The organism is Micromonospora sp. C51, from assembly GCF_018070435.1.
GTDB classification, from domain to species: domain Bacteria; phylum Actinomycetota; class Actinomycetes; order Mycobacteriales; family Micromonosporaceae; genus Micromonospora; species Micromonospora sediminimaris.
On record NZ_JAGPXQ010000023.1, the window covers coordinates 57,672 to 101,090 of the forward strand.

A 43,419-nucleotide genomic window follows, 5' to 3' on the forward strand; every position below is an offset into this window, starting at 1 on the left:
GCGGATCGCCCGTCACCTCCCCGTTGTCGGGGCCGACCGGGCCGTCGGTGAGGCCGGCGCAGCCCTCGAAGGGGGACGGACGGGCGGCGGCCGTGCCCTGCCGGGCCGGTGCCGGTGTCTCGGCGTCGGCGGTGCAGGCGGTGGCGAGCAACAGCAGCAGCGGCAGGGTCAGCAGCGCGAGCCGGCGGTTCACGGTGCCTCCGCCTGAACCGCCTGCGCCGGCACCAGCTCGGGATCGACACCGGCGGCGGCCGCGAGGGCCCGGGCGCGCGGACCCTTGAGCAGCTTCGCGGCGGCGGCTGGTTCGGTCGGTCCGGTGCCGTACGAGGGGCAGAGCTTCGCCAGCGTGCACGCACCGCAGGCGGGCTTGCGGGCGTGGCAGACCCGGCGGCCGTGGAAGATGATCCGGTGCGACAGCATGGTCCAGTCGCGCTTCGGGAACATCGCCCCGATCTCGTGCTCGATCTTGACCGGATCGGTCTCGGCGGTCAGCCCCCAGCGCCGCACCAGCCGCTGGAAGTGGGTGTCGACGGTGATGCCGGGCACGTCGAAGGCGTTGCCGAGGATGACGTTGGCGGTCTTGCGACCGATCCCGGGCAGGGTGACCAGGTCGGCCAGCCGGTGGGGAACCTGACCGTCGTAGCGCTCGACCAGGGCCTGGCCCAGTTGGATCAGCGAGTTGGTCTTGTTGCGGTAGAAGCCGGTCGGTTTGATCATCTCTTCCACCTCGCCGCGCTCGGCCCCGGCGTAGTCGGCGGCAGTCGGGTAGCGGGCGAACAGTTTCGGAGTGACCTCGTTGACCTTCTTGTCCGTGCACTGGGCCGACAGGATGGTGGCGACGGCCAGTTCCAGCGGGCTGCCGTGGTCGAGCTCGCAGTGCGCGTCGGGGTGCGTCTCGGTCAGCACACGGCCGATCCGCCGCGCGCGACGGGTGCGTCCCAGGTCGGTCTCGGTGGCGCTTCTGGTCACGACGGCCAGCCTACGTCGCCGGTCCGACCGGCTCGGACGCCTGTGCCGCCAGAGATCAGTCCGCGTCCGGCGGACTGATCTTTCCGGAGTCGGTGAACCGGGCACCGGTCTCGGCGAAGTCGAGCTCGGTGAGGTCCCGCAGCAGCCCTAGACCACGGTCGTCGGGGTCGATCGTCGGCTTGCGCGCCCCGTCCATGTAGGTGGAGGTGAACGAGCCGCCGGCCCAGGTGCCGTCCGCTTCGAGTGACACCTTCAGCACGCCACCCCAGCCGAGCCGACCGTTGTTGCTGAGCGAGTTGCCGCCACCGGCGAAGTTGCCCAGGCTGTAGGCGATCAGCCTGCCCTTGTAGAACTCCATCCCGCGCAGCACGTGCGGGCCGTGCCCGACGATCAGGTCGGCACCGGCGTCGATCATGGCGCGGGAGAACTTGATCGGATCGCCCCGGTTCTCGCCGAGGAACATCTCGGTGCCGGGCCGCACCCGTGTCATCTCCGACCCTTCGGCCCCCATGTGTACCTGCACCACGACGATGTCGGCCTGGCCGGCGGCCTTCTTGATCACCTTTTTCGCGGCCGGGATGTCGGTGAGGCTGTTCGACCACTGGTACGACGAGAAACCGGCGACGGCGACCTTGACGCCCTTCACCTCGACGACCGTGATCTGGTCAGGCGCGCCGGTGTGCTCCAGCCCGTGTTCCTCCAACGCCTTCTGGGTGTTCTCGTAACCCTTCGGCCCGAAGTCGTACCCGTGGTTGTTGGCCTGGTTGAGCAGGTCGAAACCGGCGTCGGCGAGATGGGCGGCGTACTCCGGCGGCGCTCGGAACTGGAAGCAGCGGGTGGAGTTGGCACCGCACTTACCGGCCCCGGTGTCCACCGTCAACGGCTCTTCCAGGTTTCCCATCACCAGGTCGGCGGCGAGCGCCTTCTTCACCGAGTTGAAGAAACCCTTGCCGTTGTTCGGGGGGAGCCGATCGGGTGCCATGGCCATCACGATGTCGCCGGTGGCGGAGAGCGAGATCTTCTTGACCTCGGGTGCGGCCGATTCGACAGGTGCGCCCTCGCCACCGCCCGTGCCGGGTTGCCAGAGCGGCCCCTCGTCGGTGCTGGCACAGCCGGCGAGGAGGAGAGCGGCAAGCAGCGCCCCCACTGCGGCCAGGGTGCGGCGGCGGGGTCGGGGCGCGAAGGGTGCGGCAGCGTACATCGTGCGCGACCCTACCGGGCGGATATCGCGGAATCGACCGCCGATCGGGTGGGGAGATTCAGCCCTGGAGCCGATCCGACCATGGCACGACGGTGTCGCGGCCCACCGACAGCACGGCGGCGTGCACCGCCCGGGCCAGTGGTGCCCCCCAGGTGGAGCGGGGTCCGCCGTAGGCGTTGATCGGCCCGTCCGGCGGGCAGAGCACGGCGACCGCGTCCGTCGGCGTACCGGTGCCGGGCAGCCCCAACTCCGCGATCGCCTGCGCCTTCGCCTCGGTGGCCGTGGCGACCGCGTTGACAAGCGCCGCGTCGCCGAGCCGCGCCGGAACGTACGCCACGATGTTCACCGTGCCGACCGGTTGCGCCGGTGCCGCCGCCGTGGGTGCCGCCGCCGGCACCGGAGTGCCCAGACCGACGGTGACCCAGACCTGCACGCCGGTGTCGGTCCGCCGCACCACCTCGGCCACGTCGACCCCGGTCATCAGGCCCACGCCGGGCCCGTTCAGGCCGAACTCCCGGGCCAGCCCGGCCAGGTGGTCGGCGGGGTCGTTCCGGTCGTACGACATGGGCACCGTCGCGTTGAGCACCCACCGCCGTACGCCGATCCCACCGCCGAGCGGGGCGGAGCTGACCGCTCGCAGCGCCCCCTCGGCACGCCAGATGAGCACCGGAATGTCGCGTTCGTCCTCGCGCCGGGTGGTCAGCAGGGGCTCGGGCAGCACCCGGTGACCCTACGTCCGGGTGTCCACCCCGCCGATCCCGGGCCTGACCAGGCGCGGGATTCTAAAGGGTGATCACGACGGGCACGTTACGCCCAACGATCAAGATTCCAGGGGTGCACCTCTGATTCCTGCTCACGTGCGCCTAGACTGGTCGGCGCGCGAGGGATCAGCGGACGGCGGACCCAGGCCGAGCAGACGGCACGCGCAACCGGAGGTGCGCGATGGACGAGGTACTGGCCCGCAGCGGGATCTTCCAGGGTGTCGACCCGGAGGCGGCCGAGGCGCTCGCCAAGGAGATGGAGACGATCGAGGTCCGCAAGGGCGAGGTCGTCTTCAACGAGGGCGAGCCCGGCGACAGTCTCTACATCCTGCTGTCCGGCAAGATCAAGGTCGGCCGCCGGGCGGCGGACGGCCGGCAGAACCTGATCGCCGTGATGGGTCCGTCGGACATGGTCGGCGAGCTGTCGCTCTTCGACCCGGGTCCGCGTACGGCGACCGCGACCGCGGTCACCGACAGCCGACTGGCCCGACTGCGCAAGCAGGCGCTGCGGCCGTGGCTGAACAACCGCCCGGAGATCGCCGAGCAGTTGCTACGGGTGCTGGCTCGCCGGCTGCGCCGGACCAACGACGCCCTCGCGGATCTGATCTTCACCGACGTGCCCGGCCGGGTGGCGAAGAACCTCCTCCAGATGGCGGGGCGTTTCGGCACCCGCGACGGCGGCGTGCTGCGGGTGACGCACGACCTGACCCAGGAGGAGATCGCCCAACTCGTCGGCGCCTCCCGGGAGACGGTCAACAAGGCTCTGGCGGACTTCGCTTCGCGCGGCTGGCTCCGGCTGGACGGCAAGAGCATCATCATCCTCGACCCGGAGCGCCTGGCCCGCCGCGCCCGCGTCTGACCCCGAAACCCACGTAGCTGGGTGTTCAACTTCAGGGTTGTTGCTGCCTGCCGCGCGCCGGATGCAGCAACAACCCTGAAGTTGCGCCATTGACGGCCCCGCACGGCGTGGGAGTGGTCCTTTAAAAAAGTCAAGCTTGACTGTTTGTTTTGGCGGGGGCAGGCTTTCCGGCATGCCCGCTGCATCGACGCGCGTCCCGCAACAGGAGCGCAGTCGCGCCACCCGGGCCCGGCTGCTGGAGGCGACCGTGGACTGCCTGGTGGAGCACGGCTGGTCCGGCACCACCACCACGGTCGTGGCGGCCCGGGCCGGCGTCTCCCGGGGTGCCCAGCTGCACCACTACCCGACCCGCACCGCCCTGGTCACCGCCGCCGTCGGGCACCTCACCGAACTGCGGGCGGCCGAGTTGCGGGCCGAGGCCGACGCCCTGCCGGCCGGCACCGACCGGCTGGACCGGGTGGTGGACCTCCTCGCCGCGGCTTTCACCGGGCCCCTCTTCGTCGCCGCCCTCGAACTCTGGGTGGCCGCCCGCACCGACGCCGAGCTGCGGGCCGCGCTGCTGCCCCTCGAAGCCCGGATCGGCCGGGAGATGCACCGACTGACGGTCGAGCTGCTCGGGGTGGACGAGCGGCGTCCCGGCGTCCGCGAGGCGGTGCAGGCCACCTTGGACCTGCTGCGTGGGCTCGGCGTAGCCAACCTGCTCAGCGACGACTCGACCCGCCGGGCCGCGCTGCTACACGGCTGGAAAACCCAGTTGACGGCGCTGCTCACCAGCGCGGAGACGGCACCCTGACCGGCCCAACCCGCCCGGAGGCACCCATGGTCGACCTGACCGCCCTGCTCACGGATCTGGCCGCCGAGTCCGAGCAGCTCGACGCGCTCGTCGCGGCGCTGCCGCAGCAGGAGTGGGGGCGGCCCACCCCGGCGGCGGGCTGGACGATCGCCCATCAGATCGCCCACCTGGCATGGACGGATCACGTGGCTCGACTCGCCGCGACCGACACCGACGCGTTCTACGCCTCGGTCACCGCCGTACCGGATCCGGCCCGGCTGGTCGACGACGGCGCGATCGCCTTCCTCGCCCCGCCCGAGGTGCTGCTGGCCCGCTGGCGGGAGGGCCGCTCGGCGCTCGCGGCAGCCCTCGCCGCCACCCCCGCCGCGGAAAAGCTGCCCTGGTACGGAACCCGCATGTCACCGGCCTCGATGGTGACGGGCCGGATCATGGAGACCTGGGCGCACGGCGAGGACGTGGCCGAGGCGCTCGGCGTCACCCGGCCCGCCACCGACCGACTGCGGCACGTCGCGTACCTCGCCTTCCGTACCGTCGGGCACAGCTTCGCCGCCCACGGCCGCGCGGTGCCCACGGCACCGGTCCGGGTGGAGCTGGCAGCGCCCGGCGGCGAAACCTGGGCCTTCGGTCCGACGGACGCCGCCGACCGGGTGACCGGTCCGGCGCTCGACTTCTGCCTGCTGGTGACCCGACGCCGGCACCGCGCCGACACCGCGCTGGTCGCCACCGGGCCGGTCGCCGACGGGTGGTTGGACGTGGCCCAGGCCTTCGCCGGCCCGCCCGGCACCGGCCGCCCGCCACGAACGGCAGCATCGGGAGCCAAGCCATGAGCGCGCGGTGGCACCGAGCAGCCGCGACCCGAGGGGGCTGCCGATGAGCGACGTGCTGCGGGTCGGCAACGCCTCCGGCTTCTACGGTGACCGGTTCTCCGCCTGGCGCGAGATGCTCGACGGCGGCGAGTTGGACGTGTTGACCGGCGACTACCTGGCCGAGTTGACCATGCTCATCCTGGGTCGGGACCGGATGCGCGACCCCGACCTGGGTTACGCGAAGACGTTCCTCCGCCAGTTGGAGGGCTGCCTCGGCACCGCGCTCGACCGCCGGGTCGCGCTGGTCACCAACGCGGGCGGGCTCAACCCGGCCGGCTTGGCCGCCGCCATCCGCGCCCTCGCCGACCGGCTCGGGCTCCCCGTCCGGATCGGGTACGTGGAGGGCGACGCCCTGGCCCGACCGGACGCGCTCACCGCGAACGCGTACCTCGGGGCGTTCGGCATCGCCGCCTGTCTCGACGCCGGGGCGGACGTGGTGGTGACCGGCCGGGTCACCGACGCCTCGCTGGTCGTGGGGCCAGCCATCGCTCGCTTCGGCTGGGGGCGTGGCGACCTCGACGCGCTAGCCGGGGCCACCGTCGCCGGGCACCTCATCGAATGCGGGGCGCAGGTCACCGGCGGCAACTTCAGCTTCTTCACGGAACTGCCCGACGGCGGGCGCCGGCCTGGATTTCCGGTGGCCGAGCTGCGTAGGGACGGCTCGGCGGTGATCACGAAACATCCCGGCACCGGCGGCGCGGTCACCGTCGAGACGGTGACCGCCCAGTTGTTGTACGAGGTGGGTGGGCCGGCGTACCTGGGCCCGGACGTGGTGACCCGGCTCGACTCGGTGCAGCTGAGCCAGGACGGCCCGGACCGGGTGCTCGTCAGCGGTGCCCGGGGCACGCCGCCACCGGACACGCTGAAGGTGGGCGTCAACAACCTCGGCGGGTTCCGCAACTCCATGACCTTCGTGCTCTGCGGGCTGGACATCCCGGCCAAGGCGGCCCTGGTCCGGGAGCAGTTGACGGAGGCGGTCGGCCCGGACGGGTTGAAGTTCACGCTGGCGCGCACCGATCACCCCGACGCCGCCGACACCGAGACGGCCAGCGCGCTGCTGCACGTACACCTGCGCGACGGTGACCGGGCGCGGGCCGGGCGGGCGTTCTCGGCGGCGGCGGTCGAGCTGGCCCTGGCCTCCTACCCGGGCTGCACCCTGACCACCCTGCCCGGCGACGCCACCCCGTACGGCGTGTTCACCGTCGACGCCGTGGCGCAGGACGAGGTCGCCCACGTCGCCGCGCTGCCCGACGGCACCCGGCTGCCGATCGACCCGCCGTCGGTGACCGGGACGGTCACCGACGAGCCGACGTCCGAGCTGGGCGAGCCGGCGGCGGTGGGTCCGAGCCGGCGGGCGGCGCTGGGTGAGGTGGTGGGTGCCCGGTCGGGTGACAAGGGCGGCGACGCGAACCTGGGCGTCTGGGCGCGTACCGACGCGACCTGGGCCTGGTTGCGTGGCTGGCTCACCGTGGCCCGGCTGACGGAGCTGCTGCCGGAGACCGCGCCGTTGACCGTCGAGCGGTACGAACTGCCGAATCTGCGTGCCGTCAACTTCGTGATCCGGGGGCTGCTCGGAGCCGGGGTGGCCGCCTCCACCCGGTTCGACCCGCAGGCCAAGGCCCTCGGCGAGCTGCTCCGCTCCCGGATCGTCGACCTGCCGGTCGAGCCGGCGACCGGCGACGCCCCGGCACCGGTCGTCGGGGAGGTGCGGCCGTGACGATCGTGGACACTCCGGAGCGGCGGCAGCTGCGGGAGCTGACCCGCGCCTTCGTCACCCGGGAGGTGCTGCCGCACCTCGCCGACTGGGAGCGGGCCGGCGAGGTACCCCGCGAGTTGCACGTGACCGCCGCGAGAACCGGCCTGCTCGGCATCGGCTTCACCGAGGCGGTCGGCGGCAGCGGCGGAGACCTGCTCGACTCGATCCTGGTCACCGAGGAGATCATTCGTTCGGGAGGCTCGTCGGGGCTGGTGGCTGCCCTCTTCACGCACGGCATCGCGCTGCCGCACATGGTCGCCGCGGCCGGCGCCCGGTCGGGCGGCAAGCTGCCCAGACCACCCGGTGACGCCGTCGAACGCGTCGACCCGACGGGCCGGGAGCACGACCTGATCGACAGGTACGTCCGGCCGACACTGGCGGGTTCGATGATCGGCGCGCTGGCCATCACCGAGCCCGACACCGGCTCGGACGTTGCGGGCATCCGCACCCACGCCCGCCTCGACGGCGACCACTACGTGGTCAACGGCGCGAAGACCTACATCACCAGCGGAGTCCGGGCGGACTTCGTGACGACCGCGGTCTGCACCGGCGTGCCGGGCAGCGGAGCGCTGAGCCTGCTGGTCATCGACAAGGGCACCCCCGGCTTCACCGTCGGGCGACGACTGGAGAAGCTCGGCTGGCACTGCTCGGACACCGCCGAACTCTCCTTCGTCGACGTACGCGTGCCGGTGGCGAACCGGATCGGCGAGGAGGACACCGGCTTCCTCGCGATCATGCAGCAGTTCGCGGCCGAACGCCTCTCCCTGGCCACCCAGGCGTACGCCATCGCGCAGCGCTGCGTCGAACTGGCCGCCACCTGGTGTCGCGACCGGTCCACCTTCGGCCGTCCCCTGGCGAGCCGGCAGCTGGTCCGGCACCGGCTGGCCGAGATGCACACCCGGGCCGAGGCCGCCCGCGCGTACGTGCACCAGGTGGCCGCGCGGGTGGCCGCAGGCGAGCCGGTGGTGACCGAGGTGGCGATGGCGAAGAACGTGGCGGTCGAGGCCGCCGACCGGGTCGTCGACCAGGCCCTGCAACTGCACGGCGGCTTCGGCTACCTGCGCGACGCCGAGGTGGAGCGGCACTACCGGGACGCCCGGATCCTCGGCATCGGCGGCGGCACCACCGAGATCATGAACGAGATCATCGCGAAGGGCATCGGCCTGTGAGCACACTCGACACCGCGATCGACCCGTCCACGCCGGCTTTCCGGGCCAATCGGGAGGCGCTGCTGGAACGTCTCGCCGAGCTGGACGCCGCACTCGCCACCGCCCGGGCCGGCGGTGGCGAGAAGTACGTGGCCCGGCACCACAAGCGCGGCAAGCTGCTCCCCCGCGAGCGCATCGAGCTGCTGCTGGACCAGGACAGCCCGTTCCTCGAACTGTCACCGGTCGCCGCGTTCGGCACCGATTTCCCGGTGGGGGCCAGCGTGGTGACCGGGATCGGCGTGGTCGAGGGGGTCGAGTGCCTGGTCGTCGCCAACGATCCGACGGTACGCGGCGGCGCGGTGAACCCCTGGTCGTTGGCGAAGACCCGGCGGGCCGGCGAGATCGCCCTGGCCAACCGGCTGCCGATGGTGAATCTGGTCGAGTCGGCCGGCGCGGACCTGCCCACCCAGGCGGAGATCTTCATTCCGGGTGGCCGGGTGTTCCGCGACCTGACCCGGCTCTCGGCCGAGCGGATCCCCACGGTCAGCGTGGTCTTCGGCAACGCCACCGCCGGTGGCGCGTACGTGCCCGGGATGTCCGACTACACGATCATGATCCGGGACCGTTCGCAGGTCTACCTGGCCGGGCCGCCGCTGGTGAAGATGGCCACCGGCGAGGACGCCGACGACGAGTCGTTGGGTGGCGCGGCCATGCACGCCACGAAGTCCGGCCTGGCCGACTTCCTCGCCGCGGACGAGCGCGACGGCATCCGGCTGGCCCGACAGTGCGTACGCCGGCTCAACTGGCGCAAGCGGGGTCCGGCGCCGCGCAACCCGATGCCGCGACCACCGAAGTACGACCCGGAGGAACTGCTCGGCATCACCAGCGCCGACCTCAAGGTGCCGTTCGACCCGCGCGAGGTGCTCGCCCGGCTGCTCGACGGCAGCGAGTTCGACGAGTTCAAGCCGGCCTACGGCGCCGCACTGGTCACCGGCTGGGGTGAGCTGCACGGGTACCCGGTCGGTGTGCTGGCCAACGCCCGGGGCGTGCTGTTCAGCGAGGAGGCGCAGAAGGCGACGCAGTTCATCCAGCTCGCCAACGCCGCCGACACCCCGCTGATCTTCCTGCAGAACACCACCGGCTACATGGTCGGCACCGAGTACGAACAACGCGGCATCATCAAGCACGGCGCCCTGATGATCAACGCGGTGTCGAACTCGACGGTGCCGCACCTGACGGTGAACCTGGGTGCCTCGTACGGTGCCGGCAACTACGGCATGTGCGGCCGGGCGTACGAGCCGAGGTTCCTGTTCACCTGGCCGAACGCCAAGTCGGCGGTGATGGGGCCGGCGCAGTTGGCCGGGGTGCTGTCCATCGTGGCCCGACAGGCCGCCGCCGCGCGGGGCCGCGAGTTCGACGAGGACTCCGACGCGGCGATGCGGATGATGGTCGAGCAGCAGATCGAGTCCCAGTCCGGCGCGCTGTTCCTGTCGGGCCGCCTCTACGACGACGGGGTGATCGACCCCCGGGACACCCGTACGGTACTCGGCCTGTGCCTGTCGGCCATCCACAGCGGACCGGTGAAGGGCGCCGACGGCTTCGGCGTTTTCCGGATGTGAGCGCGAGGAACGCAGCGAAGCGGAGTCCCGCAGTCGCGAACGAAAGGAAGCACGGCAGATGATTCGCAAGCTGCTGGTCGCGAACCGGGGAGAGATCGCCCGCCGGGTCTTCGCCACCTGTCGGACCCTCGGGATCGAGACGGTCGCCGTGCACTCCGACGCGGACGTCGACGCGCCCTTCGTCACCGAGGCCGACCAGGCCGTCCGGCTGCCCGGAAACACCGCTGCCGAGACGTACCTGCGGATCGACCAGATCCTGGAGGCGGCCCGCCGCTGCGGTGCGGACGCCGTCCATCCCGGCTACGGCTTCCTCGCCGAGAACGCCGAGTTCGCCACGACGGTCACCGATGCCGGCCTGACCTGGGTCGGTCCGCCGGCCAAGGCGATCGCCGCGATGGGCGACAAGCTGTCCGCCAAGGCGCTGCTCGCCGAGGCCGGCGTACCGATGCTGCCCACCTGGACCGACCCGGCGCAGGTGACGAGCTTCCCGGTGCTGGTCAAGGCGTCCGCCGGGGGCGGCGGGCGCGGCATGCGGGTGGTCCGCGAGACCGCCGGGCTAGCCGAGGCCGTCGCCGGCGCGCGCCGCGAGGCAGCGGCGGCGTTCGGCGACGACACGGTCTTCATCGAGCGGTACGTCGAACGTGGCCGGCACGTCGAGGTGCAGATCTTCGGCGACAGCTTCGGCACCGTGGCGGCGCTTGGCGTGCGGGACTGCTCGATCCAGCGCCGGCACCAGAAGATCGTCGAGGAGGCGCCCGGCGTCCTTCCCGACGAGGTGCGGGAGCGGCTGCACGAGGCGGCGGTGGCCGCCGGACGGGCGGTCGAGTACGTCGGGGCCGGCACTGTCGAGTTTCTGCTCGCGCCCGACGGGGAGATCCACTTCCTGGAGATGAACACCCGCCTCCAGGTCGAGCACCCGGTAACCGAGCTGACCACCGGACTTGACCTGGTTCGACTGCAACTTCTGGTCGCCGAAGGCGGGTCGCTGCCGCTGGCCGCGACACCGGCGGCCACCGGACACGCGATCGAGGTACGCCTCTGCGCCGAGGAACCCGCGCACGGGTACCGACCGGCGACCGGCACCCTGCACCGGATCGCCCTGCCCGGTGTGGTGGCCGAGTTCGGGCCCCTTGCCGCGCCCGGCCTGCGGCTGGACTCCGGCGTGGTCGACGGGTCGGCGGTGAGCATCCACTATGACTCGATGCTCGCCAAGGTGATCGCCTGGGCGCCGACCCGGGCGGAGGCGGCCCGTGCCCTGGCCGGCGCGCTGGCCAGGGCGGAGTTGCACGGTGTGGCCACCAACCGGGACCTGCTGGTCCGCGTCCTGCGTAGCCCACAGTTCGCCGCCGTCGACATCGACACCGGCTTCCTGGACCGGCAGCCGGAGGTCTTCGCCGCGCTGCTGCCCGCCGAACAGCGCCCCCTGGTCGCGTTGGCCGCCGCGCTGGCCTCGGCCGCCGCTCGCCGGGCTGCCGCGACGGTGCTGGCCGGGCTGCCCTCGGGCTGGCGCAACGTGCCCGCCTTCCCGCAGGTCGCCCGCTTCGCCGCCGCTGACGGGGACGAGATCGAGATCCGCTACCGGCTGGACCGCGCCGGCCGGCTCACCGAGTGGACGACATCGCCAGCAGGCTCGGGATCAGCAACCTGGACAGCCGGCGGCGAGCCGACGGTGAGTCTGGTCGAGGCGTACCCGGAGCGGGTCGTGCTCGATGTCGACGGAGTGCGGCGGGTCTACCGCGTACACCGGGTGGGGTCGGAGGTCTTCGTGGACGGTCCGGACGGGGCGGCGGACCTGACCGAGCTGCCGCGTTTTCCGCTGCCCACCGCGGAGCTGGCCGCCGGGTCGTTGCTCGCGCCGCTGCCCGGCGCGGTGGCCCGGGTACACGTCGAGGTCGGTCAGCGGGTCGCCGCCGGTGACCTGCTGCTGACCTTGGAAGCGATGAAGCTGGAACACCCCGTGCTCGCCCCCACCGATGGTCTGGTCACCGAGCTGCCGGTACCGCCCGGCGGTCAGGTGGACACCGACGCCGTGCTGGCCGTGGTCACCCCCGATGAGGAGTCGCCGTCATGAACTTCGACCTCACCCCCGAGCAGGACCAGCTCCGCGACGCCGTGCGGGCGCTGGGCAGGCGGTACGGGCACCGGTACTTCGTGGCGAAGGCGAAGGCCGGCGAGCACACCACCGAGCTGTGGCAGGAGGCCGGTGAGCTCGGCTACCTCGGCGTCAACATCCCCACCGAGTACGGCGGCGGGGGCGGCGGCATCACCGAGCTGGCCATCGTCTGCGAGGAACTGGCCGCCACCGGCTGCCCGCTGCTGCTGCTCGTGGTCTCCCCCGCCATCGCGGCCACCGTCATCAACCGACACGGCACCGAGGAGCAGCGCAAACGCCACCTGCCGGGCCTGGCCGACGGCTCCCAGAAGATCGTCTTCGCGATCACCGAGCCGGACGCCGGCTCGAACTTCCACCGCCTCGCCACAGTGGCTCGCCGCGACGGTGACGGCTGGGTGCTGTCCGGCCGCAAGTGCTACATCTCCGGCGTCGACGAGGCTCAGTTTGTCCTGGTGGTGGCCCGCGTCGCCGTCGGTGACGGCAGTGCCGGTTCTGGGGACGCGGCTCCGCAGAAACTCAAGCCGGCGCTGTTCATCGTGCCGACCGACGCGGCCGGGCTGACCTGGTCCAAGCTGGACATGGAGATCGTGTCCCCGGAGAACCAGTTCCTGCTCTACCTCGACGATGTGCGGCTGCCCGCCGAGGCGCTGGTCGGCGAGTCGCTGGACGCCGGGCTACCGGCACTGTTCGCCGGGCTCAACCCGGAACGCATCACGGTCGCCGCGATGGGTGCCGGCACCGGCCGGTACGCCATCGAACGCGCCTCCGAGTACACCGCGACCCGTTCGGTGTGGGGCGGCCGGACGATCGGCTCCCACCAGGGCGTCGCACACCCGCTCGCGCATGCGGCGGTGCAGGTGGAGCTGGCCCGGCTGATGATCCAGAAAGCGGCGGCGCTCTACGACGCCGGCCGCGACCTGGAGGCCGGGGTCTCCGCCAACATGGCCAAGTACGCGGCCGGCGACGCTGCGGCGCTGGCGGTGGACACCGCCGTGCAGGCCCTCGGCGGCGCCGGCATGACCACCGAGTACGGCGTGGCGACGCTGCTCGGCGCGGTACGGGCCGGCCGGATCGCCCCGGTCAGCCGGGAGATGATCCTCAACTTCGTCGCCCAGCACATCCTCGGCCAGGACAAGTCGTACTGAGTCGCCTGACGTGGTCGTCGCGAGTTGCGGCATGTCGCGGGATCCGTCGGGTGGGAAGGCGCAACATGCCGCAACCCGCGGCGCAGGCACCCCGTTACTCCGTCCCCGTGTTCGGCTCCGACGCGCATACTCACCGTCGTGAACGACACCGGAGCAGCCGGCCAGGCCCTGGACGACGCGATCGAGAACGTGTATGCCATCTTCGCCCGCCATCAGCTGCCGGCCGACCTGACAGCCTGCGACCATTGTGTGAGCCCGGAGGAAGTGAATCTCTTCCGGCGTACGCCGCTGCGCCAGCTCAGCCCGGATCAGCTCGGTGTCTACCTGCTCAACCCCGGCACCTTCGGCGACGATACGGAATTACCGCACCTGCTGCCCCGGCTGCTGGAGCTGTACGCCCGCAACCAGATGGACGGCTGGAGCAGGCCGGACGCGGTGACGAGACGGATCTCCTCGCAGTGGCGCGACTGGTCCGCAGCCGAGCGAGCCGCCGTGACGCGCCTGTTGGCGACCTGGTGGCGGCACATGCTGCACACCTTCGGTGGGTCCAACGAGGCTTGGTATCTGTTGGACGCCGCCCTGGATTGCGGCGTCGACCTCACCTCCTACCTCGCCGCCTTCACCGAGGTCGGTGAGGTCGCCGCTGCCCGCCACCTGGCCGACATCCTCGACTGGTGCGTCTTCTCGACCGTCCCGGACGACGACCGTTCGACCTTTCAGCGCTGGCTGGCCGGGGACGAGCCACTGGCCGTGCTCGACGCCGTCGCGGAGCACATCGCCGACCCGGCTGCTGCCAGAGAGATCAGCAGGGGACGCGAGCAGGCCGAGGCGCTCCGCGGCTGGCTACGCGAGAAGGGCCTACGACCGGACTGATCCGGGCATCGCCGCGCCCGCCGACGACTCGGCGAGGCCGGACCGGGGTCAACTATCGACAGGCGGCGTCGACCCGGTGGACCGGGCGTACCCGGCGGCCCAGCCCTTCCAGCAGAGAGTCCTCGACGTGGAAGTCGTGGATGCGAAGCCGGTACCGGGGCAGTTCCTCCTCCGAGGGGCAGAGCACCTGACCGCGTACCTGGTCGACCGGCACGTAGCGCACCCCGCCGCGTTCCTGAAGGATCACCATGTTGACGTCGTCGGTGGTCACCACGTGCCCACGGATCTCCTCGGTGGCCTCGGCGGAGGTCACGCCGGGTTCACCCACAGTGGTCACGGTCAACGGCAGCACCGGCGTGCTGATCACCGGCAGCGCCGCCCAGACCAGCACCACCAGCACGGCGAGCTGGGTCACCGGGGCGAGTGGCTGGATGACCACCCGGGGCAGCGGGCCGGCGACGAAGAGAGCCAACAGCGGAGGTACGACCAGCAGCACGATCGGCAGCGGCTCGCCCTGCCGCCCGGCGTCACGCAGCGTCGGCACGAGCAGCCAGAGGTAGCCGGCGTACGCCGCGACGAGGATCAGGACGCGGAGGGCGGGACGCTCGTGCAGGCGTTCCGGCCGGAGTTGGAAGGCCGCCGCGACGGTGGGCAGCAGCAGCGGGAGATACAGCAGCGGCCAGGTCACCAGGGCCATCAGGAAGCTTGCCGCGACGAACCAGCCCGGCGTGATCTCCATCCAGCGGGCAAAGAGCGGTCGGCGGGTCAGCCGGTGCCCGCTGGCGGCGAGTACCCCGCCGAGCGCGAACACCGCGACCAGCACGGTGGAGAGCAGGCGGGCCGCCGTGGTGAGGAAGCCGGCGAGCAGGTTGACCGGTCCCACGTTCGCCACCAGCAGCAACGTGGTCTGCAACTCACCGCCGGCCTCGATACCGAGCCGCAGCACCGAGAAGATCGCCGGTACGCCAACCACGGCCGTCCAGAACGACTGACTGGCCCGCGCCCGTCGCTCGGCCGGATCCCAGCCGCCGGTGGTCTGGGTCCGGAGCGTACCGGGGGGCGGCTCGACCCGCCCCGCGATGCTCGGCAGCGCCGAAGGCGGCGGGACGGAGGGCTGCACGGGAGCCCGCAGTACGGGTGGCGGCGAGCCGCCAGCGCCCGGTTCCTCGGGGACGGTGGCGGGTGCCGCACTCATCGTTGTGGTGCCTTGTCGTCGAAGTCCACAAGTCTCGGCACTTCGAGCGGTTGCGGCTGCCGCTTCTCGCCCCGCAGCCACGGCCCCAACGTGCGGTTGTACGCGGTCAGCCACGGGCTGGCTTCCCCGCTGCGCCCCTGCTGGTAGCTCTTGTCGAGGAAGTAGGCGACCAGGTCGCGCAGGGCCGGGTCCCCGATCGGCACGCCGACGCCGAGCAGCTCGCTGGTGCCGAAGGGCATGTCGACGATCTCGAACTCGGTCGGGTAGCGGGCCAGGAAGCCGGCGAGGATCGTCTCGTCGGAGCTGACCGCGTCGTACTTGCCGGCCCGGATGCCCTTGACGCAGTCCCAGACGTCCTTGACCACCAGCGTGCGGACCTGGTTCTTCTCCAGCTCCGCCTCGGTGGTGGAACCACCGCTGGTGCAGATCCGGTACTTCGGGTTCCGCAGGTCCTCGATGGTGCGGATGGTGTCCTTGTGCCGGGTCGGCACCAGCACCTCCTGGGTGGTCACGAAGTACGGACCGGCGAAGCTGACGAGCTTCTTGCGTTCCTCCGTGATCGAGAAGCTGGAGACTACGAGGTCCACCACCCCGCCCTGGAGAGCCGGAATCCGGTCCTCGGTGGACACCGCCACGAACTCCAGCCGGTGCTCACCCTCGTAGCCGAGGGAGGCGGCGATGTACCGGGCGATCTCGACGTCGAAACCGATGTGGTTCCCGTCGCGTATCTCGCCCATCAGCGGTTCGTCGTCGGCCACCCCGATCCGCAGGACGGGCTGGCCCCAGATGTGCGACTCGCGCAGCTTCTCCTGCACGGACGGCAGTTCCGGCTCCTTCTGGCTGTCGCAGCCGGCCGCCGCGCCGAGCAGCAGCGTCAGGGCGACCGCCGCAGTGGTCGCCGCCGCACGCCACCGGGAACTGGAGAGGCTTACCGCCATGGCCACCTCGCTACTTTTCGAGTTTCGGGTTGCACCGAAAGTAGTCGTCCGTGTCGAGGTGTCACCATCCGGTGGTCGGTTCCAGCCTGGGTTCACCGTCCGGAGAGTCTGATGAGGGACAGCAGGTGGGCGACCAACGTGATGGGGACGCCGAAGGCGGGGACGAGGCTCATCGGCAGGGTGGACATGAGTCCGCTGTCGACGTCGGTGAGCAGGAGGCCGGCCGGGCTGGCCGAGTAGAGGACGCCGAGGGTGACGGCGAGGATGAGATCGGCGATGCCCAGGGCCGTCCAGGCGACGAAGAGCCGGTTGACGCGGTCCACCACGAAGGCCGCCACCAGTGGCGCGGTCAACCCGATGGCCACATCGCCGATCCCGGCCGGCAGCGCGAAGCCGGCCGGCAACGCGTCGACGGCGACGAGCGCCAGGAACGCCAGTCCCGCGACCCGCCAGGTCTGCAACAGGGTGAGGAACCGCAGGTCGAGTCGGCGGGCCCAGGCGCGGAACCGTGACGAGCGTACGGCGAGGACGAGCACCGTGAGTGGCGGTACGCCGGCGGCGAGCGCGAGAGCCACTGGCGGATCGCCCGGCGACGTGCGGAAGGCACCCAGGGCGCTGGCCGCGAGCGCGGCACAGAACCAGCCGACGGCGACGAGCGCGGGCGGGGTCAACCAGGAAGCGTGGGTACGCACGGGCACGGTCACGAGCCCTCCAAAATCACTTGTGTTTTGCAAGTGACTTTATGGGGGTAGCTTGTATATCGCAAGTGACTCGGAGGTTCGGATGTCTTCAGCCCGGAACGTGGCTCCCCGCTCGGACTGCGCCATCGCCGGCACGTTGGATCTGATCGGCGACAGATGGTCCCTGCTCATCGTGCGTGACCTGCTGTTCCGCGGCAATCTCCGATTCGCGGACCTGGCGGCCTCAACCGAGGCGATGCCGACCAACACGCTCGCCGACCGGCTACGTCGGCTGGAGGCGTGCGAGATTCTGGTGCGTCACCCCTACAGCGAGCGGCCCCGGCGGTATGAATACCAGCTGACCGAACGCGGCCGGGACCTCGCGCCGGTGTTGAACAGCCTCGCCACCTGGGGCACCACCCACCTGCCCGGCACCCGACGTCTCGGTGCCGGCTGACCGGGCCGACGCCGCCATCGCGGCCACCCGTAGCCGGCCAGTACCGGCGACCGACAAAAGGGCCGGGGTACGGCGGGCGACCCGATCGCCCGCCGTACCCCGGCGCGGTGGAGCCGAACCTCAGCGGACCGTCAGGGTGCCGACGGCTGGCAGCGGCGCGACAACCGGCGGCAGCCGCTTGGGTTCACCGCGCGCCGGCGCGCCCTGAGCGGCCAGGTCGCTCTTGGCGATCTCCGCACGCCGGGCCACCTCGGTCTCCGGAAGTTCCTCGAACGGCTGGATGTCGCCGTGGCAGACCTTGCCCCTCTTCGGCAACGTCAACCGCAGCAGGTACGCGTCGATCGCGCCGGTCACACAGTCCGACGTCCCGTACGCGGTGTGCCCCCAGTTGTCGCTGGAGAGCAGGCGACTGTTCGGCAGCAACCGGGCTGCGGCGACCGCGCCGGTGTAGTTGGTCGCCGGGTCCCAGTAGTTGCCGACCACCAGCACCGGGCTGTGCGTGCGTCGGTTGAACGGACCGGTGAAGCGGTCCTCGTCGCGCACCGTCCAGGTGTCGCGGGCACACGGCGAGGTGGCCCAGGTCCACAGCCGCCCGAAGTGCGGAGCACGCTGGTCAGCGCGGGCCGCCCGGGCCGGCCAGGAGGCGGCGCTCCGGGGGTGGTTCGCGTCGGTGCAGTCGACCCCGAGGAAGGTTTCCAGGCCGTTGTTGTACGGGAAGTCGTAGGCCCGAGCCTGATTGCGGGCCGCGACGGCGCGCTGGAGCACCGAGGCGCGGGCCTGTTCGCGGGTCACTTGGGCAGCCGCCGGGTCCGTCAGCACCAACAGGTCGTAGGTGAGGAGGGTCACGTCCAGATAGCCGTACGGGCCGTACAGGCCACCGAGGACCGAACCGATGAAGTCGGCGTAGGTGAAGGTGAACTCGCCGAGGTCCGGATCCTCCAGGACCAGCGGGCTCGTCTTCAGCCGCTTGGCCACCAGCTCGAACAGGGCGACCGGGTCACCGGTGGCCAGCGGACAGGCCTCCACACCGGCGGTCCCGCACCGCTTCAGGATCTCGCGCAACGCCTTGTGGGCACCCTGCGCGCTGCGCATCCGCCTCTCCTGGACGACGTTGCCGGCCTTGCCGGCACCGAACCACGCCGTGGCGTCCAGCACGCCGTCGATCACCAGGGCACGTACCCGGTCCGGGAACATGTTGGCGTAGTACTGGCCGAGGATGCTGCCGTAGCTGAAGCCCAGGTAGGTGAGCCGCTTGTCGCCGACCGCGCGACGCAACACGTCCATGTCGCGGGCCACCTGGGCCGTGGACATCGCGCCGCTGATCGGCTTGCCCGTGGTCGAGCAGGCCCGGCCGACGGTGATCGAGGCGGCGACGTACGCCTTCTCCTCGTCCTTCGTGTACGGGAAGGCCACGTTGAGGCCCTCGTACGCCTCGGCCTGCTCCTTCACCGACGTGAAGCACCTGAGCTGGTCGCTTGCGCCGACGCCGCGCGGATCCACCCCGACGATGTCGAACCGGTCGAGCACGTCGTCACCGAGGAAGCTCGGCGCGGCGAGCGCGATGCTGGTGCCCGAGCCGCCCGGGCCGCCCGGGTTCAGGAAGAGGCTGCCGATCTTGCGCTTCTGGTCCCGCGCCTTGACGCGCAGCACCGCGATCTCGGTGGTTGCCCCATTCGGCCGGTCGTAGTCCAGCGGCAACCGGACGGTGGCGCACTCGGCGTAGTCGTAGCACCGGTACCAGTCCAGTTCGGGCGTTGGCACCCGATCCACCCGCAGTCGCTCGGCGCTGCTGGTGCGATGTGTGACGGTCGCGGTGGACGCGGCGGCGGGGGTGACCGCCGCTCCGGCGAGGAGTACGCCGATGAGCCCTGCTGCGGCCAGATTCCGGATTGGTCGTGGCATGTGGACGCCTTCCGGTGGGTAACGGGATGCGTCGAGCCAAGGCCCGACCTACGCCACTTTAGAGATTCCCGGTGATGGATGTCTGCCGCGCAGAAGGCGCATTTCCGACTCGATCGGCACTGTCGCAGTCCCCTTCTCGTTCGGCAAGCTGTTGTTTGTCAGCTGTTCCACGTGGTGAAGCTGGCTGCAGTTGACAGATCGGCAATCTCCGACATTCTGGACGGGTGAGACGGTTCCCAGGATCCGACGCACGGACCGTGGCGGTGGCTGCGGCCCTGGCAGCGTTCTGGCTGCTCGCGGTGCTGGTTGTGGGGCGCCGGCAGGATCTGCTCGGGGTGGCGGGGGCGCTGCTCTGCGTGCTGCTCGCCACCGTCGCGGGGGTGGCCGTCACCGCTGCGCGGCAGCGTGACGCGGATGTTCGACCGGATCGCGGGCCGCCGTCCGTAGGGCCGGGTATCGAGCCGTCCGGCATTGATGCCGACACACTGGAGATCCTGGGCGATCGGGAGGCGGTCCGCGCGCTGCGGGACCGGCATCGACGCGATCGACCGGGACGCTGACGCCGGCAATCCTCGGGAAGGGTCAGCCGCTGGTGAGCGTGGGCGAGGCAAGGCCGTCGAGACCCCGACCGGCCAGGCATCGATAGGTGAGGTCGCTGTCCGCGTCGGCCGGCGGTAGCACCTCAAGATTCCATCCCGCCGCCTGACGCATCCCGCTGACCAGGCGGAACGTCTCCGCGTTGCAGACCTGGCGTACTCGGGGATCCGCGACGATCTCGTCGTGCCCGGCATCGGCCAGGGCGGCCGGCAACTTCCCCTGGACGTAGCTCTCCCAGGTGTGCCGGGCGTCGCAGGGCACTCGGCTGGCTTCGGCCTGCTGGCCACGCACCTGCACCGGCCCGAAGCACTCCAACTCCGCGGCGCACTGGGCGCCCGTGGGAAGCGCCTCCTGGTGAGTGGCGCAGCCCGGGCGGAGCAGACCGGTGGCCGCCGGGCGGGCCGGCATGCTCGGCTGTGGCGACGGTGAACCACCGGCGGCCCAGGCGCCGACGCCTGCCGAGGCGGCGAGGGCGACCACCCCTGCGGCCCCGAGAAACCAGCGGCGACGACGGCTGCGCTCGGTGGAGCCCTCCCTGGCTGGCGGGGCGGAACGGCCGGCATCGTGGATGTTGGCGGCAACGCCGCTGGTCGGTGCCGGTGGAGGGGTCGACCCGCCGCCCGGTGCGGCCGAGCCGTCCAGCGTCAGATTGGTGAGCATGTCGCGCAGTTCCGCGGCGGACGGCCGGTCACCGGGATCGTTGGCCATGCCGGCACGCAGCACGTCGACCAGGTTCTCCGGGATGCCGGACAGGCTGGGAATCGGCTGGTGGAACATCTCCAGCACGGTGACCAGGCTCGGGTTGCGCTCGCTCTGCCAGCGCGGTGGGCGGCCGTGCATGACCGCATAGAGGGTGGCGCAGAGCGCGTACACGTCGACGGCCGGCGAGGGCGGACTGTGACTGAACATCTCCGGCGGCGCGTACGCCGGAGTGAGCACCTCCAGCGCGACGGAGGCGTCCCGCATCTCGGCGACCACGGCGAGCCCGAAGTCGGCAAGCACCGCCGGGTTGAAGTGCGAGTGGAGGATGTTGGCCGGCTTGACGTCGCGGTGCAGCACGCCGGCGGCGTGTGAGTGGGCGATGGCGTCCGCGATCTTGACGCCGAGATCCCGGGCCTCGACCGCGCCCAGCGGCGAGTTGCGCATCCGCTCGGCGTACGAGCCGTCGCAGAGTTCCATGATCAGGTAAGGGTGCTGGTCGATGGTGACCCCGACATCGAACAGGTCGACCACGTGCGGGTGGGACGACATCCGACCGGCGGCACGCGCCTCGCGCAGAAAACGGGCCTGATCCCGGTCGCTGGCCAGGGTCCGGTTCTCCACCTTGACGGCGACCTCGCGGCCCACCGAGATCTGCGTCGCCCGGTAGACAGTGGCGTAGCCACCCCGGGCAAAAACCTGCAAATCAGTCAGACCGGGCACGATGGGCGTCGGCAGGGCGCCGGGCGGGGTGTCGGTCACAGTCTCGAAAATACCGAACTCTGCCGGCCGCTCAGTGAACCGCATCGGTGGCCGGCCCCACACCCGATGTCCCGGCACCGCGCCGGTCGTCGTCCTGCTCCGATTCGTCGGCAGTCGATCCGCTCCCAGCAGCCGGGGCGATCGCTCCGGACCGACCAGCCGTGCCAGCGGCCCGGCGCGCGTCCCACCAGAGCCCGGCGGCAGTCGCCACCGCGCCCAGGCCCTCCCAGGCCGCCACCCCGAAGAACCGCCCCGGCGCGATGTCAGCAAGCACCGCGAGGCTGAAGACCGTGAACGTGACCAGCCGGAACACCACGGTGAAGCGGTAGAAGGCGCGCCACTCGGTGGCCGCGGCGAGCAGGTAGTAGACCCCCATGTTGAACGAGGCCATCGAGGAGGCCGTCACGAAGGCACCCGTGTAGTCGCCCGGTGCCCGGCTCTGCGGGATCTCGAAGCCGAGCATCCGCAGCAGCGCCTCCGGCCAGAGCAGGCCGACCGCCCCCATCACCAACGCCAGCACGCCGAACACCGCGATCGTCCACCCCGCGACCGAACGCGGCAGCCTCATCTTCGCCCCCCTCGACGGCGCGACCGACGACATCGACGATCGCATGCACCCGTCACGCTAGCGGCCGGCCCCGACCGGCCACATCCCCGAAACCGCCAGATCCGTACCGGCCATCGATCGACCGGACGAATCGGGCCGAGGGCCCGGCCCCGCCTGGTCACGTTTCCGGGACATCGCGCCAAAGCGCGGGCACACCGGCGGGGTCGCCGGGCGGGGGCACGTCGAGGTCGCGGGGCGGGTGCGGTCAGCCGGGGGTTCGCAGGCGGTTCAGCAGCGCCTCCGCGGCGGCCCGCTCGCTGCGCTGCTCGGTGGCGTACGCCAGCCGGACCGCGTCCTCGGCGCTGGCCTTCGCCTCCGCCGGCCGCCCGCACGCGGCCAGCGCCTCGGCCAGTACGCTCGCCGCGACCACCTGGCTACGGACGTCCTCGGCCTGCACCCGCACCGCGCGGTGGGCCCAGTCCAACGCCTGTTCGCGCTGGCCGTGGGCGAGCAGGGCCGAGGCGTACCGCGCCATCGACTGCCGGCGGGAGAAGAGCAGGGACGGGGTGGTGGCCGCCATCGTGGCGACCGGAGCGAGCAGGCCGACCGCGGTGCCCGAGTCGCCGGCCGTCAACCGGGCGGTGGCCAGCAGGACCCGGGGAGCGACCTGGGCCGGTGCCTGCGGATTGTGCGGTTCCACAGTGGTGAGCACCGCGCGGGCGTGCCGCTCGGCGCCGGCCACGTCACCCATTTCCAGCGCGACGAAGCCGCGCAGCGTACCGGCCATCCCGGTGAGCAGCGGGTGACCGGTCCGGTGGCCGTACGCGAGCGCGTCGGTGAGCAGGTCCGCGGCGTGCTCCGGCTCACCCAGCCCTCGGGCGACCACGCCCCGGACCACCAGCGCGAAGCCCTGCCCCCAGTCGTCCGAGGCGGCGGCGAAATCCCGGTACGCCCGCCGGGCTTCCCGGTCGGCGTCGACCAGTTCACCCAGCTCGGCGTTGGCGTACGCGTCGACCGCCCGGAGGGTGCCCACCGCCCACGCCTCGCCGACCCGCTCACCGAACGGCAGGAACACCCGGGCCAGCCGGCGCGCCTCCCGCAACCGACCAGCGAGCAGCCGGGCGAAGGCGGTGGTGCCGCGCAACCACGCCCGTCCGTACGGGTCCTTCAGCTCGGCGAAGAGCCGGGCGGCCCGGCCGAGGACCGCGTCCGTGCCGGCGAAGTCGCCCCGGGTGGTGGTCACCCAGGCGAGGTTCTGCAACGACCATGCCTGTCCCCGGCGGTCCCCCGCGCCCAGACTCACCTGGTACGCCGCTGCCAGCCGGCTGCTGGCCTGGCCCAGCCGACCGACCAGGAAGTCGGTCATGCCCAGCCGGCGCATCGCCGACGCACGCAGGGTGGGCAGGTCGGCGTCGCCGGCCACCTGAAGCGCCTCCCGCCAGCAGGACTCGGCCCGCCGTAGATCACCCATCACCTGCTGCGCCTGCCCGGCGAGCAGCAGGGCACTGGCCCGCGTCGCCGGATCTCCCACGTTCGCGGCGATCTTCTCGGCCGAGGCCAGCGCGTCGGTGGCCCGACCCACCTGGAGCAGTGCCCGGGCGTGCGCCACCCGGTCGACGGCGGGGATTCCGTCGCGGGCCAGTTCGGTGGCGCGTTCGGCGTACTCGACGGCCAGTGCCGGCTCCCCCGCGTGCAGGGCCCGGCGGGTGGCCCGGCCGAGTGCCGCCACGCCCAGCGGCGCGACCGCCCGGGCCGGCGCGTCCGGGCGTAGGGTGACCGCGTCGGCCAAGGCGGTGGCCCGCTCGACGTGCTCGGCCACGAAGTCGTCCCGAGCCGCCTCCGGGAAGCCCCCCGGGCCGGTGCCGGTGCTGCTCGGGCTGGCGGCCTCGGTCACCGGAGCCGCCCAGCGGGCCAGCGCGGCGTGCCGTTCCGCCAGCTCCGCCTTGCTGATCCCGGAGTACGCGGCCTCCCGCATCAGCGGGGTGGCGAAGGCGTACCCGCTGCGGGTGCGGTGCAGCATCCGGCGTTGCAGCAACTCCTCCACGGCTCGTTCCAGCTCGACGGCGGCGACGGCGGCCGGGCGGCCGTCGCTGGCGGTGCGCTGCTCCCGCAGCGCCTCCAGCGCACCGTCGGGCACGGTGTCGCCGACCACCGCGGCGTCCCGCAGCACCGAGCGGGCCTCGGCCGGCAGCGCGTCGATCCGGGCGGCGAGCACCGCCGCGAGATCCCGGGAGAGCAGTCGGCTGCCCAGTGAGCCCGGTACCAGCCGCCAGGTGTTGCGTGCCCCGGCGGTGAGCGCCCCGCGTTCCATCAGCAGGGTGACCAGCTCCGCCAGGTAGAAGGGGTTGCCCTGGGCGGTGGCGAGCAACCGGTCGGCGTCGGGTTGGGGCAGCCTTCCACCGCCGAGGTAGCTGGTCAGCAACCGGGCCGCGTCGGCGCCCCGCAGCGGCGGCAGCGGCTGCACCTCGGCTTCGGACACCCGGGCCAGGGTGCCAGCGGTACGGACCAGTTCGGGCCGACCGAGCAGCAGCACCAGCACCGGACCGGCGAGCCGGGACAGCGTGACCTCCAACGCGCCGATGGTCTCCGCGGTGGCATCGTGCAGATCGTCCACGATCACCACCAACGGCGCCTCCTCGGCGAGCGCGCTGAGCAGGTCGGCCACCGCGTTGGGCACCGCGTCGACGTCGGCCGGTGCCTGGGCGGTGCTCCACTCGCCCTGGTCCGTCGGGCCGCCGGCGGGGAGTTCCGCGTATCCGAGCAGAGCCAGCAGCTGGTCGGTGGCGACCGGGGCCGGCTCCGTCCGGGTACGGCTGAGCCGTTGCCCGAGCCGGCGCAGCCGCTCCTCCACCGCGGCCCGGGTTACCGCGGTCGCGGTGTCGTTCGGCAGCCCCGTCGCGGCGCGTACCAGGTCGGCGAGGGGCGCCAGTCGGCGACGCTCGCCGAACGCGGCACAGCGCACCGAGAGAACGCGGGCACCGGTATGCGCGGCGTATCGGCCGGCACCTACGTCGTAGCCGGCGGCGAGGCGTTCCACCTCGGCGGCGAACCGGGACTTGCCGATGCCCGCCTCGGCCGTCATCAGCAGCACCCGGGGCTCGGTACGGTCGATCACCTCGGCGAGCCGGCCAGCCACCCGACCGATCTCGGTCTCCCGGCCCACGAACGGCGCCTCGTCGCCCAGACCCGAGCGGGTACCGGGCGCGTCCAACAGGCCGAGCAGCTCGTACGCCTCGACCGGCTCGCGCTTGCCCTTCAGCCGCAGCGGTCGCAGCGCCCGCCAGCTCGCGACGTGCCGGGTCGCCGCGGCGGTCCGCCCACCGGCGTAGACCGCACCGACGGCGGCGGCGTCGGCCAGCCGGGCGGCGGTGTTCACCGTGTCGCCGATGACGGTGTACTCGATGGCGGCCTGGATGCCGGCGATCACGTCACCCGTGTTGAGCCCGACCCGCAGTCCCAGCGGCGCGCCGCCGCCCCGCTCGTCATCGAGCACCCGGCGCACCGCACGCTGCATCGACAACGCGGCGCGTACCGCCCGCTCGGCGTCGTCCTCGTGCGCCACGGGGGCACCGAAGACCGCCATGATCCCGTCACCGGTCAGCTTGTCGACGTGCCCGCCGAAGGTCTTGACCGCCCCGGCCAGCGCGGCCAACACCCGGTCGGTGACCGCGCCGACGCGTTCCGGGTCGAGATCCTCCGACCAGGAGGTGAAGTCGGACAGGTCGCCGAAGAGCACGGTCACCACCCGGCGCTCGGCTGCGGGCAGGGTCGCGGCGGCCGGCAGCGCGGCGCCGCAGTTGTGGCAGAACCGGGCGCCGGGCACGGCGACGGTTCCGCACACCGGGCAGGTCACGCTGGATCCAACCTCGCGTCGCCGCCGTCGGATTCCCGGCCCAGGTATTCGAGTTGGGCGCGCACCGACCATTCCGCCGCCCACCACAGCGACCGGTCGACGTCGGCGTAGACCGCGGCGACCACCTCGGCCGCGGTCCGCGCCCCCGCGTCCAGCGCCGTCCGGACCTGGTCCAGGCGGGCGCGGCGATGGGCGAGGTAGAAGTCGGCGGCGGCGCCGCAGTCGGCCAGCGCCGGGCCGTGCCCGGGCAACGCCGGCACGCCCCGGTACGTCGAGAGCAGCTCCAGACTCGCCAGGTAGTCGCCGAGGTGCCCGTCCGGGTGCGCCACGACGGTGGTGCCCCGGCCGAGGATCGTGTCACCGGTGAGCACCACCCGCTGGCCGTCCCGCTCGGCCAGGAAACAGACCGAGTCGGCGGTGTGCCCGGGGGTGGCGAGCAGGCGGATCTCCAGGCCGAAGCCGCTCAGGTCCTGCCCCGGCCCGGTCAGCGGCTCACCGCCGATGGTGTGCGCCGGGTCGACGGCGAGGACGGCCGCTCCATCGAGCAGATCGTGCAGGCGCGCCGCGCCCTCGGTGTGGTCCGGATGGCCGTGGCTGATCAGCACCAGCCCGATCGGCCCCTGCGCGACGATCGCCGCGAGATGCGCCTCGTCCGCCGGTCCCGGGTCGACCACCACGGCCGGCTCGCCGGGCCGGGCCCGCAGCAGCCAGGTGTTGGTGCCGTCCAGCGTCATCGGCCCCGGGTTGGGTGCCCGCAGCAGCGCCGCCCAGTCCGGCAGTTCGCTGGCGAGGGCGGTCACCGCCCCCGTCACATGCCCTCCCATGGCTGCGATCGTACGACCCCGCGAACGCAGCCCCGCGATCTTGCAGTTCCGGTCCCCGATTCGTCCTCGTTAGAGGTCTTCGTCCGGTCGGAAACTGCAAGATCGCGGCAGGTCAGGAGACCTCGACGATGACCTCGACCTCCACCGGTGCGTCCAGTGGGAGCTCCGCGACACCGACGGCCGACCGGGCGTGCCGGCCCGCCTCACCGAAGACGGTGCCGAACAGGTCCGACGCGCCGTTGATGACACCCGGCTGCCCGGTGAAACCGGCTGCGCTGGCGACGAACCCGGTCAGCTTCACCACCTTGACCACGTTCTCCAGACCGACAAGCGAGTCGATCGCGGCGAGCGCGTTCAGCGCGCAGCGTTGGGCCAGCTGCTTGGCCTGCTCGGCGGAGACACCGGCACCGACCTTGCCGGTGGCCAGGAGCTTGCCTTCGGCCATCGGCAGTTGCCCGGAGACGTACACGTGCTGCCCGGACTGCACCGCCGGCAGGTAGCTCGCCACCGGCGGCACCACCTCCGGCAGCTCCAGACCGAGTTCCGCCAGCCTGGCGTGGGGTCCGTTGGCCACGGCACTCATGCCTTCGGGCGCTTCAGGTAGGCGACCAGTTGCTCCGGGTTCGGCCCGGGCACGACGGAGACGAGTTCCCAGCCGTCCTCACCCCAGTTGTCGAGGATCTGCTTGGTCGCGTGGACCAGCAGCGGGACGGTGGCGTATTCCCACTTCTGCATCGGTGGAGTGCTCCCTCGGTGGCATGGACACTTCGGGACACAGCCTACGGTCCGCCGGCCGGCCGGGACGCGGGACGCTGGTCAGCATCGGGCCACTGCTCGGGAGCGGCCCGTTGCTCGGGTGCCGGCGGCAGTTCCCCGCAGGGGCCGGGATGGTCGTAGGGCTGGGGGCAGCGCGTGCGATCCGGCAGCAGCAGGTCGCAGAAGACCCGGTGGCGGTTGTTCTGGTCGTCGGCGGTCGACACCTCGGTCTCGCCGGCGTCGAGTTCGAGCAGGAAGTTCAGCGAGGTGGCCAGCCGACCGGCCAACGCGGTGGCGGCGGCCAGATCGGTCACCCGGATGGGCAGGTGAATGACGTACCCGGGGCCGTCCTCCTCCCGCCCGCCGGTCGGCTCGGCACTCGTGACCGGGTCGACGGGACGCCGATACGACCGCTCGTTGACCGGCAGCCGGCCGGAGGAGTCTCCGCCAACCGTCCGGCTGCCCCGCCGCAGCCCGGCGGGGAACTGGGCTCGGGGGGTGTTGTCCGTGTCGCGCATGCACTGCCTCCCGGCGTCGTACCTGGTCACGGCGTCGCCCACCGGTCCGGGACCCATCCGCCCGGCCCGGGCCGGGGCGTGCCGGAGCGACCGTAGGGCCGGGGCACCGGTCCCATCAACAGGACGCGCGCGCCTGATCGCGTTCCGTCACATTTGCGACACCCGACCAGCGGAAAGTTGATCGCGATCGTCGTACCGGACAGACCGGGCCCTCCGCAGCGGCACCGCGGACCGCTACCCTTCCCGTCTGGACGGGCGCCCGGCCCGGCCACCCGATCCCACGCGCACCGCCTTGACGCGGTGCTGCGCCGCACCCGGGGGGACCGATGACCCAGCCACCCGTCGGCGGCCCGACCGGCCCCACCGACCTCCCGCCGGCCGGCTCACCGGCCCAGCCCTCGCCACCCGCCACCGGCCACGGTGCGCCCGCCACCGGCCACGGTGCGCCACCCACGCCGCCCGAGGGCGGGTATCGGCCGCAACACTCGCCGGCCGGACCGCCGCGTAAGCGGGGGCCACTGCTGGCCTCGCTCACGCTGGTCGTGGTGCTGCTGCTCTGCGCCGGAGGCGGGGTGGCCGCCTTCCTCACCCTGCGCAACACCGAGTCGGGCGAGGGCGCACCCGATCCGTCGGTGGCGGTCGACGACTTCCTGACCGCGATCTACCAGGACCGGGACGCCGCCAAGGCGGCGGGTATGGTCTGCACCGCCGCGCGCGACCAGGACAAGATCCGGGCCAAGGTGTCCGAGGTCGAGGAGTATGTCTCGACCTACCAGAACCCCCGGTTCCGGTGGGACACGCCGACCGTGGACAACGAGACCGGCGACCGGGCGACGGTCACCACCACGGTGACCGTCACCACCGCCGATGAGAAGATCGCCGATCAGGATCTGCGCTTCACGGTGATCCGTAAAACCGGCTGGTGGGTCTGCGAGGTCGCCTGAGCACGCCGGATGGATAGGCTCGACGGGTGGGAGCAGCGCAGCGACCGACTGACCGGGCCGGCATCGACTGGCCCGCCCGCCTGCACGTGGTGACCGGCAAGGGCGGCACGGGCAAGACCAGCGTGGCCGCCGCGCTGGCCTTGGGCCTGGCCGCCGGTGGTCGACGCACCTTGCTGGTGGAGGTGGAGGGGCGTCAGGGCATCGCCCAGCTCTTCGGCACCGAACCGCTGCCGTACGCCGAGCGACACCTGGCCGACGCCCCCGGCGGCGGCACGGTGTCGGCGCTCGCGGTGGACGCCGAGGAGGCCCTGCTCGAATACCTCGACATGTTCTACAAGCTCGGCGCGGCCGGCCGGGCGCTGCGCAAGTTCGGTGCCATCGACTTCGCCACCACGATCGCTCCCGGTCTGCGCGACGTGCTGCTCACCGGCAAGGTCAAGGAGGCCACCACCCGCACCGTCGACCAGCGGCGGGTGTACGACGCGGTCGTGCTGGACGCGCCACCCACCGGCCGGATCGGGCGTTTCCTGAACGTCACCGCCGAGACCGCCCGGCTGGCCAAGATGGGGCCGATCAAGACGCAGAGCGACGGAGTCTCCGCGCTGCTGCGCTCACCGATGACCGCCGTGCACGTGGTGACTCTGCTGGAGGAGATGCCGGTACAGGAGACGGTCGACGCGATCACCGAGCTGACCTCGCTCGGTTTCGGTGTGGGGCGGGTGATCGTCAACGGGACCCGGGCACCGCTGGCGACCGGACAGTTGGTCACCGAGGCCGACTTGACGCGGGGGCTGCGCGCGGCGGGGCTGTCAGCCAGCGAGGGGATCGTCACCGGTCTGCATGACGAGGCGCGGGACCTGATGATCCGCCGGGAGTTGGAGGATTCGCTCCGCACCGATCTGGTGGACCTCGGCGTGCCCCTGGTCGAGCTACCGCTGCTGCCCGACGGGGTGAACCGCGCCGGCCTGGAGGTGCTCGCCGCCGCGCTCGTCCAGGCCGATTGACTCACACCTCACCTCGGCCTGGCGCGCGGAGCCGGTCAGCCCGATACGCTCGATTGGTGCCTTCCGACAACGCCGCGCCGCCGCTGGACGTCGACCGGATCCTGGCCGATCCGGGAGTTCGGATCGTGGTCTGCTGCGGTGCGGGCGGGGTGGGCAAGACGACCACGGCCGCCGCGCTCGCGTTGCGCGCCGCCGAACAGCACGGACGCCGCACGGTGGTGCTCACCATCGACCCGGCGCGGCGACTGGCCCAGTCCCTCGGCCTGACCGAGCTGGACAACACGCCCCGGCAGGTCAAGGGGATCGACGTCGAGGGCAGCGGCGGCGAACTGCACGCCATGATGCTCGACATGAAGCGCACCTTCGACGACGTGGTGCTGGCGCACACCGATCCGGCGAAGGCGGCGGAGATCTTCGCCAACCCCTTCTACCAGGCCATGAGTTCCACCTTCGCCGGCACGCAGGAGTACATGGCGATGGAGAAGCTCGGCCAGTTGCACGCGCGGGGCGAGTGGGACCTGATCGTGGTGGACACTCCCCCGTCGCGCTCGGCACTGGACTTCCTCGACGCACCGGCCCGGCTGTCGCGGTTTCTCGACGGGCGGATGCTACGGCTGCTGCTCGCTCCGGCAAGGACCGGCGGTCGCAGCATGTTCAGCCTGGTAACCGCCTCCTTCGGGATGTTCTCCCGGGTGGTGCAGAAGGTGATCGGCACCCAGTTGTTGACGGATCTGTCCGGCTTCGTCGCCGCGCTCGACTCGATGTTCGGCGGGTTCCGGCAGCGCGCCGAGCAGACGTACCGCATCCTCCAGGCGCGGGAGACGGCGTTCCTGCTGGTCGCGGCGCCGGAGCCGGACGCGGTCCGGGAGGCCGCCTACTTCGCTGGCCGGCTGGGCGCGGAGCAGATGCCGCTCGCCGGCCTGGTACTCAACCGGGTGCACCGGCCGACAGTGACCGAACTGGGCGCTGCGGAGAGCCGGGCCGCCGCTGACCGCCTGGCCACGGCCGGTGGCCATGAGGGCACCGTCGAGGTGTTGCGGGCGCACGCCGCCCTGGCCGAGCAGGCGGTACGTGAGCAGCAGGTGGCAGCGCGGTTCACCGAGGCGTTTCCCCAGGTGCCGGCCGTGTCTGTGACGGCGCAGCCCGCCGACGTGCACGACGTCGACGGGCTACGGACGATCGCGGCGGCGATCAGCCGCCGCTGACCGACGGTGGGTGCGGCCGCAAGTCGCAGCCGACCGTGCCGGTAGTTCAGTTGCCGGTCGCGGCCAGGATCTTGTCCTTGCCGGCCTTGTCCTTGGCGTTCTTCTTCATCGCCGCCTCGAACATCTTGCGCCAGCTGGTGACCTGGGGATGGCGACGCAGCAACGCGCGACGTTCCCGTTCGGTCATGCCACCCCACACGCCGAACTCGATCCGGTTGTCCAGCGCGTCGGCCAGGCACTCGTACCGGACTGGGCAGCTCCGGCAGATCCGCTTGGCCACGTTCTGTTCGGCGCCCTGTACGAACAACGCGTCCGGGTCCCCGTTCTGACACGCCGCCAACGACGGCCAGTCAGTGATCATGCCCATCTGTACACGTCCCCCCTTGCTGTACTACCGACGCCGTCGCGGGCCAGCCGGCAATCCCCCCGGGTCGTCCGGCACGCCTTACCCCAAGACGGCACAGACGACATGTGGCGCTGTCGCCGCCTACATCATGCTCTGTAGTCGCACGATTACGCAACGTTGTCGGCGAAATCCATCATTCCGGACACTCCCGGCTTCTCGGGCCCGGGACCGCCGCTTACCCCACCGAGGTCGCCGAAAACGCTGCGAGCCACCTCCATGAGGAGGAAACTCGGCTCGAATCCACGCAACCGGACACCCGGTGCCACGCGTCTAGCACAACGAGGCCGGCGCGCGCAGGAAATGGGGAAAAGACGCCCCAGCGCCCCTCGTTACCTGTTCGCGTACCCTGTCGAGGTGACCTGGATGCGGAAACGTGACCACAACGTCCTGACCAACGCCGCATCGCTGCTCATCTGTGGGCTGTTGGCCGGCGTGGTGGTCGCCGCTGCGGCTTTCCCCGCGGTGGCGATGTCGGGCCTGGCCGCGAAGGCCGGCGCGGAGACCTTCGGCGCGCTACCGAAGGAACTCACCGTGGCCCGCGCACCACAGATCAGCTACCTGCTCGCCTCCGACGGCAAGACACCGCTGGCGACCATGTACGACGAGAACCGGCGGGACGTGAAGCTCGCCGACATCTCGGAGAACATGCGCAACGCGATCATCGCCGCCGAGGACCACGACTTCTACAACCACAACGGGGTCGACCTCAACGGCGTGGCCCGGGCCTTCGTCAACAACAGCCAGGCCGGCGCCGACCGGCAGGGCGCCTCGACGTTGACCATGCAGTACGTCCGGATGGGCATCGCGTACTCGGCCACCCACCCGGCCGACGTGATCGCCGCGACCGAGGACACCAGCGCCCGCAAGCTGCGCGAGATGCGGTACGCGCTCCAGCTCGACAAGGAGATGTCGAAGGACGAGATCCTGGAGCGCTACCTCAACCTCGCTGCCTTCGGCAACGGCGCGTACGGCGTCTACGCCGCCAGCCAGGTCTACTTCAACAAGCCCCCGAAGAACCTGAAGATCGAAGAGGCGGCCATGCTGGCCGGCCTGGTCAAGGCCCCCACCGCGTTCGACCCGACCACGAAGGACGGCTACCCGCACGCGGTCGACCGGCGCAACTACGTGATCGACAACATGGTCAAGACCGGGGCCATCACCCAGCAGCAGGCCGACGAGGCCAAGGCCGTCAAGCTGGTAGTCAAGGGCAAGCGGGCCCCCAACGGCTGCGTCGCCACCAACAAGAACGCCTGGGGCTTCTTCTGCGACTACTTCTACCGCTGGTGGATGTCGCAGGAGACGTTCGGGTCGACCTCGTACGACCGGGAGCGGCGGCTCAAGAGCGGCGGCTACACCATCATCACGACCCTGGACAAGCAGGCCCAGACCGGCGCCGACAAGGCGGTGCGCCGGGCGAAGCCGGTGACCGCCAAGGAGGCCGCCATGGTCGCGGTGGTCGAGCCCGGCACCGGCCGGGTCCGGGCGCTGTCGGTCAACCGGAACTTCAAGCTCGACAACCCCGACAAGCCCAAGAACAAGCCGCACAGCGACCCGAAGCAGCGCGAGAAGGGCAAGCGGGGCAACTATCCGAACACCGTCAACCCGCTGCTCACCGGTGGCGACGGCATCACCGGCTACCAGGGCGGCTCGACCTTCAAGATCTTCACCATCGTGGCCGCGCTGGAGAAGGGCATCCCGCTCAGTTACACCTTCAACGCGCCGCAGCAGTTCAAGTCCGAGTACATCATCGACAGCAGCAGCCCCGCCGCCTGTCCGGGCACGAACCTCTACTGCCCGACGAACTCGGGTAAGAAGGCCGGCGGCGTGCAGAACATGTGGAGCGCCTTCTCCGCCTCGATCAACACATACTTCGTCCCGTTGCAGCAGCAGGTCGGCGCGGAGAACGTGGTGGACGTGGCCAAGCGCCTCGGCATCCAGTTCCGGCAGAGCAAGGACGCGGATTTCGCCAACACCAAGGAGGCCGCGCACCAGTGGGGCGCGTTCACCCTGGGCGTCTCGCAGGTCACCCCGCTGGATCTGGCAAACGCGTACGCCACCCTGGCCGCCGACGGCAAGTACTGCGAGCCGATCCCGGTGCAGGAGATCCGGGACCTGGACGGCAACAAGCTGGACGTGGCCAACCCGCGCTGTGAGAAGCGGATCAGCACCGAGGTGGCCCGCGCGGCGGTGGACGCCGCCCGCTGCCCGGTCGGCGACAACTCCTCCACCAGCAAGTGCGGCGGCAGCCGGACCGCGGCCCAGACCAAGGGCATCGTCGACGCCCCGGTGGCCGGCAAGTCCGGCACCACCGACTCCGAGAAGAGCGCCGCCCTGGTCGCGATGACCAAGCAGTACGCGGTGGCCGGCATCATGGCCGACCCGGACTGGCCGCAGACCAACGCCAAGATGAAGCACAACCAGCCGGACGGCATCAACCCGCCGGTCTGGGAGACGCTGCGCGACGCCATGAAGGGCAAGAAGCGGATCGACTTCGACCCACCCGGTAAGAAGATCTCCCTGGGCGACCAGCGCACCATCCCGGGGGTCGGATGCCTGGATCTCGACCGGGCCAAGTCCCGCATCTCCGGCGCCGGCTTCGAGCCGATCGTCTCCAGCAGCCGGGTCACCTCCGACTGCCCCGCCGGGACGGCCGCCGGCACCAGCCCCAGCGGGCGCACCATCAAGGGCGGCATCGTAACGATCATGGTCAGTGCCGGTAAGCCCAGCAACGGCGGTGGTAACGACCGGCCGGGGAGCGACTCACCCTCCGGCCCGCCCAACAACCCCGGCCGTCCGCCGGACCGACCCGGCGGCTGACCGGCCGCAGCAACGCTCGAACGGGCGGGCACCCCTTGTGCGGGGGTGCCCGCCCGTTCACGTTCCGGTCAGCGACGCAGATCCGCTTGTCGTTCGATCGATCAGTGTGGGGCCGCTCCGATCCGCAGCCGGGCGTACCCGGCGGTGCTCGGCAGGACGATTCAGAGGCCCAGTTGGCGGCGTACCTCGGCGGCCACCCGGCCCCCCTCGGCCTGGCCGGCCACCGCGGCCTGGGCCGCCTTCATCGCCGGGCCCATCTGGGCCTTGCCGGTGAAGCCGCCCGCGGCGAGCGCCTGCGTCACCAGCTCGGTCAGCTCGGCGTCGGAGAGCTGCTTCGGCAGGTAGCGGTCCAACACCTCGCCCTCGGCGCTCTCCCTCGCGGCCTGCTCAGCGCGGCCCGCGTCGGCGAAGGCAGTGGCGGCCTCGCGGCGCTTCTTGGCCTCCTTGGTCAGCACGGCCACCACCTCGTCGTCGCTGAGCTCCCGCTTGGCCTTGCCGGAGACCTCGGCAGTGCCCACGGCGGCCAGGGCCATCCGCAACGTGGAGGTGGTCAGCTCGTCGCGGGCCTTCAGGGCGGCGCGCATGTCGGCGGTGAGGCGGTCCTTCAGCGTGCTCATGGACGGTCAAACTACCCTGATCGGCATGCGAAAGCGCACACTATTCCGGCTCGCGACCGCAACCGTCGCGACGGGTGCCGCCGCCCTGGCGTACGCCTCCCTTGTCGAGCGCAACATGTTCACCCTCCGCCGCTTCGACGTGCCGGTGCTGCCGACCGGCACCGAGCCACTGCGCGTGCTGCACCTGTCGGACCTGCACATGACCCCCAACCAGGTACGCAAGCAGCAGTGGGTCGCCTCGCTGGCCGCTGTTGATCCCGACCTGGTAGTGGTGACCGGCGACAACATGGCGCACCCGGACGCGGTGCCGGGGGTGTTGCGGGCGCTGCAACCTCTACTCGACTACCCAGGTGCGTTCGTGTTCGGCTCGAACGACTACACCGGGCCGGTCTGGAAGAACCCGTTCACCTACTTCCTGCCTGACCGGGAGTACACCGAGGGCGTCGAGTTGCCCTCCGAGGAACTGCGTGACGTGCTCGTCGGGGCCGGCTGGGTCGACCTGAACAACCGGCGGAGCACGGTCAAGGCCGGCGGCCGGGCGATCGACATGGCCGGGGTGGACGACCCCCACGTCGAGCGGGACGACTACGCCTCGGTCGCCGGGCCGATCTCCCTCGACGCCGACCTCTCCATCGCGCTCACCCACTCTCCCGAGCCCGCGCTGCTCGACGAGATGGCCGCTGACGGCTTCGGGCTGCTGCTCGCCGGGCACACCCACGGCGGCCAGGTGTGCGTACCGGGGGTAGGAGCGTTGGTGACCAACTGCGGGCTGCCCCGGTCGATGGCGAAGGGCCTGCACCGCTGGCCCGGATCGGACTCCTGGCTGCACGTCTCCGCCGGGCTCGGCACCCATCCGACCGCCCCCGTCCGCTTCGCCTGCCCCCCGGAGGCCAGCCTGCTCACGCTGATCCCGCGCTGACCACCCGCGCCCCGGGTACCGAGTTTGAGCCTCGGGACGGGTGGGCTACTATTTGTCGGCACGCCTCGGGGTGTGGCGCAGCTTGGTAGCGCGCTTCGTTCGGGACGAAGAGGTCGTCGGTTCGAATCCGGCCACCCCGACCAGGTGAGGGGCACATCCAGCGACTGGATGTGCCCCTCTTCGTGCTGTGCCAACGCCATCGCCCGGCCGGCGCATCGGGCACTGTGAGTTTCTGAGGTCAGGTTTGGCCAATGGGTCGGTGGGGATGCTCGATCATGCGCATCGACGTGGACGAGCCGGAGGCCCGCGAACTGTTCTGGGAAGGGATGCGCGACGTCGCCGACGCCGCCGCACGCCACCAGGATCAGGCCCTCTACCAGGCAATCGTCAAGATCGGCAGAGCAGCCCTGGCGCAGGGCGTCGAGCTGGTGTCGTCCGGTGGGCTGTTCCTGCAATGCCCGGTCTGCGACGCCCAGCCCGGTCAACGCTGCATCAACACGGCCGGCCACCCGCTCGGAGATCGCGCGTGTCACCCGGAGCGCGTGGAGTTGGCGGCGAAGACGTTGAGTGGAGAAGTGCCGATTCCCCCTCCGCTGCGCTGACGGCACCGGTCCCGGCCTGCCGACGCTGCGGCCCGCTCGCGACCGCACCGCGGTCGCGGCTTCGACCCTGGTCAGGGTTGCCGCCGACGCGGCGTCGGTCAGGCCCGACCGTGACGCCGGCACCGACGGTCACACCTGGAGTCGCTGGGCGGGCTGCTGCCGAGGCTGTTGACCGGGAGGTCCGTCGCGGGCCCACCCCGGACACGAACGCGGCTCGGGTGGGCGCACGGTGAGCAGGAGATGACGCCGGCTCCGGTAGGGCCTGGACCCGCTGTGCTCTTACCGACGGCGCAACGGCGCAGCACCCTCGCCGAAACAAACGATCGACACGCTGACAGCGCTTCCGTTTGTTGATCAACCTGAGGAACCCGGTGCTGTTCACACATCTTCCCGGGCGGCGCCTGGTCGCGCTGCTCACCGCCGCGGCGGTGCTCGCCTCGTTGCCCACCCCGGCTTCGGCCGCGCCCGCCGGTCCCCCGTACACCTCCGTGGCACCGGTCGCGCCAGCTGCTTCCGCATCCACGTTCACCGTCACGCTGATCACGGGTGAGAAGGTCACCGTGACCCGAACAGCTGAAGGGAGGTTGAGTCCCGAGGTCCGGGATGCGGCCGGGCGGTTGACCGGGTACACCTCGCAGACGAAAGGCGAGGACACCTACGTCTACCCGCACGGCGCACTGCCCTATCTGTCCGCCGGGCAGCTCGACGACCAGCTGTTCAACATCACCGAGCTGCTGGCGGACGGCTACGACGACGCGAACCGGGACCGGATCCCGCTGATCGTCACCTACACCGACGCCGCGGCGGCTTCGCGCAGGGCGGTGGCACCCGAGGGTGCCCACGCGGTCCGGGCACTTGACAGCATTCAGGGCGCCGCGCTGGACGCGGACCGCTCCGGCACCTTCTGGTCCTCGATCACCGGAGGCGGAGGGGTCGCCGCGCGTTCCACCGGCCGGCAGCTCGCACTCGGCGGCGGTATCGCCAAGGTGTGGCTGGACGGCAAGGTCGAGGCCACGCTCGCCGACAGCACCGCGCAGATCGGCGCCCCGGAGGTGTGGGAGTCCGGGAACACAGGCGAGGGTGTCGACGTCGCCGTCCTGGACACCGGCATCGACGCCGACCACCCCGACTTCGCCGGCCAGCTGGCCGCTACCGAGTCCTTCGTTCCCGGTGAGACGGTGAAGGACGTCTACGGACACGGCACGCACGTCGCCTCCACCATCGCCGGCACCGGAGCCGCCTCGGACGGCCGGGAGAAGGGTGTCGCCCCGGGCGTGCGGCTGCACGTCGGCAAGGTCCTCGCCGACAACAACTTCGGTCAGGAGTCATGGATCATCAGCGGCATGGAGTGGGCGGTCCGCGACCGGCGGGCCAAGATCGTCAACATGAGCCTCGGCGGCGATCCCACCGACGGCACCGACCCGATGAGCGTGGCCGTCAACGAACTCAGTGAAGAGACCGGCGCCCTGTTCGTGATCTCGGCCGGAAACAGCGGTCCCTGGTCCTACACGGTCGGCTCTCCGGGCGCCGCCGACGCCGCGCTGACCGTCGGCGCCGTGGACGGCGACGACGCTCTCGCCTACTTCTCCAGTCAGGGTCCGCGCCTCGGCGACCGGGCCATCAAGCCCGACCTCACCGCACCCGGCGTCGGTATCCTGGCCGCCCGCTCGCAGTACTCCCAGGGCGAGGGGTTGTATCGATTCGGGGACGGCACCTCGATGGCCGCCCCGCACGTCGCGGGCGCTGCCGCGCTGCTGGCCGCCCAGCATCCCGACTTCACCGGGCAGCAACTCAAGGAAGCCCTGGTCAGCACCGCCAAGCCGACCCCTGAGATCAGCCCGTTCCAGGGCGGCAACGGCCGGGTGGACATCGCCGCGACCACGGCCGCTACTCTGTTCGCCACTGTCGGCGCCGACTTCGGCTATCCACAGTGGCCGACGGCGCCCGAAGGCACCGTCGGGCGAGACGTCCGCTTCACCAACATCGCCGACAGCGCCCTCACCCTCGACCTCGCCACGGCGCTCGACGGCGGTCCCGCGGACCTCGTCGTCCCGTCGGCCCGGCAGGTCACCGTTCCGGCGCACGGCAGTGCCACGGTGACCCTGACCACGAACTTCGACCGGGTGCCGGCCGACCGTCTGATCTCGGGCTTCCTGACCGCGACCGACGCCGCCGGGAAGGTCCGCGCCCGCACCTCGATCGCCATCGGCAAGGAAGGGGCGCGCCACAAGCTGACCTTGCAGGCCAGGGACCGTAGCGGCCGGCCGATCCGCGGCGACCTCGTCGTGCTGGACAAGGACGGCGCCGCGCTGCCGGCGTATCAGATCGACGAGAGCGGCACCCTGGATCTGCGGCTGCCCTCGGGCACGTACTCGGCGTGGCTGACCACCGACGTGGAGGGCGTCAACGGGCCGTACTCGCGGGGATTCGCGCTGCTCCCGATACCCGAGATCACCCTCGACCGGGACCGCACGGTCGTCTTCGACGCCACCAGAGCCCGCCGGGCCACCGTGACCACTCCACAGCCCTCCACCCTGGACGGTTCCCGCTTCGAACTGTTCCGCGAACTCGGAGGTAACCCCTGGGTCTCCGCGTGGTACGCCGGCCCCGAGTACGACAGCGTCTGGATCCTGCCCAGCGACCGCAAGGTGACGACGGGTGCCTTCGCCGTCGGCGCCCGCTGGCGCATGACCCAGCCCGCACTGACGGTCTCGGCCGGCCACCGCGCCTACGAGGATGTGAGGGTGCAGCGCGCCGAGACGCCCCTGCCGCGCGGAAAGCACCGCCTCGACACGGTGTTCGCCGGGGCCGGCGACAGCGCCGGGTACGCCTCGGTCAACGCCCGGGGCAAGGCCGTCGTCGTACGCCGCAGCGACACCGTGTCACTGGATGAGCAGGCCGCCGCGGCCGCGTCCGCCGGAGCCCGCCTCCTGCTCGTGGTCAACGACGGCACCGGGCGACTCGATCCGTGGCCCAGCTTCTGGTGGGACCCGCGCGACGCCCCGCCGGTAACCGTGGCCACTCTCACCCGGGACGAGGGCGAGCGGTTGATCGCCCGCCTCGGGAAAGAACGTCGGGTGCGACTCGACGTCACCTCCCAACCTGAGACCGAGTACATCTACGACCTGGTCCACGACTACATCGACGCCGTGCCGACCGACCTCACCCACCGGGTCACCCGACGCGACCTGGCCCGGGTCGACATGTCCTTCCGCAACTGGCGCCCGGGCCGGGCGCTCGAAACGCGCGCCGACCTGGCCCCGTCGGGAACGTCGAGCACGCTCGACTTCGTCGAGGTCCCGGCGCGTGGCGAGCGCACCGACTGGGTCACCGCCGGGGAGCCGTGGACCACCGAGGTCACCATTCCCGGCGAACAGGGCCAGCGGACCGCCCCCACCGCCTACCGGGCCGGCCCGGTGCACGAGGAACGCTGGTTCGGGCCCGTGCAACGGCCCCGCCTGCTGGAACACACCAGCGTCTTCCGCGAGGACGGTGGCTTCTCCGCCTTCATCCCCGGCTGGGGCGACTCGGGCACCGCCCATCGGGGCGACACCTACGACAACTACGCCGTCGACAATGTCATCCGCTTCTACCAGGGCGATACGCTCCTCGGTGAGACCGACCGCTACCAGCGCATGCTGTCCGTCGGACTGTCGAATCCACAGCCGCTGCCGTACCGCCTGGTGTCGGAGAACAAGCGCGACGCATGGGCCGGACCGTATTCCACCGCCACCCGGACCGAATGGGGCTTCACCTCCGGCGCGGTCAGCCCGGGCAGCGTGTGGAACCCCTCGCTGCTCCAACTCGACTACACCGTCGACACCGACATCGACGGAAAGGCGAGACGCAATGCCCACCTCACCGTCACGGCACTGCATCTGCCAGCGGCACCCGAGCCGGCCCCCATCCGCACGGTGGCGCTCGACGTCTCCTACGACGACGGCGCCACCTGGCACGACGCCAAGCTCCACCGCCACGGCGACGCCTGGCGCACCCGCCTCGACGCCCCGCGCAGCGCAGGGTTCGTCACCCTACGCGCCACCGCCCGCGACGCGCGGGGCAACAGCATCGACCAACGCATCGTCCGGGCCTTCGGCCTGCGGTGACCCACGGGGTGGGGCCCGGTTGCGGGCCCCACCCCGGCTGCCCTACCGGCGCAGCCGGAACGCCTGCACGGCGGCGACGGCGAGCAGGATCAGCAGCACCGGGCCACCGCCCAGCACGACAAGACCAGCGCCGATGTTCGCACCAATCGCTCCGGCGGTCACGATCCGCCAGGCGAGACCAAGCACCACGCCGGCCAGCACCAGCGGTACGAGCACCGACCACCAGCGAGGATCAAGCGTTCGGGTTGCGGTGGCACGGATCAGCAGCACCAGCGACACCACCAGGAGCACACCGGCCACGACCACCAACACCCGGTCGCCGACCGCTCCCAGGCTCACCGGCTTCACCGCGTAGTCGAGCGGCTCTCCCTCGGCGGCGAGCCGCCGCGCCGCACCGCCGGTCAGGTCGCCGACGAGCCACGCGGTCACCACCGGCGTACCCAGCAGCAGCCCGACCGCCGGCCCCGCAAGACCACGCCGCACCATCACACCCCTTTGTCCCGCTGCGGTGTCGAGTCGAACGGCCCGCGTCGACCACCAGCAGCCTCAGCGACCACGATAGTGATTCGTCTCGTTGGTCAGAAGCCGCAGGTCATCCCGGCGGTGTGGCTCACCTGGACGGTATGCGTGACACAGCCCGCCCGGGACACCACGTGCAACAGCAGTGCGGTCGGCTCGGCGACCCACCCGATCTGCTCGTCGTCGCTCATGGTCAGCGTCGACTGTCGCCAGGTGCTCGGTGCGACCGACAGCACCGTGCCAGCGAAGGTCGCGGTCACCGGACGGTGCAGGTGGCCGGCGGCGACGCGTACCACATGGGGGTGTCGGCGCAGCACCTCGGCGAGCTCGGCACCGTCGGCGAGCCGGATCGCGTCGGCGATCGGGATGCCGACCTCGACCGGCGGGTGGTGCAGGCAGACCACTGCCGGCACGTCGGGGCGCGCGGCCAGCGCGCCGTCCAGCCAGGCGAGTTGCTCGTCGCCGAGCCGCCCGCCGTCCGAGCCGGGGACCAGGGAGTCGAGCACGACCACGGTCGCCCCTGGGTGATCGACCTGGTAGTGCGCGGAGAAGCCGCCGCCGAGCCAGGGCGTGCCGCCGAAGGCGTCGAGCAGCGACTCCCGGTCGTCGTGGTTGCCGGTGACCAGGTGCACCGGCAACGGGAACCGGCCGAGCACCTCGCGCAGCACGGCGTACTCGTCGGGACGGCCGTGATCGGCCAGGTCGCCGGTGATGACCACGCAGTCGGGCCGGGGATTCAGCGCCAGCACCCGGCCGAGCGCCCGGTGCAGGCCGGCAGCCGGCTCGGCGCCGAGGACGCCGGTGGTCAGGTGCGGATCGCTGAGGTGGGCGATGAGCATCGGGCCTCCACTAGACCGGAGATCCCCACGCTATCGCCGCCGCGCCCGACGCGTGGGCCCACAGGCCGTGTCCACACCCTGTGGATAGCACATGTGTACGACCACAGCCGGCTCTCAGCCGCGCGTGAGTACGCTTGATCCGCGACCCGGCGCCACCGGGAACCGATCCGACCTGGAACGACGTGCGAGTGGATCACCAGCGAGTCATCCGTGACGTCACGGTCCGCCTGCCCATGGCGTCGACCGTCACCGAGGTCTGCGAAGCGGCCGTCGACGCTCTCGCCCGGTACACCCCTGCCACGATCGCCGTCCTGCTGCACGTGCACGGCCGGCTCCGCTGCGTCGCCGCCACCGGATCCTGGCAGGTCTTCGCCACCGTCGCGCCGGACGCCGGCATCGTCGGCCGGGTCTACACCGGTGGACGTTCCGCCGTCGTTTCGGATGTCACCGCCGACGGCGCGCACATCCCGGTACGCCCGGACGTCACCGCGGAGGTGTGCGTACCGGTGCTGAACCCGGCGGGCCGGACCATCGGCGTACTCGACCTGCAGTGGACCGGGCCGGCCGACCTCGACTCGTGGCGGCTGGTCGCCGAGCGGGTCGCCGCCCGCCTCGGCACCCGGATCTCGGCACTCGGTGGGCCGGCGGAGAGCCGCAGCGAGAAGCTGCTCCGGCATGTCTCGGCGATGACCGCCGCCGGCACCGAGTGGGACCTCATGACGGCCGCGATCGCTGCGGCCCGGGACGTCTCCACCCTCGCCGCGGCCGTCCTGCTGCTCGGTGGCCGGGGCGGCCCGCGACTCGGTCCCCCGACGGTTGCCCCGGGCGAGTTGGAGACCCGGATGCGTACCGAACTGGCCGATCTGGATGCCCCGGCGATCGGGCGCATCATCGACCGGGCGCACCGTTACGGGGCGGGCTACACCCTCGGTGAGGCCGGTCATCCACCGACCGACGAGCATCAGCCACTGGTCCGGGCCGGCGTCAGCACGCTGGTCGCGGTGCCCTTCGGGCCGCCGGAACGGGGTGGGGTACTGCTGGTCGCCGACGAGCGGCTGCTGCGGCCGGACCCGACCACCGTCAACCTGCTGGAGCTGCTGGCCGGGCAGGCGTGGAGCTGCCTGGACCGGCTACGCACCCTGGAACGGCTACGCGAGCAGGCCAGCTCCGACCCGCTGACCGGGCTGCGGCACACCGGCCCGTTCGGGCAGCGGATCGCCACCGTGACGCCGGGTCGCACCGCCCTGCTGGCGATCGACGTGGACGGTTTCAAGATCGTCAACGACACGTATGGTCACCAGGCGGGCGACCGGGTGCTGATCGGGCTCGCCCGGGCGTTGGAGGACGCGCTGCGCCAGGGTGACGAGTTGTACCGGATCGGCGGGGACGAGTTCGTCGCGGTGATCGAGGTGAGTCGCCCCGAGGAGGCGGTCCGTGTCGCGGAACGGCTCACCGAGGCGGCTCGCCAGGTGGGTCGCACGATAAGCGTCGGAGTGGCTCTGCCTCGCCCCGGCGAGCCTCCCGAACTCGCCCTACGCCGCGCCGACCAGGCCCTCTACGCGGTGAAGCGACAGGGCCGCGACGGCGTCCACCTCTCCGCCGCCTAACCC

The 43,419-nt window shown here is 71.6% G+C and carries 38 protein-coding genes and 1 tRNA gene (1 of these 39 cut by a window edge); 20 read left to right on the top strand and 19 right to left on the bottom strand.

What is annotated here, in order from left to right; all coding sequences use genetic code 11:
- The 4 genes in view from KBX50_RS21365 to KBX50_RS21380 are tightly spaced (at most 58 nt apart) and all read right to left on the bottom strand, a layout consistent with a single transcriptional unit that may run on beyond the window.
- On the bottom strand, positions 1-193 hold the start of the coding sequence (locus KBX50_RS21365; RefSeq protein ID WP_210939176.1) for a TlpA disulfide reductase family protein. It extends 416 nt beyond the left edge of the window; 193 of the gene's 609 nt are visible here — the first part of the coding sequence; its start codon is at positions 191-193; its stop codon lies beyond the left edge, outside the window.
- The gene (nth, locus tag KBX50_RS21370) at positions 190-969 is read right to left on the bottom strand and encodes an endonuclease III (RefSeq protein WP_210939177.1); all 780 of its coding nucleotides are present in this window, start codon (positions 967-969) and stop codon (positions 190-192) included. The genes KBX50_RS21365 and nth overlap by 4 nt, the downstream gene beginning before the upstream one ends.
- A 55-nt stretch (positions 970-1,024) precedes the next feature.
- Positions 1,025-2,170: a CapA family protein gene (locus KBX50_RS21375; protein WP_210939178.1), complete on the bottom strand. Its 1,146-nt coding sequence runs from the start codon at positions 2,168-2,170 to the stop codon at positions 1,025-1,027.
- A gap of 58 nt (positions 2,171-2,228) precedes the next feature.
- Complete coding sequence (locus tag KBX50_RS21380) at positions 2,229-2,891, bottom strand: adenosylcobinamide amidohydrolase (protein ID WP_210939179.1); 663 nt, start codon at positions 2,889-2,891, stop codon at positions 2,229-2,231.
- Between the two features lie 221 nt (positions 2,892-3,112).
- Here KBX50_RS21380 and KBX50_RS21385 point away from each other — a divergent pair, with 221 nt between their 5' ends.
- The 9 genes from KBX50_RS21385 (at position 3,113) to KBX50_RS21425 (ending at position 14,103) form a co-directional block, all read left to right on the top strand.
- Complete coding sequence (locus KBX50_RS21385; RefSeq protein WP_013736306.1) at positions 3,113-3,790, top strand: Crp/Fnr family transcriptional regulator; 678 nt, start codon at positions 3,113-3,115, stop codon at positions 3,788-3,790.
- Between the two features lie 172 nt (positions 3,791-3,962).
- A complete protein-coding gene (locus KBX50_RS21390) occupies positions 3,963-4,583 on the top strand; it encodes a TetR/AcrR family transcriptional regulator (RefSeq protein ID WP_210939180.1) in 621 nt (206 codons plus the stop codon).
- A gap of 26 nt (positions 4,584-4,609) precedes the next feature.
- Complete coding sequence (locus KBX50_RS21395; RefSeq protein ID WP_210939181.1) at positions 4,610-5,410, top strand: TIGR03084 family metal-binding protein; 801 nt, start codon at positions 4,610-4,612, stop codon at positions 5,408-5,410.
- A gap of 43 nt (positions 5,411-5,453) precedes the next feature.
- Positions 5,454-7,166 (top strand): acyclic terpene utilization AtuA family protein, encoded by a 1,713-nt coding sequence (locus KBX50_RS21400; RefSeq protein ID WP_210939183.1) that lies wholly within the window; start codon positions 5,454-5,456, stop codon positions 7,164-7,166.
- Positions 7,163-8,374 carry an acyl-CoA dehydrogenase family protein gene (locus KBX50_RS21405; protein WP_210939185.1) on the top strand — a complete coding sequence of 404 codons (1,212 nt, stop codon included), beginning with the start codon at positions 7,163-7,165 and terminating at the stop codon, positions 8,372-8,374. The genes KBX50_RS21400 and KBX50_RS21405 overlap by 4 nt, the downstream gene beginning before the upstream one ends.
- The gene (locus KBX50_RS21410) at positions 8,371-9,972 is read left to right on the top strand and encodes an acyl-CoA carboxylase subunit beta (protein ID WP_210939187.1); all 1,602 of its coding nucleotides are present in this window, start codon (positions 8,371-8,373) and stop codon (positions 9,970-9,972) included. Before KBX50_RS21405 ends, KBX50_RS21410 begins: the two co-directional genes overlap by 4 nt.
- 58 nt (positions 9,973-10,030) lie before the next feature.
- Positions 10,031-12,043: a biotin carboxylase N-terminal domain-containing protein gene (locus KBX50_RS21415; RefSeq protein WP_210939189.1), complete on the top strand. Its 2,013-nt coding sequence runs from the start codon at positions 10,031-10,033 to the stop codon at positions 12,041-12,043.
- Positions 12,040-13,230: an acyl-CoA dehydrogenase family protein gene (locus KBX50_RS21420; protein WP_210939191.1), complete on the top strand. Its 1,191-nt coding sequence runs from the start codon at positions 12,040-12,042 to the stop codon at positions 13,228-13,230. The genes KBX50_RS21415 and KBX50_RS21420 overlap by 4 nt, the downstream gene beginning before the upstream one ends.
- A gap of 138 nt (positions 13,231-13,368) precedes the next feature.
- Positions 13,369-14,103: a hypothetical protein gene (locus tag KBX50_RS21425; protein ID WP_210939193.1), complete on the top strand. Its 735-nt coding sequence runs from the start codon at positions 13,369-13,371 to the stop codon at positions 14,101-14,103.
- Between the two features lie 52 nt (positions 14,104-14,155).
- Here KBX50_RS21425 and KBX50_RS21430 read toward each other — a convergent pair whose 3' ends face one another.
- From KBX50_RS21430 to KBX50_RS21440, 3 genes are all read right to left on the bottom strand, one after another.
- Positions 14,156-15,298: a hypothetical protein gene (locus KBX50_RS21430; protein ID WP_210939195.1), complete on the bottom strand. Its 1,143-nt coding sequence runs from the start codon at positions 15,296-15,298 to the stop codon at positions 14,156-14,158.
- Positions 15,295-16,236: a transporter substrate-binding domain-containing protein gene (locus KBX50_RS21435; RefSeq protein ID WP_210939239.1), complete on the bottom strand. Its 942-nt coding sequence runs from the start codon at positions 16,234-16,236 to the stop codon at positions 15,295-15,297. The genes KBX50_RS21430 and KBX50_RS21435 overlap by 4 nt, the downstream gene beginning before the upstream one ends.
- A gap of 92 nt (positions 16,237-16,328) precedes the next feature.
- Entirely contained in the window at positions 16,329-16,940 is a 612-nt protein-coding gene (locus KBX50_RS21440; protein ID WP_210939197.1) for a hypothetical protein, read from the bottom strand.
- 79 nt (positions 16,941-17,019) lie between these two features.
- On the opposite strand from KBX50_RS21440, the gene KBX50_RS21445 reads away from it, so the two are divergent.
- Positions 17,020-17,373, top strand: coding sequence for a helix-turn-helix domain-containing protein (locus tag KBX50_RS21445; protein WP_210939199.1), 354 nt, complete (start codon positions 17,020-17,022; stop codon positions 17,371-17,373).
- 120 nt (positions 17,374-17,493) lie between these two features.
- On the opposite strand, the gene KBX50_RS21450 is transcribed toward KBX50_RS21445, so the two are convergent.
- Entirely contained in the window at positions 17,494-19,275 is a 1,782-nt protein-coding gene (locus tag KBX50_RS21450) for an alpha/beta hydrolase (RefSeq protein WP_210939201.1), read from the bottom strand.
- Between the two features lie 224 nt (positions 19,276-19,499).
- Between KBX50_RS21450 and KBX50_RS21455 the strand changes: the two genes are divergently transcribed.
- The gene (locus KBX50_RS21455) at positions 19,500-19,835 is read left to right on the top strand and encodes a hypothetical protein (RefSeq protein ID WP_210939203.1); all 336 of its coding nucleotides are present in this window, start codon (positions 19,500-19,502) and stop codon (positions 19,833-19,835) included.
- A 22-nt stretch (positions 19,836-19,857) separates the two neighbouring features.
- Here KBX50_RS21455 and KBX50_RS21460 read toward each other — a convergent pair whose 3' ends face one another.
- The 7 genes from KBX50_RS21460 to KBX50_RS21490 form a co-directional block, all read right to left on the bottom strand.
- The gene (locus KBX50_RS21460; protein ID WP_210939205.1) at positions 19,858-21,333 is read right to left on the bottom strand and encodes a serine/threonine-protein kinase; all 1,476 of its coding nucleotides are present in this window, start codon (positions 21,331-21,333) and stop codon (positions 19,858-19,860) included.
- Positions 21,334-21,364: 31 nt separating this feature from the next.
- Positions 21,365-21,901 carry a hypothetical protein gene (locus KBX50_RS21465; protein ID WP_210939207.1) on the bottom strand — a complete coding sequence of 179 codons (537 nt, stop codon included), beginning with the start codon at positions 21,899-21,901 and terminating at the stop codon, positions 21,365-21,367.
- 244 nt (positions 21,902-22,145) lie between these two features.
- Positions 22,146-25,733 (bottom strand): adenylate/guanylate cyclase domain-containing protein, encoded by a 3,588-nt coding sequence (locus KBX50_RS21470; RefSeq protein WP_210939209.1) that lies wholly within the window; start codon positions 25,731-25,733, stop codon positions 22,146-22,148.
- Positions 25,730-26,557 carry an MBL fold metallo-hydrolase gene (locus tag KBX50_RS21475; RefSeq protein WP_210939211.1) on the bottom strand — a complete coding sequence of 276 codons (828 nt, stop codon included), beginning with the start codon at positions 26,555-26,557 and terminating at the stop codon, positions 25,730-25,732. Before KBX50_RS21475 ends, KBX50_RS21470 begins: the two co-directional genes overlap by 4 nt.
- 112 nt (positions 26,558-26,669) lie before the next feature.
- The gene (locus tag KBX50_RS21480) at positions 26,670-27,140 is read right to left on the bottom strand and encodes a RidA family protein (RefSeq protein WP_093409977.1); all 471 of its coding nucleotides are present in this window, start codon (positions 27,138-27,140) and stop codon (positions 26,670-26,672) included.
- Positions 27,137-27,292, bottom strand: coding sequence for a DUF4177 domain-containing protein (locus KBX50_RS21485; RefSeq protein WP_013736319.1), 156 nt, complete (start codon positions 27,290-27,292; stop codon positions 27,137-27,139). The genes KBX50_RS21480 and KBX50_RS21485 overlap by 4 nt, the downstream gene beginning before the upstream one ends.
- Before the next feature lie 44 nt (positions 27,293-27,336).
- Positions 27,337-27,831 carry a hypothetical protein gene (locus tag KBX50_RS21490; protein ID WP_210939212.1) on the bottom strand — a complete coding sequence of 165 codons (495 nt, stop codon included), beginning with the start codon at positions 27,829-27,831 and terminating at the stop codon, positions 27,337-27,339.
- Between the two features lie 326 nt (positions 27,832-28,157).
- Here KBX50_RS21490 and KBX50_RS21495 point away from each other — a divergent pair, with 326 nt between their 5' ends.
- From KBX50_RS21495 to KBX50_RS21505, 3 genes are read left to right on the top strand one after another with little or no spacing between them, the layout of a single operon-like run.
- On the top strand, positions 28,158-28,775 hold the full coding sequence (locus tag KBX50_RS21495; protein WP_210939214.1) for a hypothetical protein: 618 nt from the start codon (positions 28,158-28,160) through the stop codon (positions 28,773-28,775).
- A gap of 26 nt (positions 28,776-28,801) precedes the next feature.
- Positions 28,802-29,779 (top strand): ArsA family ATPase, encoded by a 978-nt coding sequence (locus tag KBX50_RS21500; protein ID WP_210939216.1) that lies wholly within the window; start codon positions 28,802-28,804, stop codon positions 29,777-29,779.
- 53 nt (positions 29,780-29,832) lie between these two features.
- A complete protein-coding gene (locus KBX50_RS21505; RefSeq protein WP_210939218.1) occupies positions 29,833-30,984 on the top strand; it encodes an ArsA-related P-loop ATPase in 1,152 nt (383 codons plus the stop codon).
- A gap of 46 nt (positions 30,985-31,030) precedes the next feature.
- On the opposite strand, the gene KBX50_RS21510 is transcribed toward KBX50_RS21505, so the two are convergent.
- Positions 31,031-31,351 (bottom strand): WhiB family transcriptional regulator, encoded by a 321-nt coding sequence (locus KBX50_RS21510; protein WP_093409985.1) that lies wholly within the window; start codon positions 31,349-31,351, stop codon positions 31,031-31,033.
- Positions 31,352-31,753: 402 nt separating this feature from the next.
- Here KBX50_RS21510 and KBX50_RS21515 point away from each other — a divergent pair, with 402 nt between their 5' ends.
- Positions 31,754-34,207: a transglycosylase domain-containing protein gene (locus KBX50_RS21515; protein ID WP_210939220.1), complete on the top strand. Its 2,454-nt coding sequence runs from the start codon at positions 31,754-31,756 to the stop codon at positions 34,205-34,207.
- Between the two features lie 161 nt (positions 34,208-34,368).
- On the opposite strand, the gene KBX50_RS21520 is transcribed toward KBX50_RS21515, so the two are convergent.
- Complete coding sequence (locus KBX50_RS21520) at positions 34,369-34,824, bottom strand: GatB/YqeY domain-containing protein (protein WP_093409988.1); 456 nt, start codon at positions 34,822-34,824, stop codon at positions 34,369-34,371.
- Between the two features lie 25 nt (positions 34,825-34,849).
- Here KBX50_RS21520 and KBX50_RS21525 point away from each other — a divergent pair, with 25 nt between their 5' ends.
- The 4 genes from KBX50_RS21525 (at position 34,850) to KBX50_RS21540 (ending at position 40,451) form a co-directional block, all read left to right on the top strand.
- Positions 34,850-35,743 carry a metallophosphoesterase gene (locus KBX50_RS21525; RefSeq protein ID WP_210939222.1) on the top strand — a complete coding sequence of 298 codons (894 nt, stop codon included), beginning with the start codon at positions 34,850-34,852 and terminating at the stop codon, positions 35,741-35,743.
- Positions 35,744-35,809: 66 nt separating this feature from the next.
- A tRNA-Pro gene (locus KBX50_RS21530) sits at positions 35,810-35,886 on the top strand.
- A 132-nt stretch (positions 35,887-36,018) separates the two neighbouring features.
- A complete protein-coding gene (locus tag KBX50_RS21535; RefSeq protein ID WP_210939224.1) occupies positions 36,019-36,345 on the top strand; it encodes a hypothetical protein in 327 nt (108 codons plus the stop codon).
- Positions 36,346-36,716: 371 nt separating this feature from the next.
- Positions 36,717-40,451 carry a S8 family serine peptidase gene (locus tag KBX50_RS21540; RefSeq protein ID WP_307871030.1) on the top strand — a complete coding sequence of 1,245 codons (3,735 nt, stop codon included), beginning with the start codon at positions 36,717-36,719 and terminating at the stop codon, positions 40,449-40,451.
- 42 nt (positions 40,452-40,493) lie between these two features.
- Here the strand turns inward: KBX50_RS21540 and KBX50_RS21545 are convergent, their stop codons facing one another.
- The gene (locus KBX50_RS21545; protein ID WP_210939226.1) at positions 40,494-40,934 is read right to left on the bottom strand and encodes a hypothetical protein; all 441 of its coding nucleotides are present in this window, start codon (positions 40,932-40,934) and stop codon (positions 40,494-40,496) included.
- A gap of 95 nt (positions 40,935-41,029) precedes the next feature.
- Positions 41,030-41,809 (bottom strand): phosphodiesterase, encoded by a 780-nt coding sequence (locus KBX50_RS21550; protein ID WP_210939227.1) that lies wholly within the window; start codon positions 41,807-41,809, stop codon positions 41,030-41,032.
- A 188-nt stretch (positions 41,810-41,997) separates the two neighbouring features.
- Here KBX50_RS21550 and KBX50_RS21555 point away from each other — a divergent pair, with 188 nt between their 5' ends.
- Positions 41,998-43,416 (top strand): sensor domain-containing diguanylate cyclase, encoded by a 1,419-nt coding sequence (locus KBX50_RS21555; RefSeq protein ID WP_210939229.1) that lies wholly within the window; start codon positions 41,998-42,000, stop codon positions 43,414-43,416.
- The last annotated feature ends 3 nt before the right edge of the window (positions 43,417-43,419 follow it).

Coding starts and splice junctions, on each gene's coding strand:
- KBX50_RS21375 (WP_210939178.1), bottom strand. CDS start 2,170: ATGTACGCTGCCGCACCCTTCGCGCCCCGACCCCGCCGCCGCACCCTG.
- KBX50_RS21385 (WP_013736306.1), top strand. CDS start 3,113: ATGGACGAGGTACTGGCCCGCAGCGGGATCTTCCAGGGTGTCGACCCG.
- KBX50_RS21390 (WP_210939180.1), top strand. CDS start 3,963: ATGCCCGCTGCATCGACGCGCGTCCCGCAACAGGAGCGCAGTCGCGCC.
- KBX50_RS21395 (WP_210939181.1), top strand. CDS start 4,610: ATGGTCGACCTGACCGCCCTGCTCACGGATCTGGCCGCCGAGTCCGAG.
- KBX50_RS21400 (WP_210939183.1), top strand. CDS start 5,454: ATGAGCGACGTGCTGCGGGTCGGCAACGCCTCCGGCTTCTACGGTGAC.
- KBX50_RS21415 (WP_210939189.1), top strand. CDS start 10,031: ATGATTCGCAAGCTGCTGGTCGCGAACCGGGGAGAGATCGCCCGCCGG.
- KBX50_RS21420 (WP_210939191.1), top strand. CDS start 12,040: ATGAACTTCGACCTCACCCCCGAGCAGGACCAGCTCCGCGACGCCGTG.
- KBX50_RS21430 (WP_210939195.1), bottom strand. CDS start 15,298: ATGAGTGCGGCACCCGCCACCGTCCCCGAGGAACCGGGCGCTGGCGGC.
- KBX50_RS21435 (WP_210939239.1), bottom strand. CDS start 16,236: ATGGCGGTAAGCCTCTCCAGTTCCCGGTGGCGTGCGGCGGCGACCACT.
- KBX50_RS21445 (WP_210939199.1), top strand. CDS start 17,020: ATGTCTTCAGCCCGGAACGTGGCTCCCCGCTCGGACTGCGCCATCGCC.
- KBX50_RS21450 (WP_210939201.1), bottom strand. CDS start 19,275: ATGCCACGACCAATCCGGAATCTGGCCGCAGCAGGGCTCATCGGCGTA.
- KBX50_RS21465 (WP_210939207.1), bottom strand. CDS start 21,901: ATGAGGCTGCCGCGTTCGGTCGCGGGGTGGACGATCGCGGTGTTCGGC.
- KBX50_RS21475 (WP_210939211.1), bottom strand. CDS start 26,557: ATGGGAGGGCATGTGACGGGGGCGGTGACCGCCCTCGCCAGCGAACTG.
- KBX50_RS21480 (WP_093409977.1), bottom strand. CDS start 27,140: ATGAGTGCCGTGGCCAACGGACCCCACGCCAGGCTGGCGGAACTCGGT.
- KBX50_RS21485 (WP_013736319.1), bottom strand. CDS start 27,292: ATGCAGAAGTGGGAATACGCCACCGTCCCGCTGCTGGTCCACGCGACC.
- KBX50_RS21490 (WP_210939212.1), bottom strand. CDS start 27,831: ATGCGCGACACGGACAACACCCCCCGAGCCCAGTTCCCCGCCGGGCTG.
- KBX50_RS21495 (WP_210939214.1), top strand. CDS start 28,158: ATGACCCAGCCACCCGTCGGCGGCCCGACCGGCCCCACCGACCTCCCG.
- KBX50_RS21510 (WP_093409985.1), bottom strand. CDS start 31,351: ATGGGCATGATCACTGACTGGCCGTCGTTGGCGGCGTGTCAGAACGGG.
- KBX50_RS21515 (WP_210939220.1), top strand. CDS start 31,754: ATGCGGAAACGTGACCACAACGTCCTGACCAACGCCGCATCGCTGCTC.
- KBX50_RS21520 (WP_093409988.1), bottom strand. CDS start 34,824: ATGAGCACGCTGAAGGACCGCCTCACCGCCGACATGCGCGCCGCCCTG.
- KBX50_RS21525 (WP_210939222.1), top strand. CDS start 34,850: ATGCGAAAGCGCACACTATTCCGGCTCGCGACCGCAACCGTCGCGACG.
- KBX50_RS21535 (WP_210939224.1), top strand. CDS start 36,019: ATGCGCATCGACGTGGACGAGCCGGAGGCCCGCGAACTGTTCTGGGAA.
- KBX50_RS21550 (WP_210939227.1), bottom strand. CDS start 41,809: ATGCTCATCGCCCACCTCAGCGATCCGCACCTGACCACCGGCGTCCTC.